54 protein-coding genes (1 of these 54 running past the window's edge) are annotated in these 57,671 nt (G+C 43.4%); 24 read left to right on the forward strand and 30 right to left on the reverse strand.

Annotated elements, in window-relative coordinates; translation table 11 throughout:
• The first annotated feature begins 161 nt into the window (after positions 1-161).
• The 5 genes from B3X18_RS14615 (at position 162) to B3X18_RS14635 (ending at position 4,175) form a co-directional block, all read left to right on the forward strand.
• Positions 162-1,067, forward strand: a complete 906-nt coding sequence (locus tag B3X18_RS14615; RefSeq protein ID WP_005023548.1) for an MlaA family lipoprotein — start codon at positions 162-164, stop codon at positions 1,065-1,067.
• A 124-nt stretch (positions 1,068-1,191) separates the two neighbouring features.
• A complete protein-coding gene (gene gigA / locus B3X18_RS14620; protein WP_005016128.1) occupies positions 1,192-2,160 on the forward strand; it encodes an RsbU family protein phosphatase GigA in 969 nt (322 codons plus the stop codon).
• A 113-nt stretch (positions 2,161-2,273) separates the two neighbouring features.
• Positions 2,274-2,804 carry an anti-anti-sigma factor GigB gene (gigB, locus tag B3X18_RS14625; RefSeq protein ID WP_005016131.1) on the forward strand — a complete coding sequence of 177 codons (531 nt, stop codon included), beginning with the start codon at positions 2,274-2,276 and terminating at the stop codon, positions 2,802-2,804.
• 23 nt (positions 2,805-2,827) lie between these two features.
• Positions 2,828-3,652 (forward strand): carbon-nitrogen hydrolase family protein, encoded by an 825-nt coding sequence (locus tag B3X18_RS14630; RefSeq protein WP_017400793.1) that lies wholly within the window; start codon positions 2,828-2,830, stop codon positions 3,650-3,652.
• A 97-nt stretch (positions 3,653-3,749) separates the two neighbouring features.
• Positions 3,750-4,175 carry an organic hydroperoxide resistance protein gene (locus tag B3X18_RS14635; RefSeq protein ID WP_005016136.1) on the forward strand — a complete coding sequence of 142 codons (426 nt, stop codon included), beginning with the start codon at positions 3,750-3,752 and terminating at the stop codon, positions 4,173-4,175.
• Between the two features lie 71 nt (positions 4,176-4,246).
• Here B3X18_RS14635 and gspE read toward each other — a convergent pair whose 3' ends face one another.
• The gene (gene gspE / locus B3X18_RS14640; protein ID WP_005023546.1) at positions 4,247-5,734 is read right to left on the reverse strand and encodes a type II secretion system ATPase GspE; all 1,488 of its coding nucleotides are present in this window, start codon (positions 5,732-5,734) and stop codon (positions 4,247-4,249) included.
• A gap of 103 nt (positions 5,735-5,837) precedes the next feature.
• Between gspE and B3X18_RS14645 the strand changes: the two genes are divergently transcribed.
• Together B3X18_RS14645 and B3X18_RS14650 are read left to right on the forward strand one after the other, a co-directional pair.
• The gene (locus tag B3X18_RS14645) at positions 5,838-6,659 is read left to right on the forward strand and encodes a hypothetical protein (protein WP_005023544.1); all 822 of its coding nucleotides are present in this window, start codon (positions 5,838-5,840) and stop codon (positions 6,657-6,659) included.
• 9 nt (positions 6,660-6,668) lie between these two features.
• Positions 6,669-7,592, forward strand: coding sequence for a mechanosensitive ion channel family protein (locus B3X18_RS14650; RefSeq protein ID WP_005023542.1), 924 nt, complete (start codon positions 6,669-6,671; stop codon positions 7,590-7,592).
• Here B3X18_RS14650 and B3X18_RS14655 read toward each other — a convergent pair.
• Positions 7,582-10,431: a DUF2339 domain-containing protein gene (locus tag B3X18_RS14655; RefSeq protein ID WP_005023539.1), complete on the reverse strand. Its 2,850-nt coding sequence runs from the start codon at positions 10,429-10,431 to the stop codon at positions 7,582-7,584. The genes B3X18_RS14650 and B3X18_RS14655 overlap by 11 nt on opposite strands.
• A 153-nt stretch (positions 10,432-10,584) precedes the next feature.
• Between B3X18_RS14655 and polA the strand changes: the two genes are divergently transcribed.
• Complete coding sequence (polA, locus tag B3X18_RS14660; protein ID WP_034670158.1) at positions 10,585-13,344, forward strand: DNA polymerase I; 2,760 nt, start codon at positions 10,585-10,587, stop codon at positions 13,342-13,344.
• 70 nt (positions 13,345-13,414) lie between these two features.
• Here the strand turns inward: polA and B3X18_RS14665 are convergent, their stop codons facing one another.
• From B3X18_RS14665 to ppx, 5 genes are read right to left on the reverse strand one after another with little or no spacing between them, the layout of a single operon-like run.
• Positions 13,415-13,984, reverse strand: coding sequence for a YggT family protein (locus B3X18_RS14665; RefSeq protein WP_005016149.1), 570 nt, complete (start codon positions 13,982-13,984; stop codon positions 13,415-13,417).
• Positions 13,985-14,010: 26 nt separating this feature from the next.
• On the reverse strand, positions 14,011-14,841 hold the full coding sequence (proC, locus tag B3X18_RS14670) for a pyrroline-5-carboxylate reductase (RefSeq protein WP_005023535.1): 831 nt from the start codon (positions 14,839-14,841) through the stop codon (positions 14,011-14,013).
• 16 nt (positions 14,842-14,857) lie between these two features.
• Complete coding sequence (tilS, locus tag B3X18_RS14675) at positions 14,858-16,222, reverse strand: tRNA lysidine(34) synthetase TilS (protein WP_081402542.1); 1,365 nt, start codon at positions 16,220-16,222, stop codon at positions 14,858-14,860.
• Positions 16,159-16,983, reverse strand: a complete 825-nt coding sequence (locus tag B3X18_RS14680) for an acetyl-CoA carboxylase carboxyltransferase subunit alpha (protein ID WP_005016159.1) — start codon at positions 16,981-16,983, stop codon at positions 16,159-16,161. The genes tilS and B3X18_RS14680 overlap by 64 nt, the downstream gene beginning before the upstream one ends.
• A gap of 35 nt (positions 16,984-17,018) precedes the next feature.
• Positions 17,019-18,539 carry an exopolyphosphatase gene (gene ppx, locus B3X18_RS14685; protein ID WP_005016160.1) on the reverse strand — a complete coding sequence of 507 codons (1,521 nt, stop codon included), beginning with the start codon at positions 18,537-18,539 and terminating at the stop codon, positions 17,019-17,021.
• Positions 18,540-18,803: 264 nt separating this feature from the next.
• On the opposite strand from ppx, the gene trxA reads away from it, so the two are divergent.
• From trxA to B3X18_RS14700, 3 genes are all read left to right on the forward strand, one after another.
• The gene (trxA, locus tag B3X18_RS14690) at positions 18,804-19,130 is read left to right on the forward strand and encodes a thioredoxin (RefSeq protein WP_005016162.1); all 327 of its coding nucleotides are present in this window, start codon (positions 18,804-18,806) and stop codon (positions 19,128-19,130) included.
• A 333-nt stretch (positions 19,131-19,463) separates the two neighbouring features.
• Complete coding sequence (rho, locus tag B3X18_RS14695; RefSeq protein ID WP_005016165.1) at positions 19,464-20,726, forward strand: transcription termination factor Rho; 1,263 nt, start codon at positions 19,464-19,466, stop codon at positions 20,724-20,726.
• Between the two features lie 428 nt (positions 20,727-21,154).
• Positions 21,155-21,514 (forward strand): hypothetical protein, encoded by a 360-nt coding sequence (locus tag B3X18_RS14700; protein ID WP_005016168.1) that lies wholly within the window; start codon positions 21,155-21,157, stop codon positions 21,512-21,514.
• Between the two features lie 200 nt (positions 21,515-21,714).
• Here B3X18_RS14700 and B3X18_RS14705 read toward each other — a convergent pair whose 3' ends face one another.
• Genes B3X18_RS14705 through pheS form a run of 3 tightly spaced genes read right to left on the reverse strand, consistent with a single transcriptional unit; the run spans position 21,715 to position 25,404 of the window.
• Positions 21,715-22,011, reverse strand: a complete 297-nt coding sequence (locus tag B3X18_RS14705; RefSeq protein WP_005016170.1) for an integration host factor subunit alpha — start codon at positions 22,009-22,011, stop codon at positions 21,715-21,717.
• Positions 22,008-24,389 carry a phenylalanine--tRNA ligase subunit beta gene (gene pheT, locus B3X18_RS14710; RefSeq protein ID WP_005016173.1) on the reverse strand — a complete coding sequence of 794 codons (2,382 nt, stop codon included), beginning with the start codon at positions 24,387-24,389 and terminating at the stop codon, positions 22,008-22,010. The genes B3X18_RS14705 and pheT overlap by 4 nt, the downstream gene beginning before the upstream one ends.
• A gap of 34 nt (positions 24,390-24,423) precedes the next feature.
• Entirely contained in the window at positions 24,424-25,404 is a 981-nt protein-coding gene (pheS, locus tag B3X18_RS14715) for a phenylalanine--tRNA ligase subunit alpha (RefSeq protein WP_005016174.1), read from the reverse strand.
• A gap of 156 nt (positions 25,405-25,560) precedes the next feature.
• Between pheS and B3X18_RS14720 the strand changes: the two genes are divergently transcribed.
• On the forward strand, positions 25,561-26,598 hold the full coding sequence (locus B3X18_RS14720; RefSeq protein ID WP_005016177.1) for a hypothetical protein: 1,038 nt from the start codon (positions 25,561-25,563) through the stop codon (positions 26,596-26,598).
• A gap of 383 nt (positions 26,599-26,981) precedes the next feature.
• Here the strand turns inward: B3X18_RS14720 and rplT are convergent, their stop codons facing one another.
• Positions 26,982-27,341 carry a 50S ribosomal protein L20 gene (gene rplT, locus B3X18_RS14725; RefSeq protein ID WP_005016178.1) on the reverse strand — a complete coding sequence of 120 codons (360 nt, stop codon included), beginning with the start codon at positions 27,339-27,341 and terminating at the stop codon, positions 26,982-26,984.
• An 11-nt stretch (positions 27,342-27,352) separates the two neighbouring features.
• Entirely contained in the window at positions 27,353-27,547 is a 195-nt protein-coding gene (gene rpmI / locus B3X18_RS14730) for a 50S ribosomal protein L35 (RefSeq protein WP_001096359.1), read from the reverse strand.
• A 237-nt stretch (positions 27,548-27,784) separates the two neighbouring features.
• Here rpmI and B3X18_RS14735 point away from each other — a divergent pair, with 237 nt between their 5' ends.
• The gene (locus B3X18_RS14735) at positions 27,785-29,047 is read left to right on the forward strand and encodes an MFS transporter (protein ID WP_005016179.1); all 1,263 of its coding nucleotides are present in this window, start codon (positions 27,785-27,787) and stop codon (positions 29,045-29,047) included.
• Positions 29,048-29,184: 137 nt separating this feature from the next.
• Complete coding sequence (locus B3X18_RS14740) at positions 29,185-29,913, forward strand: TonB family protein (protein ID WP_005016180.1); 729 nt, start codon at positions 29,185-29,187, stop codon at positions 29,911-29,913.
• Positions 29,914-29,953: 40 nt separating this feature from the next.
• Here the strand turns inward: B3X18_RS14740 and B3X18_RS14745 are convergent, their stop codons facing one another.
• Positions 29,954-30,376, reverse strand: a complete 423-nt coding sequence (locus B3X18_RS14745; protein ID WP_005016183.1) for a YqaA family protein — start codon at positions 30,374-30,376, stop codon at positions 29,954-29,956.
• Between the two features lie 71 nt (positions 30,377-30,447).
• Entirely contained in the window at positions 30,448-31,065 is a 618-nt protein-coding gene (locus B3X18_RS14750) for a glutathione S-transferase N-terminal domain-containing protein (RefSeq protein WP_005016186.1), read from the reverse strand.
• Between the two features lie 326 nt (positions 31,066-31,391).
• Between B3X18_RS14750 and B3X18_RS14755 the strand changes: the two genes are divergently transcribed.
• The gene (locus B3X18_RS14755) at positions 31,392-31,868 is read left to right on the forward strand and encodes an Hsp20 family protein (protein WP_005016188.1); all 477 of its coding nucleotides are present in this window, start codon (positions 31,392-31,394) and stop codon (positions 31,866-31,868) included.
• A gap of 66 nt (positions 31,869-31,934) precedes the next feature.
• Here the strand turns inward: B3X18_RS14755 and infC are convergent, their stop codons facing one another.
• Positions 31,935-32,486, reverse strand: coding sequence for a translation initiation factor IF-3 (gene infC / locus B3X18_RS14760; protein ID WP_080548202.1), 552 nt, complete (start codon positions 32,484-32,486; stop codon positions 31,935-31,937).
• A 5-nt stretch (positions 32,487-32,491) separates the two neighbouring features.
• Positions 32,492-34,414 (reverse strand): threonine--tRNA ligase, encoded by a 1,923-nt coding sequence (gene thrS / locus B3X18_RS14765; RefSeq protein WP_005016194.1) that lies wholly within the window; start codon positions 34,412-34,414, stop codon positions 32,492-32,494.
• Between the two features lie 391 nt (positions 34,415-34,805).
• On the opposite strand from thrS, the gene B3X18_RS14770 reads away from it, so the two are divergent.
• The 3 genes from B3X18_RS14770 to B3X18_RS14780 all read left to right on the forward strand — a co-directional run bounded on the left by B3X18_RS14770 (position 34,806) and on the right by B3X18_RS14780 (position 37,319).
• Complete coding sequence (locus B3X18_RS14770) at positions 34,806-36,449, forward strand: acyl-CoA synthetase (RefSeq protein WP_248132232.1); 1,644 nt, start codon at positions 34,806-34,808, stop codon at positions 36,447-36,449.
• 77 nt (positions 36,450-36,526) lie between these two features.
• Complete coding sequence (locus tag B3X18_RS14775; protein ID WP_005023512.1) at positions 36,527-36,949, forward strand: DUF1810 domain-containing protein; 423 nt, start codon at positions 36,527-36,529, stop codon at positions 36,947-36,949.
• A 118-nt stretch (positions 36,950-37,067) separates the two neighbouring features.
• Positions 37,068-37,319, forward strand: coding sequence for a DUF2789 domain-containing protein (locus tag B3X18_RS14780; RefSeq protein ID WP_005016204.1), 252 nt, complete (start codon positions 37,068-37,070; stop codon positions 37,317-37,319).
• A 56-nt stretch (positions 37,320-37,375) separates the two neighbouring features.
• Here B3X18_RS14780 and yjgA read toward each other — a convergent pair whose 3' ends face one another.
• The 9 genes from yjgA to mazG form a co-directional block, all read right to left on the reverse strand.
• On the reverse strand, positions 37,376-37,912 hold the full coding sequence (yjgA, locus tag B3X18_RS14785) for a ribosome biogenesis factor YjgA (protein WP_005023507.1): 537 nt from the start codon (positions 37,910-37,912) through the stop codon (positions 37,376-37,378).
• 2 nt (positions 37,913-37,914) lie between these two features.
• Positions 37,915-38,184 carry an HPr family phosphocarrier protein gene (locus B3X18_RS14790; protein WP_005016209.1) on the reverse strand — a complete coding sequence of 90 codons (270 nt, stop codon included), beginning with the start codon at positions 38,182-38,184 and terminating at the stop codon, positions 37,915-37,917.
• A complete protein-coding gene (gene rapZ, locus B3X18_RS14795; protein WP_034670174.1) occupies positions 38,181-39,032 on the reverse strand; it encodes an RNase adapter RapZ in 852 nt (283 codons plus the stop codon). The genes B3X18_RS14790 and rapZ overlap by 4 nt, the downstream gene beginning before the upstream one ends.
• 32 nt (positions 39,033-39,064) lie before the next feature.
• The gene (gene panC, locus B3X18_RS14800) at positions 39,065-39,910 is read right to left on the reverse strand and encodes a pantoate--beta-alanine ligase (protein ID WP_005016212.1); all 846 of its coding nucleotides are present in this window, start codon (positions 39,908-39,910) and stop codon (positions 39,065-39,067) included.
• Positions 39,911-39,913: 3 nt separating this feature from the next.
• A complete protein-coding gene (gene panB, locus B3X18_RS14805; RefSeq protein WP_005023504.1) occupies positions 39,914-40,723 on the reverse strand; it encodes a 3-methyl-2-oxobutanoate hydroxymethyltransferase in 810 nt (269 codons plus the stop codon).
• Positions 40,724-40,760: 37 nt separating this feature from the next.
• Positions 40,761-41,249: a 2-amino-4-hydroxy-6-hydroxymethyldihydropteridine diphosphokinase gene (gene folK / locus B3X18_RS14810; RefSeq protein ID WP_005023499.1), complete on the reverse strand. Its 489-nt coding sequence runs from the start codon at positions 41,247-41,249 to the stop codon at positions 40,761-40,763.
• The gene (gene pcnB, locus B3X18_RS14815) at positions 41,246-42,697 is read right to left on the reverse strand and encodes a polynucleotide adenylyltransferase PcnB (RefSeq protein WP_286935791.1); all 1,452 of its coding nucleotides are present in this window, start codon (positions 42,695-42,697) and stop codon (positions 41,246-41,248) included. The genes folK and pcnB overlap by 4 nt, the downstream gene beginning before the upstream one ends.
• A 135-nt stretch (positions 42,698-42,832) precedes the next feature.
• Entirely contained in the window at positions 42,833-43,249 is a 417-nt protein-coding gene (locus tag B3X18_RS14820; protein ID WP_034675181.1) for a ComEA family DNA-binding protein, read from the reverse strand.
• Positions 43,250-43,265: 16 nt separating this feature from the next.
• Positions 43,266-44,027 (reverse strand): nucleoside triphosphate pyrophosphohydrolase, encoded by a 762-nt coding sequence (gene mazG, locus B3X18_RS14825; RefSeq protein WP_026444149.1) that lies wholly within the window; start codon positions 44,025-44,027, stop codon positions 43,266-43,268.
• Positions 44,028-44,163: 136 nt separating this feature from the next.
• On the opposite strand from mazG, the gene B3X18_RS14830 reads away from it, so the two are divergent.
• Positions 44,164-44,940: an SDR family oxidoreductase gene (locus tag B3X18_RS14830; protein WP_026444150.1), complete on the forward strand. Its 777-nt coding sequence runs from the start codon at positions 44,164-44,166 to the stop codon at positions 44,938-44,940.
• A gap of 87 nt (positions 44,941-45,027) precedes the next feature.
• Here B3X18_RS14830 and B3X18_RS14835 read toward each other — a convergent pair whose 3' ends face one another.
• The 4 genes from B3X18_RS14835 to cysM are packed head-to-tail and all read right to left on the reverse strand — an operon-like array spanning position 45,028 to position 50,531.
• Entirely contained in the window at positions 45,028-47,334 is a 2,307-nt protein-coding gene (locus B3X18_RS14835) for a RelA/SpoT family protein (RefSeq protein ID WP_026444151.1), read from the reverse strand.
• A 33-nt stretch (positions 47,335-47,367) separates the two neighbouring features.
• Complete coding sequence (rlmD, locus tag B3X18_RS14840) at positions 47,368-48,759, reverse strand: 23S rRNA (uracil(1939)-C(5))-methyltransferase RlmD (RefSeq protein WP_034670183.1); 1,392 nt, start codon at positions 48,757-48,759, stop codon at positions 47,368-47,370.
• Between the two features lie 9 nt (positions 48,760-48,768).
• Positions 48,769-49,587: a 3'-5' exonuclease gene (locus B3X18_RS14845; protein WP_034670186.1), complete on the reverse strand. Its 819-nt coding sequence runs from the start codon at positions 49,585-49,587 to the stop codon at positions 48,769-48,771.
• Between the two features lie 17 nt (positions 49,588-49,604).
• Complete coding sequence (gene cysM / locus B3X18_RS14850; RefSeq protein WP_026444153.1) at positions 49,605-50,531, reverse strand: cysteine synthase CysM; 927 nt, start codon at positions 50,529-50,531, stop codon at positions 49,605-49,607.
• A gap of 152 nt (positions 50,532-50,683) precedes the next feature.
• Here cysM and B3X18_RS14855 point away from each other — a divergent pair, with 152 nt between their 5' ends.
• From B3X18_RS14855 to rsfS, 5 genes are all read left to right on the forward strand, one after another.
• Positions 50,684-53,488 carry a GacS-like sensor histidine kinase gene (locus tag B3X18_RS14855; RefSeq protein WP_005023479.1) on the forward strand — a complete coding sequence of 935 codons (2,805 nt, stop codon included), beginning with the start codon at positions 50,684-50,686 and terminating at the stop codon, positions 53,486-53,488.
• Between the two features lie 116 nt (positions 53,489-53,604).
• Entirely contained in the window at positions 53,605-54,393 is a 789-nt protein-coding gene (locus tag B3X18_RS14860) for a crotonase/enoyl-CoA hydratase family protein (RefSeq protein ID WP_005023477.1), read from the forward strand.
• A gap of 15 nt (positions 54,394-54,408) precedes the next feature.
• A complete protein-coding gene (locus B3X18_RS14865) occupies positions 54,409-55,275 on the forward strand; it encodes an NAD(P)-dependent oxidoreductase (RefSeq protein WP_005023474.1) in 867 nt (288 codons plus the stop codon).
• Between the two features lie 19 nt (positions 55,276-55,294).
• A complete protein-coding gene (locus B3X18_RS14870; RefSeq protein ID WP_005023472.1) occupies positions 55,295-56,083 on the forward strand; it encodes a hydroxypyruvate isomerase family protein in 789 nt (262 codons plus the stop codon).
• Positions 56,084-56,172: 89 nt separating this feature from the next.
• Positions 56,173-56,574, forward strand: a complete 402-nt coding sequence (rsfS, locus tag B3X18_RS14875; RefSeq protein WP_005016239.1) for a ribosome silencing factor — start codon at positions 56,173-56,175, stop codon at positions 56,572-56,574.
• A 621-nt stretch (positions 56,575-57,195) separates the two neighbouring features.
• Here the strand turns inward: rsfS and B3X18_RS14880 are convergent.
• Positions 57,196-57,671, reverse strand: the final stretch of a protein-coding gene (locus B3X18_RS14880; protein ID WP_005023470.1) for an NAD(P)(+) transhydrogenase (Re/Si-specific) subunit beta. The gene runs 982 nt beyond the window's last position; only the last 476 of its 1,458 coding nucleotides appear in the window; its start codon lies off the right edge, out of view — the gene reads right to left on this strand; the stop codon is at positions 57,196-57,198.

Consider the following 57,671-nt stretch of genomic DNA (forward strand, 5'->3'; position numbering starts at 1 on the left):
CACCGCCGATGGATGTGCATTATAGGCCATTTATTCCCTAACGCAAGCGGTATTTTACAAAATATCGTTCATCTGGATAATTCTTAAACAAAACATCTTTTTTTCACCATATTTCAAACAAATTTGCTTTAATACTGCTTGTAGAAGTTTTAGGAATTTTTATGCCTCACTTTCATTTTTTATGGGCAAGCTTACTGGCTGCCGGTTTTGCTTCTTCTAGTTTCGCTCAGGAGATTGCCCAGCCTGTTTCGGCTTCAGCAGAACAGGTTCCTGATGCTGAGGTGATTGATCCGGATCATCCGTCTCATCCTTCTCGTTTAGAAGCTTTAAGGCAGCTCAAGAATGTTACCCGTCAAGACTTAAAGGTAAATGCTAATGCAGCACAGCCTGAGGAGGTCAAAGATCCTTTACAACCTCTGAATCGTCAGATCTATGAATTAAACGATGCGCTTGATCGCACTATTATTCGACCGGTTGCTGTGCAATATGTAGAAAAGATACCTACTGATGTGCGGGGAACCTACCGCAATTTCCGCAAGAATTTAGGTGAACCCTGGAACGCAGTAAACCAGCTTATGCAAGGACGTCCGGCCCGCGCAGCAAAAACTCTTGGTCGTTTTACAGTAAATACCCTATCCAGTTTAGGTTTTGCTGATCCAGCGAGACGTGTAGGTTTAGAGAGTGAAGACGAGAACTTTGGTACAACTTTGGGCTATTGGGGAGTGCCGTCCGGGCCTTATCTGGTATTACCTGTTTTAGGTCCGAGTACTTTTCGTGATACTGTAGGTCGCGTAGTAGACAGTCAGGCACGACCACAAAAATATATTTTTGAAGATCACGAGGGCCTTTACTGGGGGGACCAGATGCTACGTGGTATCGATATTCGTTCCCAGCTACTTGATGTTGAAGATGTCTTACAGGGCGACCGTTATGCTGCCATCCGTGATATTTATTTACAGCGTAAAAACTATGAGATTGCCCAGAAAAAGGGCACTGATGCTGAAATCACTTTTATTGATGATGAGGCAGATGATGAAAATGCGGATCCTGAAATTATCTCGGATTAACTAATTGATAAATAGTTTTGCTAGATCCTTTTCAGTTACTCTAGCAACACTTTGATTTATATAATTAGTATATCTATTATGATGAACTTAAAATTTGTTTAAAACAGGTAAATCAACGCCTCTTATGTATTTTATTCAGCCCACTCGCCCTATTCCTTATTTGGATCGGGCTTTACATGCGCTTCCGAATCTGCAAATGATTCATATTGAGGATATCGATTTATACGACCCGACAATTATTGCAATTGCAGATGTAGAAGATTTCCTGGTTTATCAGTGGAATTTACCTACTGTAGTTATTGCTTTTCAGCATGAGGGGGCTGCACTTGCCAAAGCCTGGGAACAGGGAGCGTTAGCTGGCTGGATTTGGAATGATCTACCGGATCAGCCTGATCAGGCGTTGTTAAAAATAGATGCACAGTATAAACGTAATCAGGATAGTCGTGATCTGCCCTCAGCCGCAGAACTGCAAAAACGTCTTTTACCTAATCCTTTAGCCTTAAAAGATTATGAAATAGAAACTTTTTTTCAACCTTCAGCCTATCTGTCCGGTGACTGGTATGACTACTGGAAGCTGAATGATAAAGAAATTATTTTCTATTTAGCAGATGTTTCAGGCCATGGGGTAACCAGCAGCTTGTTAACCTCATGGATGGCTGCCTTTCATGGACGCTCTAAAACACCCTGTGAACTGATCAAGAAACTAAACGGTATGCTGATGCAAGAAAATATTGAAAAGCATATCACCATGATTGCCGGAATTTTAAACCTCGAAACCCATCAACTCCGCTGGTCCAGCGCGGGACATTATCCGCCCGCTATTTTGTTTGAACCACATAAACCACCGAAAATTTTAAGTACGAGCAGCTTTCCATTAGGCTTGACAGATGATCTAGAAGTTGAAGAGTTTGAATGTTATCTGAACCAGCATGCACGGTTCATTATCTGTTCAGATGGCGCCCTTGAACCCTTTGATGGGCGTTTGAATGAACAGTTTGAACAACTGGTCCAACATCTGGAAAAACAGTCATTTGAGCCTCCGAGTCATGTTGCAGATGACATTGCTATCTTAAGTCTATGTCGAAAGAATTAACTGATTTATCAATATAATACTCTTTAGCTATAGCTATGATGACTATCGGCCACTTGAGTCTGTAGCCCCCCTATGTGATAATTTTCATATCCTTCTCTGCAAATGGCATTTATATGTCAACAGGTCATGTTGAATATGCAAGCTTGAATGGAACGCATATTTTCAAACTTATTGGTGAAGTGCGAGCCCAATCTTGTATAAGTCTAGACAAACTACTTGGTAAAATTGAGCAACAAGCAGGTGTCGTGGGTGCAATCGTCGATTTGACCCAGACCACTTTTATTGACAGTACTGTATTAGGTATTTTGGCGAAGCTGGGCTTAAAACTTAAGCAGACCCATAATATTCAGGCTGTCATGCTCTCTACCAATTCCGATATTACGACTCTGGCCAATAGTATGGGGCTGGGGCAGGTTTTTGTAATTTTAAATTACTGCGGTGATCCAAACGTTTGCACACGTACACTTGTTGAAGAGCATGTAACTCATGGTGCTATGTTGACTACTGTACTCGATGCTCACCGAACCCTAATGAAACTCAACCAGAATAACCAGAACATGTTTGAACCTCTGGTGAAACAGTTGCAAAAAGAACAGGATACACTGGATCAGGTATCTGAACGTAAAAATGCGCCTTCGACCTGAAGCCTAAACAAACGGAGTAGCTGATGCCATTACTTTCTGTTGTTCAAATGAATTCCCAAAATCTGATTGAAGATAACTTCATCGAGATTGAACGTTTGATGCAGCAGAGTAAGGCTGAAGGTGCCGAGCTTATTGTATTTCCGGAAAATTTCGTCTGTTTTGCAGCAGGTAAACAGCGTGAAACGGCTGAACAGTTTGAACATATTCAGCGCCGGTTAGAGCAGCTGGCACATCATTATAATCTTTGGATCATTGCAGGTACATTGCCCTGCCCGTTTCGTCCTGATGGCTCTACCATAAAAGATGGTCGGGTACGTACGACCAGTTTATGTATCAGTCCGGAAAAAACCGAAGGACGTTATGACAAAATTCATCTGTTTGATGTTCAGGTTGGGGATGCTGTAGGTGGTTACCAGGAATCTAAAGTATTTGAACCTGGTGACGAGCCTGTAGTTATTCATACACCATTTGGCCAAATCGGGCTTATGGTGTGTTATGACCTTCGCTTTCCAGAGCTGGCTCTAACCCTACGTCAGCGTGGTGCTAATATTTTAACTGCGCCAGCTGCTTTTACTTACACTACAGGCCAATTACACTGGCAGTTACTTTTACAAGCTCGCGCAATGGATAGCCAATGTCAGGTTTTAGGTGCAGCGCAGCAGGGTTGGCATGGTGAAAAGCGCCAGACTTGGGGACATACAGCCGCAGCAGACTCACGCGGCCAGCTGCTGGCTATGGTTAACAATGAAGGTCCGGGCCTGATTACCGTTCCTTTTGACCTGCAAGAACAGCAGTCTGTACGTAGCTCTATGCCTCTCATGCAACATCGAAAACTGGTCACGTTCTGATTTAATTTAGTTTTAGATTTTTTTACAAAAAAACCAATTTATTCTGGTCTTTAATACGCCACGATAACACTACAACTATTCGCTTATAGGTAATAAAATGGCTTTAGAAAAAGTAGTTTATCGTGCACATGCAAAAGCAACAGGTGGCCGTGATGGTCGCGCAACCTCATCTGACGAGATTTTAGATGTAAAACTGGCTGTACCAAAGGAAATGGGCGGTCCTGGTGGTGGCACTAACCCTGAACAATTATTTGCGGCTGGCTATTCTGCCTGCTTCTTGGGTGCAATGAAATTTGTTGCGGGCCGTGATAAATATAGCATGCCTAAAGATGCTTATATTGACGGCGAAGTAGGAATTGGGCCGATACCGACCGGTTTTGGTATTGAAGTCACACTCAATATTCATTTAGAAGGAATGGACCAGACTGAAGCGGAAAAACTGGTTGAAGCTGCTCATATTGTCTGTCCATATTCAAACGCGACTCGCAATAATATTAATGTTGATTTAAAAATTACGACTTAAAAGTAAAATGGCATTATAAAATTCAAAAACAGAATTTTATAATGCCCTGATTAATATTCTTATAAAATGACTTATTCGGCTGCTTCATTGGTAACGCGAAGCACTTCTTCTAAAGTTGTTTTACCCTGCAATACTTTACGCAAGCCGTCTTCGCGAATTGAACCTGCATGTCTGCGGGCAAAATTTTCCAGCTCATACTCTGCTGCATTCCCATGAATCAGACGGCGCATCTGCTCATCAATCGGAACAATCTCATAAATAGCTGTACGCCCAGTAAAGCCGGTATGGGCACAGTGTTCGCAGCCCTTAGGTACAGGTAAACGAACTGGTTCTATCTGTTCAAAAGAGTTAAAGATATGCTGCTCAAAACTATCAGCCTCACGCCAATTAACACAATGTGCACATAAAGTACGTACCAGACGCTGAGCCACCACACCAATTAAAGAACTTGAAAGTAAAAAAGGTTCAATGCCCATATCTTTTAGACGTGTTACTGCACCAATAGCGGTATTGGTATGGAGTGTAGAAAGTACAAGGTGGCCGGTCAAAGAGGCCTGCACTGCGATTTCAGCTGTTTCCAGATCACGAATTTCCCCGACCATAACCACATCTGGGTCCTGACGCAGCATAGCTTTTAAAGCCCGCGCAAAAGTCATATCTACTTTGGTATTAACCTGGGTCTGGCCAATTCCTTCAAGTTGGTATTCAATAGGATCTTCGGCTGTCAGGATATTACGGCTACCATCATTCAGATCAGACAAAGCCGCATATAAAGTCGTGGTTTTACCAGAACCGGTTGGACCGGTCACCAGAATAATACCATGGGGTCGGTGCACCAAAGTTTTTAACCGTTCATAATCTTCTGCAATCAGGCCGAGATGCGTCATATTAAGACGACCCGCCTGTTTGTCGAGCAGACGCATAACAACCCGCTCACCATGCGAAGAAGGTAAGGTCGAAACACGAACATCAACTTCGCGTCCGGCAAGACGAAGTGAAATACGGCCATCTTGTGGAATACGTTTTTCGGCAATATCCAGACGGGCCATTACTTTAATCCGGGACACCAGCAAAGGTGCAAGCTCCCGCCGTGGCTGAACGATTTCTCGCAACTGTCCATCGACCCGCAGACGAACTGAAAGTTTTTTCTCAAAAGATTCAATATGGATATCGGATGCACCGACACGAATTGCCTCAGACAGCAAGGCATTAATCAGACGAACGATGGGTGCATCATCTTCCTGATCCATCAGGTCTTCTGCTTCAGGTACCTGATCTGCCAGGCTCAGCAAATCCGGATGGTCTTCGAGCCCTGCAGCTACCTGCTGTGATTCACCGGTATCACCGGCATAACTGGATCCTAATAAACTATTGAACTCTTGCGCACTGCATAACTGATAATGTACCGGGCGGCCCAGTAGCCGACGAGCCTCCTGCAAAGCAAGGGGAGTCGTGTCTTCACGACGCATGATATAGACTTGGTCCCCTTCATAACGCAAGATGACGCCATGACGTTTTGCAAAACTGTAAGGTATTTGTAGTTGTTTAAGTATTTGCATCACAACTTATAATAATAGAAAAATTGGTTTTGAGTGTACTCTATGCATATGACAGCGTGAAGTCTGTTTTTTGCTAAAGATGTGATGAAAGGAATAACTGGTCTTGACAAATTACAATGAAAATTTCGAGCCTGAATCTTCTACTATCAAGTGGTGGGGTGAACAGCAATTTGATATGAACCAGAATAAAGCCTGGCAGTTCGGTTCATTATTTTTTCGTCTGACTCGCAGTCAGCGCGAGTGGCAACTTGAATATCATCGACCACAGTTTCAGCATGATGATGAGCAGGAATGGCGTATCATTGAAGAACCAGATTTTATCTTTCCACAGCCGGTTGAGATTGAACGTTATATGTTTAAAAAAACACATAGCAAATTCCAGCTCATGCCTCGTCTGGCTGACCGCTCTGTCGTAATTAAACCGGTCAATCCAATTTACATTCCAGCAGGGCAACGCGGTACGCTTTATATCAGCACTCCCTTATGGATTGCCGGTTTTGTAGAAAGTCAGCGAGATCCTTTATTCGATTTACCGGTCATTCTTTCTAAAGATACTTGGTTTGGCCCAGACCAGCGTACCGGTGAAATGTGCTATGCCACTGCAGTGGATGGCCGTACTGAACTAAGCCAGCTTAAACCGCGTGCTTTTCGCGCAGTAACCCCTATTCATTTTCATAATACCAGCAATCAGCAGCTGCGTTTTGACCGCATGAATGTGCCTGTACCTGCCTTGCCTTTGTTTTATAGCGGAAAAACTGGCCGTTTATGGACTTCACAGATTAAAGTTCTGCATGAAGGACTGGACCGTCCTCCGCGGGTAAGAATTGAAAACCAGACCCCGCCTCTGGCTGGCGAGGTTCAGTATATTCATCCCCCGCGCTCTCCAGGTGGAGCACTATTTAACATGTTTGATTCATTCTTCTAAGAGGTGGTCATGGCTGATACAAATATTCCAAAAGAAGTGACCCAAAGCCTCAAAGGAATCTTTACCAATATTAATCTGGACCGTTTAAGTGAAATCTTGGTGGGGCTGGTACTTTGCCTGATTGGTTTCTTGATTGCCCGGGTAATTTCCAATACTTTTATCCGTACGGTAGGTTTACGTTTTAATGCTCATCAGCGCCTAGTCTGGCGCCGCGGTATTTTTTATTTTATCTTTCTGCTTTTTGTAATTGCCAGTTTAAAGGAAGCCGGTTTCAAACTTAGCGTTTTTCTTGGCGCCGCCGGTATTTTAACAGTAGCTTTAGGTTTTGCTTCGCAGACCTCTGCAACCAACCTGATTAGCGGTCTCTTCCTGATTGGTGAAGGTTCCTTTGAGGTCGGTGATACCATCCAGATTACTCTCATCCGTGGCCATGTGATTGAAGGCGAGGTTCTGTCAATTGATCTGCTTTCGGTCAAATTGCTCACCCTCGATAATGTTTATGTGCGTTTGCCGAATGAACAGCTGATTCGGGCACCAGTCATGAATCTGTCAAAATTTCCTATACGGCGCATCCCCATTACCCTCGCGATTAATTTCCATGAAGATATTATTAAAGTACGGGAAGTTCTGCTGGAAGTTGCCAATAAGTATCCTCTGGTTTTGGACGAACCTAAACCGGCAGTGACAGTAACGGCATTTCGAGAATCATCAATTGAACTATTGTTCGCCGTATGGTGTAGCCGGGAAAATTATCTGCAGGTCCGTGATGAAATGCAGGAATTGATCCGTAATGGCTTTGTCGATAATCAGATTGAAATTCCTGTTCCCAAAATGGGCTTTGTTGACCGCCCCCCTCTCACTGCTGCATTGGCTAATGAAGATATTGATACATATGCGAATGCCAGAGAAATAAAACGTGAGCCTAAACTTTAGGCTCATCATCTGTCGACTGTTGTATGGCAGGTGGCAGAGGTGCCAGATAAGCAATAATCAGCATCACGATTCCGGCCCCAATAAACGAGAACACCCGGGTAATAGTGCCACTTTGCGATAGATCCAGAAAGACCAGTTTTGCCACTACAATAGCCAGTAAGGCTGCACCGATAAACCAGATCTGTCGCAACAAGCGGCGACTGGCCAGCGTCATCAGGATAAAAGCAAGGATAACCCACAACAGGGTTAAACTGAGCTGAACTGTCCCATTACTCCAAATTGCTGTTCCCCAAAGTGGCGTACCCATGTAATGATGTAAGCCACGTACCATGATACTGCTCATAACCAGCAAGCTCACCAGAATCGAACCAATCTTGAATGTCCATTCCAGATTTTTATCATGGAATCGATATTGATAAATCGCCCAGAGTAAACCAGCCATTACTCCAATCGAAAGCAGATCGGCAGGATTAAGAATTACTGTCCAGTAGGCATATTCAGCAACCTGAACATCAATGCTCAGGCCAGTCAGCCACAACAGACTTAAACACCACACTGTAATAGAATGCATCAGTAAAGGTGTTTTTGAGTAAATTACCCAAGCGCCATACAATGCAGGAATTAAGCCCAGTGCCAGAAGTGGCGTTGTTGGCAAAATAGCCAAACCAGTAACAGCCAACAATAACCAGCTAACCGCAGCCCAAAATTCTTTTACTGATTGACTGTTATGTTCAGGTTTTGTCCATAATGTTATAAAAGCAGTAACGGCCGAAGCAAACAGGAACGAATATTGAGACCCCGATGTACTCCATGCCAGATTAGTCCACAAATTTTCCTGCCAGATCGCAGCACCTAAAAATAATAAAAATAGCGTATTGATAAATAACTGTACCAGCAACCAATTTACTTGGGTTTTCCAGTGCATAAATGCTGTAAATACTGCAGATAAAAGAGCTGCCATAGCCAGATATGGGCTTAAACCCTGCCCTTGCAGACCAAGACTGTGTACAGCGGCGGCGGCTCCCGCATAAAGACCTAAAGCCAGTAAAATACAGCTTAATACACTGCTACTAAAATACCTTTCTTCAGAGGGCTGATGCTGTAACAGGTAATATACTGATATCAGCTGGGCAAACGCATAAATTGCTGTACTTAAAACCGGAAACTGGATTTGGCTCCAGATTTGATAAAACAGGGTCACTGAACTTAGCAAAAGTAATGCTACCCCAATATAACGGCTAAATCGGTAGCGTTCAGTTACGCCCCAGACAATTAGAGCGGCGCCCTGTACGACCCAGCCAATGGTGCTCCAGTGTGCCCCTTGGGCCAGCGGAAAAATTAGCGCAATAAAAGCAACCGATAAAATAAAGAAACTTTTAGCGAGTAAAGATAGCTCCTGCTGTCGCTGACGAATCCAGAGTGTTAATCCGGCATAGATGAGCGCCAGCAAGGCAGCACCTAGAGTCAAAGCAAATGTGTTATCGCGCATTAACCAGGCATGCAGGGAAAAACCCAGCACGGGCACACTAAAGATCAGGCTCACATCAAGCAATGGCTGTAAACGGCCCTGTTCTTGCTCAGGATGGCTAAGTAATTGTCTTAAACTTAATGCGTGTTTACGTGCAATTAACTGGCTGTAGCGAATACTTAGCCAGATAAAGAGCAGAATATGCAGCCAGATGATGAGATCAAGGATGAGATACTGTTTTGCTTCGCTATATATGACGATGACACTACCACCTAACAGCATGGTGACGAAGAATGCAATGTGATTAAGAATTTTCCAGGACTGAACAAAATTAACTACAGCCACTGCCAGATTAATTAATAAATAATAGCCCAGTAAAAACACTGTATCCGGATGATACTGTGGAATGACCAGGGGCGCCGCATAGGCCATTCCTAAAGCTAGTATAGCCAGATAAACAGCATGCTGTTTGAGGCTCAAATAACTGGTCACTATCAACAGTGCTGCAAAGAGCATACTGGCTATAGACAGGCTGGTAATAACTCCATAATGATGGGCAAATACCAGTGTCAGGAAAATAACAGCGAGTCCTACCCCCTGTAATGCAACAGCAAATAAAAGATTTCTCTTTTGCAGACTATAGCCAAAAAATGTAATAGCACCGCCAATACAAGCAATAAACCCTAAGCGAAAACCCAAGCTGAGTTGCCAGTGTTCACTGGCAAAGCGGAGTAATAATATGACTCCGATCATCAGCACTGCCACAGCGACTCGCAAGATTGGATTACCATGTACCATCCAGTTAATGGCAGGCTGCCACCAGCTTGAAGCAGCCGGTTCTGGTGCTACTGCTGGTACTCTATCTGGTTCGGTAACAGAAGATCCGGTATGAGCTGGCCCTGAAGGAGAAGTCTGTTCGGAAAGTATTTCTGCTTCTTGCCTGCTTTGCAGTTGCCGGGCGGGTAACGGAAGTAAAGAAGGTTCAGCCAGTGAATGATGCTGCTCCAGATTAGCCAAACGTTGTTGCAACCGGTTAAGCAAATGAATCAGACAAATGATAAAAATTATAATTGCAAGCCAGAGCATACTGCGCCAGTCACTTAAATAGATCACTGCCCCAAACAGCACACTTGCATATATCCCTGCTTTTTGCCAAACCAGATCGGTTACTGGCTGTATAAATTTCGCCCGCTGTTCTAGCTGCTGCAAACGCTGTTGCATATTTGAAACCAGCTGGATGAGTAATATGCTGAAAAATAAACTGGCGCCGACCATGCCAAGCTCAAAATTAACAACTGCAGAGCCAGCAAAAATAACGACAAGTATGATCAGAAGAAAAATGAAATATCCCTGCTTATCTTTGTTATACATGGGCAAATTGAGTATTCCTGTCCAATTTTGGCTATCTTAACCGATCTCTTATCAGATAAAAGAATTTGCATACAAACTGCTGCAAAATTCATATTCTGCATTGCAGAGAAAATTCACGTAGAATAAAGCCATTCGATTGTAAGGAAGTATTCAATGCCACCATTTGTCTTGGTTGATGGGTCCTATTTTTTATTCCGGGCATTTCATGCGCTGCCTCAATTAACCACTTCAACCGGGTTACATACCAATGCAATCCGTGGCGCGATTTCTGCAATACAAAAACTGATGCGCCGCATCCAGCCCACCCATATGGCTGTAATTTTTGATACACCCGAGCCTACTTTCCGCCATGAGCTGTCGCCACTTTATAAAGGTGACCGCCCAAGCATGCCAAGTGAACTCTCCCAGCAAATTCCTTATCTGCATGCCCTGATCCGGGCTTTAGGTATTCCCCTTTATTCCCTGCCGGGTGCCGAAGCTGATGACATCATTGGAACACTGGCAAAACGCGCTGAAGCTGCCGGCCATCAGGTCCTGATCTCTACTGGTGACAAGGATATGGCACAGCTGGTCACAGATAAAGTGACACTGGAAGACAGTTTTAAAGACAAACCGATGGATATTCAGGGAGTCTTTGAGAAGTTTGGAGTATGGCCTCACCAGATTATTGACTACCTGACCCTGATGGGTGATGCCTCAGATGGTATTATGGGTGTACCAGGTGTAGGGGCAAAAACTGCTGCTAAACTACTCAATGAATACGGTTCACTTGGGGGCATTCTAGAAAATGTAGAACATATTAAGGGTAGAGTCGGCCAGAGTATTAAGGATAATCTCGAAGGTATAACCATTGACCATCAGCTGGCTACCATTGTATGTGATCTTGACTTGAATATAAGCTGGGAAGACCTAAAACTGGCAGATCCGCATGTAGAAACCTTGCGTAATCTGTATACCGAACTTGAGTTCCGTAATCAGCTACAATCCCTAGATCACCCCCATAATCCAAATAACACTACTTATAAACAGGCTTCAGCTCAAGCTACGGCTTTACCTGCAAATAAAGATATACCAGATGAACATGCTACTTTGAGCAGTGAAGAAGACCGGCTGGGCGAAGCAACTTATCATACCGTGCTGACCCAGGCAGACTGGGAACTGTTATTTCAGCGTATGTCTAGCGAAACCCGCTTTGCTATTGATACTGAAACAACAAGTCTGGACTACCGGGTAGCAGAAATGGTCGGCTTCTCTGTCGCCTTTGATGCAAAAGATGCATATTACGTTCCTCTGGCACATGACTATGCAGGTGCACCTGAGCAGCTGAACCGTGAACAGGTTATGGCTCAAATCAAGCCTATTCTGGAAAATGATCAGGTTGAAAAAATTGGCCATCATCTTAAATATGATGCCCATATCTTTGCCAATCATGGAATTGAACTCAAGGGCTGGTTTTTTGACACCATGCTGGCCTCTTACGTGCTGAACTCGGTGGCTACCCGTCATGGTATGGATGATGTCGCGCGCCTATATTTAAGTCACCTGACCACTACCTTTGAGCAGGTGGCGGGGAAAGGTGCCAAGCAGAAGAGTTTTAACCAGATTGAGCTGGAAGTGGCTTCACCTTATGCAGCCGAAGATGCTCACGTTACTTATCGCCTCTATGAAGTACTGGCTGAAAAATTAAAAGCTCATCCGGAACTTTGCAATATTTTATATAATATTGAAATGCCGGTTGCCCGTATTCTGACGGGTATGGAAGAAGATGGTATACGTCTAGACCACGGCTTTCTGGACCAGCTCAGCGTAGAGTTTGCCAAAACCATGCAAGAGCTAGAACAGCAAGCAATGGAAATGGCTGGTGAAACGTTCAATATTGCTTCTCCGAAACAGGTAGGTGAAGTACTTTTTGAAAAACTCGGCATTAAAGGTGGTAAAAAGACTGCCACAGGCCAGTTCAGTACTAGCGAAAGTATTCTGGAAAAAATCGAGCATCCAATTGCTGCTGTAATTCTGGAACACCGCAGTCTTGCTAAATTGAAGAGCACCTATACAGATGCTCTGGTCAAGCAGTCCAATAATTCTACCCATCGGGTACATACCAGCTACCATCAGGCACTTACTGCCACCGGACGTCTGTCATCATCTGATCCGAACTTACAAAACATTCCAATTCGCGGAGAAATTGGCCGACAGATTCGTAAAGCCTTTATTGCTCCGGCTGGTCGTGTCTTGCTGGCTGCTGACTATTCGCAAATCGAATTGCGTTTAATGGCCCATTTCTCGCAAGATGATGCCCTGCTAGATGCTTTCCGCCACGGTCAGGATGTTCATCGCCGTACAGCAGCTGAAGTTTTGGGAATCGCCCTTGAAGACGTCACCAATGACCAGCGCCGGCAGGCTAAAGCTGTAAACTTTGGACTACTGTATGGCATGTCTGAGTTCGGTCTGATTCGTCAGCTTGGTTTTACCCGTCAGGAATCGCAGGATTATATCAAACAGTATTTTCACCGTTATCCGGGAATTTATGAGTATATGCAACGTACCCGTCAACTGGCTTTGGAACAGGGCTTTGTAGACACGCTATTTGGTCGCCGTTTATACACACCAGATATTGATGCCCGTAACATGATGGTACGCAAAGCAGCTGAACGTGCTGCGATTAACGCACCATTACAGGGAAGCGCGGCAGATATTATTAAACTGGCCATGATTTCGGTAGATAAAATCTTACCGAAAGATCAGGCGCGTTTATTACTTCAGGTTCATGATGAACTGGTATTCGAGGTTGATGAAAATATCGCAGATGAGCTGGCCCCTCAACTGGCTGAGGTTATGGAGTCGGTAGTCGAAATCTCTGTACCTTTACTGGTAGAAGTAGGTAAAGGTTGTAACTGGGAAGAGGCACACTAAGTTACGACTTGCTTTACCCAATCACCAGAAAATAAAAAAGGACCTAACGGTCCTTTTTTATTTTAGCGCTTTATAAACCCACTAACAAAATCCGGGCAACTTCATTCATCAAAATCTCGGCAATATAGAGCGCCAGGAATGCCAAAATTGGAGACAGGTCAATCATCCCCATATTAGGCATCAAGCGGCGAAACGGTGCCAATAAAGGTTCAGCCAGATCTTGAATGACTTCAATATAAGGCCCGCGCGACTGGGTAAACATCACCACCCAGCTTAGGATGATCGTTGCAAAAATCAGATAGCGACAGAAACGTAATAAATCCTGAATCATGGTCACAAAAGTCAAGATCACCAGATGCACAGGGCTGTTTGGCATAACACCAGACAGATACATCAGGCCGAAAATCTTGAGCAGATATAACACCACGATCAGAACCAGAGCTGCCAGATTTACACGGCCTTTACCGAGTGTTGGCAGGATACGGCCGAACACATCAACAATCTTGGTTGCCTTGACCGTAGACATTACTACCGGGTTGTAAGGATTCACCGCAGCCAACTGGACCAAGAAACGGAAGAAGACGAGCAAAATCGCTACGTTAATGATAATGCCAAAAATTAGCGCAGAATTTGCACCCATACTTTAACTTTCCTAATCAAATCAAATTATTTAGTGCTTTCACTCAGCTCTTGTGCGAGTTCCTGGCTGCGTTTTTTCGCTGCAGCAAGTGCAGCCTGAATATTCTGGGAAATCTGGGCACGATCAAACATTTCCAGTGCAGCCTGTGTTGTGCCGTTCGGTGAGGTTACATTTTTACGTAACTCAGACGGTGAGCTGGAGCTGGTAATCGCCATTTGTGCAGCACCTAAAGCTGTTTGTAAAGTCAGTGCGGTAGCTACTTTCTCATCCAGACCAAGATTTTTACCCGCCTGTATCATACTTTCCATCATATAGAAAAAATATGCCGGGCCAGACCCAGAGACCGCAGTAACGGCATCAATCTGTTCTTCGGTATTAACCCACAAGGTCAAACCGGTCGATGCCAGAATCTGGCTAGCCAGATCACGGTCCGCCTGCTGCACAGCAGGGCTGGCATATAATCCGTGTGCACCAGTCTGTACCAGTGCCGGTGTATTCGGCATTACCCGTACCACCTGATCACTCTCGACCAGCTCAGCGATAGTTGCAATCTGAGCACCTGCTACAATTGAAATAAGCAGTTTTCCAGCAAACAGACCTTTTAAAGGTTGCAATACCTTAGCCAATACCTGTGGTTTAACAGCCAGAACGACCACATCGGCATCATGAATAGCTGCAACATTGTCTTCAGTCACATGGATATCTTTTTCCTGAAGCAATGAACGAATCTGTTCAACCGGATCAGCTACTGTAATACGGGTAGCAGGCAACCCACGTGCTAACAGGCCACCAATTAAGGCTTGTGCCATATTGCCACCGCCAATAAAACAGATATTGCAATTTAAAGCTGTGCTCATGTTCAATGCTCGTCATTTACATTTGTTGTTGCTGAGTGATTAATACCGGTTGCCAGCCACCTCGCTCACAATATGGAGATTGCGCCAACCAAAACCCTTTGGGCGTAAAAACCCCAAGCATAACATTATCTCGGCTTAATATTTGAATCTGATGACGCTGCCAAGGAAAAATTTGTGCTTCCTGAATAGCCTTTTTGAGCGGCCATGCACCTACCCGGCCATAAAGATGAATTCTTTCCCCACCTTGCCGCGATGTTAATACAAGATTCTGCTTCAATAAATCTGCTGATAAACCGACTGCTTGCGGTTGAATCTGATAATGGCCAGAAGCAGTTTGGTAAACATGAGAAAGCTCGGGAATAAGACTTTGTTCAGAAATGAGCTGACTGTTTTTCTCAGCCATATATTCATCTGTCTGTAAACGGTAAAGCTGCCCATGATAACGAACATAATAATACTTGTTCCAGTGTAGCGCCGCCTGTGCATCGGCTTTGGCAGCAATAACTTCATGCTGAATCCGCTCAACCATTTCAAAAGCTGGCCGATATATACCTTCACCTTTCATCCATACTGAAAGCAGTTGTCGCTGTCGGGGTTTTGAAAGTAATTTTAATCTTGCGAGATCAAGCTGCTGTGCATTGCCACAATTTTTTAAATCCTCTTGTAATACTTCCTGCAGAATCTCATCGGCATCCTGCATTAATGAAGCTGTGCGGGTGACTGCCTGCTGCATTTTAGAAAAGCGGGAAGCTAAGAGCGGCCAGAGCATTGTTCGGCACCAGGCACGGTCGTAATAGGTATCATTATTTGAAGGATCATCAATAAAACTGATGTTTAATTGTTCAGTCCATTGGCAAATCTGCTCACGGGAGAGGGACAGCATCGGACGCCAGATTGGCATTTCATGACGCTGATCCAGCTGTTTCATAGCAGAGAGTCCAGAAATACCCGTGCCAGAAAACAATCTTAACAATACGGTTTCTGCCTGATCCTGCTGATGATGGGCAAGAACAAGTACTTCGCCAGATTTAATATGCTGATGATAAGCCTGATAGCGCGCTTCACGGGCCTGACGTTCAAGATTACCTGCATTTACATGTACAGGCTGCACAATGCATGGAACATCAAGCTTCATACATTCAGCTTGCACATGAACACCCCAGGCCCTACTCTGAGCCTGTAACTGGTGATCAACATAGATAGCCCTGATCCGTCCGGGGCAAAGCGCCGCCATAAAATATAATAGGAGCATGGAATCCATGCCCCCACTACATCCGATCAGGAAAGAAGTTTCTGGTGAAAACTGCTCAAGCTGTTTTAAGCAACCAGACCTGAATTCTCGCTGCCAAACTTCATTAAACGTTGGTAACGTGCCTCGCATCGTTCGCTAGCATCCATTCCTTTCAATTCATCAAGTGCCTGTTTAAGCACTTCTTGAAGACGGTCCATAACCAGTTCGGGATGTAAATGTGCTCCCTCACCTTCATCGACGACATATTCTACAATACCCAGTGCCTGAAGTTTATCTGCTGTTAATGATAACGCTTCACTGGCCTGTTCTGCCTTTTCAGCAGTTTTCCATAAAATAGAGGCACATCCTTCTGGCGAGATTACAGAATAAATACTGTGTGACAGCATAATCACGCGGTCTGCAACCCCGATTCCCAGCGCTCCGCCAGAACCGCCTTCACCCAGTACCGTTGCAATAACCGGAACTTTCAGGCTTGAAAGCTGGGCAAGACTACTGGCGATAGCTTCAGCCTGTCCCCGCTCTTCAGCCCCTACACCCGGGTATGCGCCCATAGTGTCAATAAACGTAAATACCGGCAGATTGAATCTCTCTGCCATATCGAGTAGACGTTGTGACTTGCGATAGCCTTCAGGATTGCACATCCCAAAATTATGTTGCAATTTCTCACGAGTGCTACGACCGCGGTGCTGTCCTACCACCATCACCGGCTGGCCATCAAAACGAGCCAATCCGCCGATCATCGCGCCATCATCGCCAAAAACGCGATCACCATGCAACGCATCGAACTCTGTAAAAATTTCGCCCACATAATCCAGAAATTGCGGACGTTCCGGGTGACGTGCAATTTGAACTGTTTTCCATGCTTTAGATTGAGCAGCTTTGTTCTTCATAGGCCGAGTATTATTCCTGAATTAACAAAATTGAGTTAATTGATAAATTTTTCCGACTGAATATTCAACTCAATATCCCAATGCTTGAACTGCACTTGCTCATCCTGCAAATCTGCAATCAGCAGAGGCCATTGTTTGGCATCACCCGAAACACTGAGTTGCCATTGTTGATCATTTACTACAGACAGTTCAATGGCAGGAAGCACCTGATCACTGCGACTATGATTGATTAAAACTGCTAAACGTAATAACAGGCAAAGATAGGCCAGTTTTTCGCCTCCTGCCCGCGTTACTTCAATTTTTGCTTCATGACGCAGCTTGCGGCGATGAAAGCCCACCAGCCGAGACAGATGATTTTGATCAATCTGGGAGAATCCCGGAATATCGGAATGTTGAAGTAAATAGGCACCATGACGATGATATCCACCATGACTGATTGCAAGACCAATTTCATGCACATAGGCGGCACGACGTAGCAGATCGCGATCATCACAAGTCAGATTTAATGATTCTGCCACGCCATCAAATAGTTGCTGGGCAGTTTTTACTACACGCTCTGCCTGTTTCGGATCAGCGTTATAGCGTCCCATCAATGCCTGTACACTACGGTCCCGAATATCTTCATGCTTAAAACGTCCCAACAGGTCATACATCACCCCTTCACGAAGTGCACCATCTGAATACACCAGTTTATCTAGCTCCAGGACTTCAAATACAGCATACAAGATGGCAATCCCGGCAGGTAAAACAGCACGCCGGTCATCTTTTAAACCTTCGAAATCAATTTCAGAAGCATGCTTAAACTTAAGCAGTTTCTCTTTTAATTTATATAGACCTTCACGGGTAACTTTTTCCTGCTCGTCACTCAACCCCATATTAACCATAATCTGACGGCAGGCCTTAATGGTTCCACTTGAGCCTACGACAGTATCCCATCCTTCAGTTTTATAGGTATTAGCTATTGCAGAGAGCTCTTTACGTGCAGCAACCACAGCTTTATCAAAAGCTTTTACAGAAATAGAGCCGTCAGCAAAATAGGCTTTGGTATAGGCCACACAACCCATCTGTAAAGATTCAGTATGCAAGGGTTCAAACTCTTCACCAATAATCAGCTCAGTTGAACCGCCACCAATATCGACGACTAGCCGGCGGCCACCATTAGCAATAGTATGTGAAACTCCCAGATAAATCAGACGGGCTTCTTCACGCCCTGCAATGATTTCAATCGGCTTTGGCAAGATTTCGGCAGCTTTTTGAATAAATTCATGCCCGTTTTTCGCTTGACGCAAGGCATTGGTTGCTACAATTCGCATGCGGGTAGGTTGTACTGAACCCAAACGCGCCACAAAACGGGCAAGGCAGGCTAAACCCCGCTGTTGTGCAGCTTCAGTCAAGTTTTTATTTTCATCAAGGCCGGCCGCCAGTTGAACTTTTTCTGACATTGAGGCAACTTTTTTGACTTCCCCATGATCAACTCTGGCAATTGCAAGATGAAAACTGTTTGACCCCATGTCTATGGCAGCAAGCAATTCTTCATCGATCAAAAAATCAGACATTCTTTACACATACCTTCACCGAATTGTCGCTTAGAGTAATTCACATGCTATGAATTTAAAAGACGTTTACTCAACATTTACTCGAGTTTATATTTTTTGTTTTACTTAATGATTGTGTATCACGATTGTCAGTATCGTGAGCTTCCATTAGACAAAACAACAGATAAGAGGAAAAATAACTTTAACTCTTTCATTGAACCTGATGGCTGTGTAATATTCGCAAAATTACAATGCTATCTTTAAAATACTTTTGGAGTCATACCCATGTCTGCTAATATTGTTAATACAACTGATGAAAACTTCCAGGCAGATGTTCTGGACGCTGAAACTCCAGTGCTGGTAGATTTCTGGGCAGGATGGTGTGCCCCATGTAAGGCAATTGCTCCTGTACTTGAAGATTTATCACGTGAATACGAGGGCAAGGTCAAAATCGTTAAAGTTGACGTGACTTCATGCGAAGATACGGCTGTAAAATACAATATCCGTAATATTCCAGCACTGTTGATGTTTAAGAATGGCGAAGTTGTAGGTCAGCAGGTAGGTGCTGCTCCACGCTCGAAACTGGCTGCATTTATTGACGAAAATATCTAATCTGGTTTTAAACATCCGTTATAAAAATACGCTGTTATAAAATAGCGTATTTTTTTCATGCTTAAATTGACAAACTTCCTGTTCTGACTTATATTTCATGCTCAAGAAACGTTGGAGCAATTCTCGCTCTCCACTTTCTTAAAAGATACAAAACATAAGATCGCCGCTCGGCAACAGAAAGTGTTTTATACATTTCTCTTCGATACAACTAATCAGTCATCTGAGTTTGTTATTGTGCAATTACGACGGACTTACTCATATTGCATGCGGCCGACTTTTGCTTCTTCTTAACTTCCACTTCATATGTCCCTTTTTAGACCTATCTGACCATCTATGAACTTAACCGAACTCAAGAAAAAACCGATTGGCGAACTTATTAAAATTGCTGAGTTTATGGGCCTTGAAGGAATGGCTCGTAACCGCAAGCAAGATATTATTTTTGCCATCTTGAAACGTCATGCTATGAATGGCGAAGAAATTTTTGGTGATGGTGTACTTGAAATTCTCTCTGACGGTTTTGGCTTCTTACGTTCAGCTGCGGGTTCGTATCTCGCAGGCCCAGACGATATCTATGTCAGTCCATCCCAAATTCGCCGTTTTAATTTACGTACGGGTGATACCATTACAGGTACTATTCGCCCGCCAAAGGAGGGTGAACGTTATTTTGCCCTGCTTAAAGTTAACCAGATTAACTATGACACACCTGAAAACTCACGTAACAAGATTCTCTTTGAAAACCTGACCCCACTCTTTCCAACCGAACAGCTGGTAATGGAACTTGGTAATGGTACAACGGAAGACTTGACAGCACGTGTGGTTGACCTGGTTGCTCCGATTGGTAAAGGTCAGCGTTCAATTATTGTAGCGCCACCAAAAGCCGGTAAGACCATGTTGCTGCAGAATATTGCTCAGTCAATTGTTCGTAACAACCCGGAAGTTTTTCTGATCGTGCTGCTCATCGATGAACGTCCAGAAGAAGTAACTGAAATGGAGCGGACGGTTCGTGGTGAAGTAGTAGCATCTACCTTTGATGAATCACCTGCTCGCCATGTTCAGGTAGCTGAAATGGTTATTGAAAAAGCTAAACGTCTAGTTGAACATAAAAAAGATGTGGTAATCCTGCTTGACTCGATTACCCGTCTGGCCCGTGCTTATAACACGGTAATTCCATCATCAGGCAAAGTACTGACTGGTGGTTTAGATGCACATGCTTTAGAACGTCCTAAACGTTTCTTCGGTGCTGCACGTAATATCGAAGAAGGCGGCTCTTTGACGATCATCTCAACTGCCCTGATTGAAACTGGCAGCAAGATGGATGACGTCATCTATGAGGAATTTAAAGGTACAGGTAACCAAGAAATCACCCTAGACCGCCGTATTGCAGAAAAGCGTGTTTTCCCTGCCATGAATATCAAGAAATCAGGAACGCGTCGTGAAGAGCGCCTGATGAGTGAAGAGAATCTGCGCAAAGTCTGGATTCTGCGCAAACTTCTTCATCCTATGGATGAACTGGCAGCTATGGAATTCCTGCTTGACCGTATGAAAGAAACCAAGACCAATGATGATTTCTTTGATCAGATGAAACGCAAGCAATAAGCAAGAACTGTAAAGTAAGTACTCATAATATAAAGGCCATCTATAACGATGGTCTTTATATTTTAGTTGACAAGTTTTACATATTGATACAAACGACTTAACTTCATGTTTAATTTGTTTACAAGCTTTTGATTAATAAAGCCTTCATTTAAAAAAACCTATAACTTTTAAGCATTTATTTAGTACTTGTCCAATGTATTCTTCATTTTCCATTGTTATTTTCTGTTAAAAATCAGACGTTTTTTTGCATTTTTTGATCTTTTTTTAAGGTTAGGCAGTAGTAATTAAAAAATGGCAGTGATAGCATATTTACAGCCCAGTTAGTCTGCTCCATGCGTTGTTACCTATCTAACGTTAGGAATAATAAAAGCACAAAACAGGCTGGCTCAGGTTTTTTTTAATCTCAACTTTTTTATGAGAGTGATGCCATGTTATTCAAGAAAATCGCTATTGCTGCTGCAGTTGCTACTACCCTAGCTTTCGTTGGTTGTGCTAAAAAAACTGAAGATGCTGCTGCTGATGCAAACGCTGCTGCTACTGAAGCTACTGCTGCTGCAAACGAAGCAGAAACTGCTGCTGACGCTGCTGCTGTAGAAGCTGCTCCTGCTGCTGAACAAGCTGCTACTGATGCTGCTCAAGCTGCTGACCAAGCTGCTGACGCTGCTACTGATGCTGCTGGCGCTGCTACTGATGCTGCTGACGCTGCAACTAAAGCTCCAGCTGCTGATGCTAATGCAACTAATGCTACAGCTACTGACGCTCCAGCTACTGAAAAAGCTGCTCAATAATCTATACGATTATTTGTCAAAAAAGAGAGCCTTTGGCTCTCTTTTTTATTGTCTAAATCTTTAAAAAATTATAAGTTATCTTTCTATCTAACATTTTTATTATATTTCAGGCTTTCCTCTCTTCTTCTATAGTTTTTAAAAATTTCTGCTCCAGTGTCTTACAATCCAGAGCCGACCTAAAAATAATTAAAAAAAGCAGGTCAATCGACCTGCTCATTCCCCACACGTTGTCTAAATTTCTGTCCTGCTCGGAAAGTCACTACACGACGTGCTGAAATTGGAATTTCTTCACCTGTTTTTGGGTTACGACCTGGGCGCTGGCGCTTATCGCGTAACTCAAAGTTACCAAAACCGGAGAGTTTTACCTGTTCACCGGCAATCAAAGCTTGACTAATCTCATCAAAAAATAACTCAACCATTTGTTTCGCTTCACGGCGGTTCAGGCTCGTAAGCTCACTAAGATGATCGGCCATTTCTGCTTTAGTTAATGCTGTCATGAGGCCCTCAATGTCGCTTGATAAGTGTTTTCCAACACTTCAATAATTTTATCCATACCTGATTTAATTTCAGCATCTTCAAGCGTACGTGTTGGGTGTTGCCACAACAGCGCAAATGCTAGTGAGCGTTTGCCCTCTTCAACACCTTGACCCGTATACACATCAAACAGCCAAGCTGAGTGAAGCAGCTCACTGCCTGTTTGTTCGATTAACTGCTGAATTTCACTAACATTTATCTTATCACTAATTAAAAGCGCAATATCACGTCGAACCGATGGAAAACGTGATAATTCTGTAAAATTAGATACATAAGATTGCAAAACAGCCTTTTGATCCAGTTCGGCAACCCAAGTGATACCTAAATCAAGCTCATCTTCAAGTGAAGGATGCAAACGTCCCAGATAACCCACGGTTTTTCCATCCACCAGAATCTCGGCTGACTGCCCAGGATGTAACCATGATCGTTCTGAAGGAACATACTCGACCTTAATCCGGGCTGCTGCCAAAATTGCTTCTACATCACCTTTTAAGTCAAAGAAATCCATCACTTGAGCTTTAGCATGCCAAGACTCAGGTACACGGGATCCAACTGCAATAAGGGCCAGAGTTGGAATTTGCTGAAGGCCAGAGATATCAGTTGCATTCTGATAGTCAAAGCGCAAACCCAGTTCAAACAGGCGCACACGGTTTTGCTGACGGTTCAGGTTATATTGTACACATGGAATCAGGCTCGATAATAAAGTACTTCGCATGGCAGCGAGATCACTTGAGATCGGATTCGCCAACATTAATGGATGTACCTGTGGATTAAGCTGCTTTTCAAGTTTAGCATCAGCAAAACTGAAGCTGATGGCTTCCTGGTATCCCAAGGTTGCGATAGTCTGACGTAATTGACCAAGCTCAAGCTGATCCTGATATTTTGCCAGTTTGACATCAATGACCGGTAGACTGATCTGGATGTTGTCATAACCATCTATTCGAGCGACTTCTTCGATCAGGTCTTGATATATGGCCAAGTCATAACGATGTGAAGGTGGCACAACTATCCAGTGTCCTTCAGCTCGTATTTCAACCCGGCAGCCTAAACGCGTTAAAGCGTCTGTAATGAACTCTCCATCAAGCTGATAACCCAGTAATTGGTCAACCTGTGTCTGTTTCAGCTCAATGGCATCACGTGTTGGTAAAAGCTCAGACTGTTCCACCACTGTAATTGGACCGAAGTCACCACCTGCCAGTTCCTGAATCAATTGAGATGCGCGGTTCATGGCCAGTATTGGCAACTCAAAATCCACGCCACGTTCATAGCGCTGTGAAGCATCCGTATGCAGTCCGAAACGGCGGGCACGTCCAGCAATAGCAAGTGGTGCAAAGAATGCAGACTCAAGGAAGATTTCCGTAGTTTCATCAGAAACTGCAGAAGACAGGCCTCCCATAATTCCGGCAATTGCTAATGCTTTTTCATCATCAGCTATGACCATTATATCCTCAGAAAGTGTAACTTCCTGCTCATTGAGCAAGACCAGTTTTTCTTGCGGGTTTGCCTGACGGACATGTACCGCACCTTGTACATTGCCAGCGTCAAAAGCATGTAATGGTTGGCCTAGCTCCATTAATACATAGTTGGTAATATCGACCAGAATACTATGCTGACGAATTCCGGAACGGGCCAGAGCCTGCTCCATCCAGAGTGGAGTAGCTGCTTTGGTATTTACATGTTTAATAACCCGGCCCAGGTAACGTGGACAGCCAGCAGTGTCCACAATCACTTTCTTTTCATCGGCAATAGTGGCTGCAACGTCTGCAACTTCAGGTGCAGTAACTGCCAACTGGTTAATTACTCCAATTTCACGGGCAATACCGCGAATGCTGAAGCAGTCACCACGGTTAGGTGTAATACTGATATCAATGACATGATCGTCAAGATTAAGATATTCACGGACGTTCATACCAATCGGTGCATCATCTGGCAGCTCAAGCAGTCCATCAAGTTTATCTTCAAGATCAATTTCAGAGGCACCACAGAGCATTCCCTGAGATTCAACACCACGAAGTTTGCCTTTTTTAATTTTGAAATCACCAGGCAAAACTGCCCCAATTGTTGCGACTGCTGCTTTCATACCTGCACGCACATTAGGTGCACCGCATACAATCTGTAAAGGTTCATCCGAACCAATATTAACAGTCGTTACACGCAGACGGTCTGCATCAGGATGCTGCTCTACACTTAGAACTTCACCCACGACAACTCCGGTAAAAGGTTTTGCTGCCGGTGACATATCATCGACTTCAAGACCGAGCATTGTCAGTTGATTTGACAGCGTTTCACTATCGATGGCCGGATTTACCCAGCTACGTAACCAATTTTCGCTAATTTTCATATCGATTAAACCTTACAAATTTTCAAATCTTGTCTTAAGCAAATTGGCGCAAGAAACGCACATCGTTCTGGTAGAACATCCGCAGGTCATTGATGCCATAACGCAGCATAGCGAAGCGCTCTACTCCCAGACCAAATGCGAAGCCTTTATATTTTTCAGGGTCTATACCAGCAGCTTGCAGTACGTTCGGATGTACCATACCGCAGCCCAGCACTTCCAGCCAGCGGCCACGTTCATCCATAATATCCACTTCCGCACTAGGCTCAGTAAACGGGAAATATGAAGGGCGGAAACGGACCTTCAAGTCCTTTTCAAAGAACTCATTAAGCAGGTTAATCAGCAGGCCTTTAAGTTCTGCAAAGCTGGTATTTTCTGCGACATATAATCCTTCAATCTGGTGAAACATTGGTGAATGGGTCTGGTCTGAATCACAACGGTAAACGCGGCCCGGGCATACAATACGAATAGGTGGCTCAGACGTTTCCATAGTGCGAATTTGTACACCCGAAGTATGGGTACGCAATAAATGCTTGGCATCAAAATAGAAAGTATCATGCATGGCACGTGCCGGATGGTGGCCAGGAATATTCAATGCTTCAAAGTTATGATAGTCATCTTCAACTTCTGGTCCGGTTGCAATAGTAAAACCGGCTTTAGTAAAGAACTGACAGATGCGCTCTTGTACCTGAGTCACTGGATGGATACTGCCCATGCGCTGGCCACGGCCCGGCAAAGTAATATCAATAGTCTCACTGGCAAGTTTTTGTTGTAATGCAGCCTGCTGTAATTCTTTCTGACGTTCTGTTAGCGCAGTATTGATCGCTTCACGTACGGCATGAATGGCAGCACCCTGAATCTTACGTTCTTCAGGGTCCATTTTGCCCAGTGCCTTGGACTGTTCTGCTAGCTGGCTTTTTTTACCCGTAAATTGAACGCGTACTTGGTCGAGTGTAGCAAGGTCTTGAGCCGCTGCAATTGCAGCCAGCGCTTCAGTGGTCAGGGCTTCCAGTGACATATTAACTCTCAAAGCATCAAAGTTGGAAATATAATAAAACTCTGCATTCTAACAGTTTTTATCTGGATTGATGAAGCCATCAGGCAGGAAAATTAGATTGGCAGGATGATTTATAAAAAGTATAAGATAAGGTGAATGACAATGAGATCAACCCCAATGGCACTCGATCAAATCTGGAAACAACAATTAAGTCTTGTTACTTATGGCAATGAATATTTAAGTCATGACCTGCCCTTTAGCCGCTGGCTACATCATTCTATTTTTCAGCAACATATCTTCAGTTTTCGCAACTTGCATACACAGCACTTGCTAGCCCAGCATTTTCAAATCTGGCTGGAGGGTTTAAAGAAACGTGGGGTTTACCGTTTAAGTCTGCACAGTTCAAATTTATTGATTGATGAGAAAAACCCGAATGCAAATGTTGAGCTGTTGCCATTTGCTCATTTTATTGTCAGTCATGAGCATCAAAAAAAGACAGCATGGATTTTCGGAAAGGAACTGGCTGAATGGTATATTGCTGAAAACGATTTTGAAGCACCTGCTGGACAACGTCTGGATAAGCGTCATGAAACATTCTGGAGCTATGAGTTACCAGGGCGTTTATCCAAACTGGTTGATATTGACCTGCAAGATGCCAATTGGGATGAAATACACCAGTTCATTGAACAGGAACTTTTCAGAACCCAATTTGCCCAAGGTTATGTAGAGCCTGCAAACCGCCACCTACCATATTACGGTGTCAGTGAGCCAGCATCCCAAGTAGCGTCTGACAGTATATCATTACAATATTTGGCCTTAATTCCAACTGACTATTCTGCCGATATTGCACATGAACTATTACACCGGGTAACTGCACTGTCAGAATTTGTCGAGTATAAGCGTAAACATCCTTTTGATGAGCAGGGTACGACTTTAACGCCTGAAGAACAGATTAACCTGAGACATTTTTCTCAAAAAATTGATGACCTGCTCAGCAAGCTGATCGTTAAAGTTGCCAATCACTATAAATCTGCACAGTTAACTTATGTAGAACCGGTAGCAACCCCACTAGATAGTCCAGCAGTTACCCTGGCACAACCCGTACGTAAAGAAAAAGTACCAGCAGGTACACATAAAGCCGGCATGGGAAATGTGATTAAATTGCTTCTTTTAACAATCGTAATTTGTGTCGTCGCCTATTATTTTGGATTGTAACAGCTAGATATTTCTACTATCTAACCCAAAGTTGTGTTCATATTGAGTCTATGACCCAGTATGAACACAATGTCATAACTCTAATAATCAGCTTAGAGAAACTTGACGCAATTTATGAATTAAATCAGTTTCTATTTTTAGATTTACTCATCATTATTATCAGTCAAAATAAAAATTTAAAGTTTTATACAAGATTTATAAGCGAGTTGCTCCCGCTCATGATAAAAATTAGTGCTGGAAGAATAATTTTGGGCCTTATAGTAATAAATAAAATATTTTAACTATTTTCAACAATTTAAAGGCTTACTTTACTTACGACCAGATGTTTTTAAAGATAATAAAAAAGACTGCAAAAGCAGTCTTTTTTAGATCATCGAAGATGATTAAGCAGCTAACGCACCTTTAGCTTTTTCAGCTAAAGCAGCAAAAGCAACTGCATCATGCATAGCGATGTCAGCAAGTACGCGACGGTCGATGATTACCTGAGCTTTTTTCAGACCAGAAATCATACGGCTGTAAGACAGACCGTTTTGACGCGCACCAGCATTGATACGTGCAATCCATAAAGAACGGAACTGACGTTTCTTCTGACGACGGTCACGGTAAGCGTATTGACCAGCTTTGATTACTGCTTGGAACGCTACGCGGTAAACGCGTGAACGAGCGCCATAGTAACCTTTAGCACGAGCAAGAATTTTTTTGTGACGGCGATGAGCCTGTACACCACGTTTTACACGAGCCATTTATAATCTCCTTAGATGTATGGGCACATACGACGAACTGAAGCAACGTCACTTACGTGAACCATTACACAGCCGCGCAATTGACGGATACGCTTAGCAGATTTTTTGGTCAAAATGTGGCGTTTGAACGCTTGTTTACGCTTGAAACCGTTTGCAGTCGCTTTGAAACGTTTAGCTGCACCACGGCGAGTTTTTAACTTTGCCATAACAACCTCTTTAAGCACCTGTTCGGCTCGTCTGCACCATTGCAATAACGACCTGCAGGTAAGGAAGGCGACATTTTATAGCAACTCTGCCTAAAACAAAAGCAATTAATTGGCTTTTCATAATTTTAATCGGGCTTCAATACAGAAGATATATTTCTTGAATAATTTAGAAATGATGGAAATTTCAGCTTTTATTCAGGAGTATAATCACTACAAAAATATGTAGAACCCTGTTATATGTCTAACCAGCATGATGCTTTTGCCGCCTTGCGGTATCGAGACTTCTCGATTATTACACTCAACCAGTTTTGTCTCACTCTTGCCATTCTGATTCAAGAAATTATTGTTGCCTATTCTCTTTATCAAATTACCAAAGATCCTCTCACGTTGGGGCTGATTGGACTGGCAGAAGCCATACCATTTATTGCACTTTCCTTATGGGGTGGCTATTTTGCTGACCGCTTTAATAAGCAGACGATTATGAAAGTTTGCCTGTTTTTTGCAGCCCCCTTGCCGCTTATCTTATGGTGGCTCTTTCATGCCTATGCAATAGATTCGATCACAATTAACAGTCTTTCTTGGGGAATCTATGCAGTTATTTTTGGACTAGGCACCATTCGCGGTTTTTACAACCCTTCTGCGACCTCCCTAAAACCTTTTCTGATTCCCAAAGCCATCTATGCCAATGGTGCAACATGGACCACCATTGGCTGGCAAAGTGGTGTGATTTTAGGCCCGATGCTAGGTGGTTTTATGTTGGCCTTTCTTGGCCGTGAAACCAGCCTGATTGCTGTTTCAATATTACTTGCCCTGTGTTTTATGCTTATTAATCTGCTTCAAAAACGTAATTTTCCTGTGATGGAAGAACATCGAGTGCTGGATTCACTGGGTGAGGGGTTTCGCTTTATCTGGAAAACCAAAATTGTACTGTGGGCCATTTCTCTGGACCTTGTTTCAGTCCTGTTCGGTGGTGTCATCGCACTGCTGCCCATTTTTGCAGAAGATATTTTGAAGGTCGGACCCGAGGGCCTAGGCTACTTGCGCGCTGCTCCTTCAATTGGCGCCCTAGTTACCATGATAGCTTTAACCAAATTCCCTCCCACTCAGCATGCCTGGCGCAACATGTTACTGGCAGTTGCTGGTTTTGGTATATTTACCCTGCTGTTTGCCTTTTCAGATCATGTGTGGCTTTCACTTTTCGCTCTTGCCATGACTGGAGCTTGTGACAGTATTTCTGTAGTTATCCGACAGACTATTTTACAGATTTTTCCTCCCGAAAATATGCGGGGCCGTGTAGCTGCCGTAAATGGAATGTTTGTTTCATCTTCAAATGAACTGGGCGCATTTGAATCGGGCCTGGCGGCCAAATATATGGGTACAGTTATGGCGACAGTATTTGGCGGCTGCATGACCATGGCTGTAGTCGTAGTTAGTTGGGCCAAAACCAAAGATCTATTTGGTATAGATATAACCCAGAGTTCAGATAATCAATTCAAATAGATATTTGGCTTGGGGCGCCTAGGCCTTTTCAGACTTCTTTTATATTGTCATCTGGATAGAAACAGATAATACTTAGCCGCCAGAGCTGGCCGAACGGGCAACGGCTCACTTTATCTAATAATGAAATGAATGAACTTATGAAATATGCTCTTCCTGTTCTATTTCTAATGGGTCTGCCGCTAAGTACAAGTTATGCTGCGGCACCAGCAACCATGAAACTTACCCCACAAACCAGTTCTGCATTACCTGCACATTTAACAACACGCATTCAGTGGGTCCGTTTTCCTCAGCCAGTTTATAAAGATGAGGATTTAAAGGGCCAAGATCGCCACGCCATCATTCGTATTTATGCAGATGAAACAGGTAAGGTTAATAAAGCTGCAATTCAGGAAAGTACGGGTATTAAAACTCTTGATGACATCCTGCTGAATGCTGTGCAACAAGCTCAAGTCAAAGCCTATACTGAAAATGACACAGCTTTGCCAGTGATTGGCTATCAGGCTTTTAGCCTGAAATTAGACGATAATGCCGATCAGGACTGTCTTTATAATTTTAATTCAGAAAACTGGTTGGCTCAGCAACAGCATAAAAAAGTTCCTTTCCAGTATCTAAATCAGCCTCAACTGGAAATTAATCGCGACCAGTTGAATGGTTATGATCGTAGCATTAAATTTAGTTTTAAAAGCAATAAACACGGTAATATCAAAAAAGTAAAAATACAGCAGGGTTCAGGAACCTACGCACTTGACCAGGCAGTAATACAGGCGGTTTCACAGGTACAAATTTCTGCTCCGCGTAAATTCTGGATTTATAAAAAGTCACACTTTAAAGACCAGATTCATTTTAAGCTGGAAGAATGCCAGTAAATTTCCAGAAATACAGGGAGTAGCTATTCTACTTCCTGTATTAAAATAAAATATAAGCTAAATAAATAAAAAGATAACGTCCTGTTTTGGCCAAGGTCACCATCAACAGAAATCTTAAAAATTTTTCTTTTAACAGCCCCGCAATTAGGGTAATCGGATCACCAATGACTGGTAACCAGCTAAGTAACAGTGACCAATATCCATATTTATAATAAAAGTTCTGTGCTTTTTGTATCTTGGCTTCAGATACCGGAAACCACTTCTTATACTTATAGTGTTCAATATGAATTCCCAGCCACCAATTTATACATGAACCTAAAATGTTTCCGGCACTGGCAACCATTAATAGCAATAGAGCTGAATAATGTTGTTGCGCCAGCAAACCAAGTAATACTGCCTCAGACTGCAAGGGCAATAGAGTCGCTGCACCAAATGCAGATATAAACAGTAGAAGGTATGCCATTGAAGATCAGTCCCAGATAAGGACTGAAGTATAAACTGTCTCTATGGCTGGGTTATCTACTCTACAATAAATTAAAGCTGAATAGATAAAGCCCGCTGTATGGCAGGACGTGCTGTCAGGCGCTCTACATATTCTTTCACATATGGATAGTCTTCTAACTGAATTCCCTGCCATTCATAGCGTAAAATCCAGGGTAAAATTGCCATATCTGCAATAGAGTATTCCCCAGCTACAAATTTTTGGCCGATGAGCTGTTTGTTTAATACGTTATACAAGCGCTTTGTTTCATTTAGATAGCGCTCTATGGCATATGGAATTTTTTCCGGCGCAAAACGGCTAAAATGATGATTTTGCCCAAGCATCGGGCCAAGTCCGCCCATTTGCCACATTAACCATTGTTCAACCTCTACCCGTTCCTGCTCATCCTGTGAATAGAAAAGGCCTGTTTTGCGGCCCAGATATTGCAAAATTGCGCCTGATTCAAAAACAGAAATAGGTTCACCACGTGGCCCATCCTGATCAACAATTGCCGGAATTTTATTGTTAGGAGAAATTTTCAGAAAGTCTGGCTGAAACTGGTCATTTTCCATAATATTGATCGGAAAAATCTGATAATCCAGCTCCATTTCTTCAAGGGCAATCGTAATCTTATGGCCATTTGGCGTAGCCCAATAATACAGATCAATCATTTGTTATCCTTTCACTGCTATAGTTATTGTCATGAACAAACGCATTATATCTGTCTTTATAACACAGTTTTATAAATAACTTCTGTGACTGCACCATTAAAAGTTTGAAGTTTATGACTGAAATAACCCTATTTAAAGTGCACAAATTCTCATAGCAAGAGATTTGAGAATTTTTTAAAAATCTCTCTTGATTTTTTTTACTGGCATACCGATATATCTAGTACAGCAATGATCTTCCGGATATTGCTGGTAATTACTGTTGATGCCAAGCGTAACACTAGTTCTTGTTTATACAACTTTGCTGAACTCATCAGGAGGTTATATCAATGAGTAGCGTAAGCCTTAGTCCACTTTTCCGTCGTAGTATTGGTTTTGACCGTTTAAATGATTTATTCGACTACGCCATGCAAAGTGAGGCACCGAACTATCCACCTTACAATATTGAAAAGCTGGGCGATAATCAGTACCGTATTGTGGTGGCAACTGCCGGTTTTAAACAGCAGGAATTGGCGATTAATCTGGAAAACCGGGTTCTGACTATTACCGGCAAGCCAGACAATGAAACAGGCGATCATAGTGTTGAGTACCTGCATAAAGGAATTGCACGTCGTTCCTTCAAGCTTTCATTACGTCTGGACGAGCATATTGAAGTACAACAAGCTGATTATGAAGATGGCTTATTGATCATCGAATTGCAGCGAATTGTGCCTGAAGAGAAACTGCCACGCCAGATTGCAATTGGCCGTAAAGCTAATGAAAGTGAAGCTGGCAAAGTTTATGAGATTCCTGCTTCTCAAGAATAAAGGGTTAAATTTTTAACTCTTCAATAAAAAAGCACCGCATTCGCGGTGCTTTTTGATATGAGATAATTACTTTTTCTTTTTCGGTCCAAGTAACATACCCATTTGACGGCCTTCCATTTTTGGTGCCTGTTCAACTACACCAATTTCAGCGACATCTGCTTCAATCTTTTGCAATTGAGCCAAACCAAGTTGCTGGTGAGCCATCTCACGGCCACGGAAACGTAAAGTAATCTTTACTTTATTTCCTTCTTCCAAGAACTTGATAATTGCACGCAATTTAACTTGGTAATCACCAACATCAGTAGCTGGACGCAACTTGATCTCTTTGACTTGCACCTGATGCTGTTTTTTCTTTGCATCTTTTTGCTTTTGCTTTAGGTCAAACAAGTGCTTGTTGTAATCCATGATTTTACAAACAGGCGGTTCTGCATTAGCAACGATCTCGACCAGGTCAAGATCTGATTCTTCTGCAGCACGCAACGCTTCAGCAAGTGAAACGATTCCTTTTTGTTCACCATCCGCAGCAACGAGGCGTACTTCTTTCGCACGGATCTCGTCATTAATGGCAGGACGGTTACTCTTAGCACCTTGTTGCTGGTTACGGTCAGGCTGTTTAATCTTTATTACTCCACAATATACCGGCCGCGTTCGGCTACGGCTACTTTCACTAGGTCATTGAAGGCATCAATAGACATAGTACCTAAATTTTTTCCTGAGCGGGTACGCACGTTGACCGTACCTTCCTCTACTTCCCGATCACCTAGAACCAGCAAGTAAGGAATGCGCTCAAGTGTACGTTCACGAATCTTAAAGCCGATTTTCTCATTTCTCAAGTCAGAAATTGCACGAATTCCGTTTTCCTTAAGTTTGGCCACTACCTGCTCGCAGGCCTGTGCCTGAGAATCGGTAATGTTCATGACACATGCTTGAACTGGCGCAAGCCAAGGTGGCATAAAGCCCGCATAATGTTCAATAAGTATACCAATAAAACGTTCAAAACTGCCAAGAATTGCACGATGTAACATAACCGGCTGATCACGTTCATTATCTTCAGTCACAAATGAAGCATCTAAACGTTCTGGTAAATTAAAGTCACACTGGATTGTACCACATTGCCAGACACGGCCTAAGCAGTCTTTCAGTGAGAATTCAATCTTCGGACCATAGAATGCACCCTCACCCGGTTGTAGCTCCCATTCTAAACCTGCCGCATCGAGTGCATCTGCCAGAGATTTTTCAGCCATGTCCCAAAGTGCATCATCACCTACACGTTTTTCTGGACGTGTAGACAGCTTCATCTGTACATCTTCAAAACCGAAATCTTTATAGACGTCCAGAGTCAATTTGATGAAGTCTGCAACTTCAGGCCCGATCTGCTCTTTGGTACAGAAGATATGTGCATCATCTTGAGTAAAGCCGCGAACACGCATAATACCATGAAGTGAACCAGACGGCTCGTTACGGTGGCACGAACCAAATTCAGCCAGACGGATCGGCAGGTCACGATAAGATTTCAGGCCCTGATTAAACACCTGAACATGACATGGGCAGTTCATTGGCTTTACGGCATAGTTACGGCTTTCAGAGTGGGTCGTAAACATATTGTCGGCATAGTTAGCCGCATGACCCGATTTTTCCCAGAGTGTAAAGTCTACGATCTGTGGAGTCTTGATTTCTAGATAGCCATTATCCTGCTGTACTTTACGCATGTACTGCTCAAGAACCTGGTAAATAGTCCAGCCATTCGGGTGCCAGAACACCATGCCTGGTGCCTCTTCCTGCATATGGAACAGATCGAGCGCTTTACCGATTTTACGGTGATCACGCTTTTCAGCTTCTTCAATACGCTTGATATAAGCCGCAAGCTGTTTCTTGTCTGCCCATGCAGTACCATAGATACGTTGCAGCTGTTCATTCTTGGCATCTCCACGCCAGTAAGCGCCAGAGATTTTAGTCAGTTTGAATGATTTCAAGAATTTGGTATTAGGTACATGTGGTCCACGGCACATATCCAGATAGTCCTGATGATAATACAGCCCCATCTGGGTTTCTTCTGGCATGTCTGCAATCAGACGTAATTTATACTCTTCTCCGCGTGCAGTAAATTCAGCAATTACTTCATCACGGGGGGTCATTTTCTTGATGACATCATAATCCTGATCGATGAGCTTTTTCATACGCTCTTCAATCGCTGCCATATCATCCAGAGTAAACGGACGTGGCATCCAGATGTCGTAGTAGAAACCTTCTTCAATGACCGGACCAATCACCATTTTCGCTTCTGGAAACAGCTGCTTAACTGCATGACCCACTAAATGTGCGCAAGAATGACGGATAATCTCGACGCCTTCTTCATCTTTCGGGGTAATGATTTGCAAGGTTGCATCTTCTGTAATGAGGTCAGAAGCATCAACCAGTTGACCGTTTACACGACCGGCAACTGTATTTTTTGCAAGCCCGGGTCCAATGCTTTGGGCAACGTCCATAACAGAAACAGCTTGATCGAATTGTTTTTGATCGCCGTTTGGCAACGTGATAATTGGCATAAAATGAATCCTTAAGGAGTGATGCCCCGTACCATAGGGCATTTCACCGCGAGATTATGATCGAGGAAAACCTCAAAAATATAAAAACGGTGGATAGAACAAATTTCGTTAAGAATTTTACACGTCTTGGCTTTATGAAGAAACAGCAAAAACGATAAAATCCTGTATTGTGAGTGATTTAGTTTATTGTACATAATGAACTGAACCTACAAAACAGCTTTCACCATAATTTGAAAGAATAATATTTTAGTTTTAGAATCAAAATTAAATATTTGATTTATATAGCAATTAAACAGGAACTAAGACTAAAGCATAAATGAAGTCCGGACCTGAAAGACCTATCTTTTCATAAGCTGAAAGAATAAAACAATGATGAAAGGGAGTTATAAAAATGGTGAGTGCTTATGATGAATTACCGCGCACCCCTGCAAATTTCGTGGCACTTTCTCCTCTACGTTATCTAGAACGTGCAGCATATATCTACCCTCATCAGGCAGCGATTATTCATGGTTCACGCCAGATCAGCTGGCGGGAAACCTATCAGCGCTGTCGGCAGTTTGCCGATCAGCTGCAAAAGCTGGGTATCCAGAAAAACGATACTGTATCGGTGCTTTTGCCAAATGTGCCTGCGATGATTGAGGCACATTTTGCTGTACCAATGGCAGGGGCAGTTCTGAACACCTTAAATACCCGCCTGGATGCCAAAACCTTAGCGTTTATGCTCGAACATGCAGAGAGTAAAGTTTTACTGGTCGACCCTGAGTTTTCTACTTTAGCAAAAGAAGCGCTGGGACTGGTTTCACAAGATATTTATGTCATTGATGTGGATGATGCCGAATATGAAAACTGCTTTAATGCACCCATTGGTGAAATTGAATATGAAGACTGGCTGACTGAAGGCAATGCTGATTTTGAATGGCATCTACCGCAAGATGAATGGGATGCTATTAGTCTGAACTATACCTCAGGCACTACCGGCAACCCCAAGGGAGTGGTTTATCATCATCGCGGTGCGTATATCAATGCTGCAAGTAATATCATTGCCTGTGGCATGACGCCACGTGCAACGTATTTATGGACCCTGCCCTTATTTCACTGTAATGGCTGGTGTTTTGCCTGGACCATGGCAGCAAATGGTGGGACCAATGTCTGCCTGCGCAAAGTTGACCCAGAACTGATCTTTAAACTGATTGCCGAGCATAAGGTGGATTATTTCTGTGGAGCTCCAATCGTGCTTTCCATGCTGATCAATACACCAGCAGAGAAACGAACTTATTTTGATCATCGCGTTGAAGTCATGGTGGCTGGTGCTGCGCCACCTGCTGCAATTATTGAAGGCATGCGTAATATTGGTATCAATGTTACGCATGTTTACGGATTGACAGAAACTTATGGCCCATCTGCACTTTGTGCATCACAGGCAGGCTGGAGTGACCTGACCATACAGGAGCAGGCACAATTACATTCACGTCAAGGTGTTCCATATCCGCTTCAAGATGGTATGAAGGTACTTGACCCAGAAACCATGCTACCTGTGCCAAATGATGGACAGAGCATGGGGGAAATCATGTTCCGCGGTAATATTGTCATGAAGGGTTATTTAAAAAATCCGGAAGCAACAGCAGAGGCGTTTAAAGGGGGCTGGTTCCATACCGGTGATCTCGCCGTATGTCAGCCTGATGGCTATGCCAAGATTACTGATCGTGCCAAGGATGTAATTATTTCGGGCGGAGAAAATATTTCATCACTTGAGGTTGAAGAGGTGCTTTATCAGCATCCGGCAGTGCTAACTGCTGCAGTAGTTGCCAAACCGGACCCACGCTGGCAGGAAGTACCCTGTGCTTTTGTGGAGTTAAAAGAGGGTATAAGTATTTCTGCGGAAGAACTTACTGAACACTGTAAACAGGGACTAGCCCGCTTCAAGGTGCCTAAAGAGATCATCATCACTGATATTCCGAAGACCTCCACCGGAAAATTGCAAAAATTTATTTTACGTGAATGGGCCAAGGAGCGCTCAGTAGGTGAATTTGGCTAAAATAGCCAATTCTAAATGACGTACTCCATACCAGCCAGCTTAACTGCTGGCTTCCATTAAAAATAGGAGTAAGTAAAATGGCGGATTTAAACCGTTTTATACAAGCTCAGGCACAATATTATAATCAAGCACTGGATGAGCTTAGAACCGGACATAAGCGCAGCCACTGGATGTGGTTTATCTTTCCACAGCTTAAAGGATTAGGGCATAGCCATGCCGCGACCTATTACGGTATCAATAACCTGGAAGAAGCCCAAGCTTTTCTGCGTCATCCAATTTTGGGCCAGCGTTATCTGGAACTCTGCCAAGTTCTAGCTGACTTATCTGAAACAGATATTCATATAATTTTCGGCTCGCCTGATGACATGAAATTAAAATCCTCTTTAACACTGTTCAAGAGAGCCAGTGAGCACAAAAATCCTTTATTTCAAGTTTTGCTAGACAAATATTTTCAGGGAGCTGAAGATCAGCGAACGTTGCAGCTTTTATCCCATTCTTGAAGTAAAGATATAAATCTCTATATAGTTATATACATAGCAAGTTAGATAAATTATTAAACTTTATCTATTTCATTATTTTAAATACTATAAAAATCCTATTTACATAAGGAGAATAGCAGTGAGCAGTAAAACTACTACGCGCATGACCCATTTATTTCAGCAGCTCGGGCTTGATTCTTCTGAAGCAGCTATTGCTCAATTTATTGAACAGCATCAACTGGCTGCTCCTGTCTATATCAGTGAAGCTAATTTCTGGACCACTGCACAAAGCCAGTTTATTCGGGAACACATGAAGTCAGACGATGACTGGGCCATTGTCATTGACCAGCTCAATGAATCACTGCATGAAGATTCAGTTAAAAAATTATAATGCATTCAGTGATTATAATAAAAAAGCGGCATATATACCGCTTTTGCTTAACTGTGTTATCTCTGATCCGAGATTAAAGCAACCTGCTGGATATAGTTGACCAGTTTGTTTTTAGATTCAAGCAATTCTTCTTCACTTACCTGCTTGGCAACATCACGCTGAATTCGCAGCAGATGTTGACGTAAAGTATGGCGTTCAGCAGCATTATAAAGTTTTACAAACTCATTAATAACCGGATTACCCTGGTCAATAATACGGTCTACCCAACGCATGAGCTGTGCCTGTTTTTTTGCACCTTGCTGTGGCGTCAGGTAAGAGAGAATCATGGTTTCATCTTCATTACGCAGCAGCTTACCGATCCGCTGGAATTGACGCCGACGGGCTTCATGTGAAGTTATTGATTCAACTTCCAGTAAAGCGTCTATTAAACGCTCTTCTACCGGCAGCTTCTCAATTTGCTTACGTGGCAGCTCTGCCAGTTGTGCACCTAAAGCAGCCATGCGCTGAACTGCTTTTTTTTGTTCAGTTTTACTTGCACGTCCCTCTAAAACTTCAAAGTCTTCTTCAGTAAAACGTGTTGGACGACGCGCCACAGTTATTCAGCCTCATAAAATTTTGCTGCAAATAATGCCTGAATTTCCGATAAAGCTTTTTCTTCATCCGGACCGTCAATCACAATTCGCAAAGTGGTACCCTTACCTGCACCAAGCATGAGTAAGGACATAATATTTTTTGCATCAATCAGTTTATCATTTTTACCGATCTGAATTGAAGAACGAAACTTGGTCGTAACCTCAATCAACTTACCTGATGCACGCGCATGTAAACCTAGTTTGTTAATTACGTCAACTGTTGTATCAATCATGACCAGTACTTCATTTCTCTATGTAAGACCTGAATAGACCATTGTGCCTCAAGCGATTTTTTTAGTCTATCCACGATATAAACTGAACGATGTTGCCCACCCGTACATCCGATCGATACTGTCATATAATGACGATGGCCTTTGGCAAAGGCCGGGAGCCACTTGTTGAGAAAGTGGTAAATATCCAAGAACATCTCATTGGGTTGATCACTTGATTCAAGGAATTTTCTTACCGGCTCATCCAGTCCCGAATACTTGCGTAATTCCAGGTCCCAATGCGGGTTGGGCAAATGCCTTACATCAAATACATAATCTGCATCTAATGGAATGCCATGCTTATAACCGAATGACTGTAAAATCAGGATTAAACGGTTAGCTTGGCCCAATTTTGAAAGCAAGGTGTGTTTCAGGTCATGTACACTTTTATCAGTCGTATCAATATGTACAGTGGCACGAAACTGAATAGGCATGAGCAGCTGTTTCTCTTCCTGAATACATTCATTCAGGCTCTTAAACCGGCTCGCCAAAGGATGCGGACGTCGTGAAGCACTAAATCGCGCAATCAGTTCCTGATCCTGTGTAGTCAGATAAATGACATCAACTGACCCATGCTGTTGTAACTGCTCAAAAACCTGATCAAATTCTTGTAAATCGGCCCGGGTACTACGTACATCTACACCAAGTGCCAGCTGCTCAAGATTATTTTCACGATCTAATTTTAAAACAATTTCTGTCAGCAATGCCAATGGCAGGTTGTCGATACAGTAATAACCCAAATCTTCAAGAACCTGCAATGCAGATGATTTTCCTGAACCGGATTGTCCTGTCACGATCAAAATACGCTTCATGGCAATAACTGTCCTTATTATATCTTTATGCTTCAGTGAGAATAATTGACCTGCAAGTTGTCAATCAGACGTGTATTTCCAAGCTTGGCTGCTACAAACAATACAAGACTCTGATTAAACTCATGTACAGCCTGGAGCTCAGGCGTGCGCGCCTCTACATACTCCACAACCAGACCCGCCTGTGTCAATTGGCTTTTCACATGATCTAACACTTGTGATAAAGCTTGGCCCTGCTGTAACTCGAGTTCAGCATTTTTTAAACTTTGATAAATTGACGGAGCAAGCTGACGTTCTTCAGTACTCAGATAACCATTACGTGAACTCAAAGCCAGTCCATCTGCAGCTCGGGTAATTGGCACTCCAATGACCTCGAGAGGCAAATTCAAATCACGTACCAGCTGGCGAATGACTGCCAATTGCTGATAATCTTTCTGGCCAAAAAATGCATAATTCGGCTGTACTATATTAAACAGCTTGGTTACGACTACAGCTACACCATCGAAGTGACCCGGACGTGATTTCCCACACAGATCATCCGTAATTTTACCCACGCTAATATTGGTCAGACGAGGTTGTGAACCATACATTTGCTCTACACTTGGTGCAAAAATTATATCGCAGCCAGCATCTGCCAGCAGGTGACTATCCTGCTCCAGGGTACGCGGATAATTTTCGAAATCTTCATTCGGCCCAAACTGGATTGGATTTACGAAAATACTGACGACAACAACATCACATAATTTACGTGCCTCACGCACTAAATTCAGATGACCTTCGTGTAAATTTCCCATAGTCGGTACAAAACCGATAATTTTACGCGCTGTACGAGCAGGATTTAGAGAGGCACTTAATCCTTGAATGGTCACTTCAGTTTTCATAAATTACAACTCAACCTGGAAAGTATGTTCTCTAGCTGGAAAAGACTGATTCTGTACTGCCTGATGGTAGGCCTTGAACGCATCCAGAATCGCAGTTTCACCACTTTGCTCTTTCATAAAATTACGCACAAAGCGTGCTACACGCCCAAAAGACAGTCCCAACATATCCTGTACGACCAGTACTTGGCCATCCGTCTCTGCACCAGCACCAATACCGATCACTGGAGTATGCGGAAACAGTTCAGTAATTTCTTTACCCAGCTGGGCAGGTACACATTCGAGTAATAATACCGCTGCCCCTGCTTCAACTAATGCTTTACAGTCAGCAATTAGCTGATCAGCGGCTTCACGACTTTTTGCCTGTAGCTTGTAACCACCGAGAACATGAACAGACTGCGGCGTTAGACCAAGATGTACACAAACCGGAATACCATTACGGGTCAGATTCTGTACTGTTTCAGATAACCATGCCCCACCTTCAATCTTGACCATCTGAGCACCGGCCTGCATTACGATGCGAGCATTTTTGAGCGCATCTTCCAGAGTGGCGTAACTCATAAAAGGAAGATCAGTCATAATCATGGCATGCTGATTACCACGACGCACTGCAGCAGTATGATAAGCCATATCTTCAACCAGTACCGGTAATGTTGAGTCATGACCCTGAATTGTCATTCCCAGTGAATCACCAATCAGAATAGAATCAATTTCAGCAAGTTCCATGGCTTTTGCCATACTGGAATCATAGCAAGTCAGGCAAGAAAATTTACGCCCCTGAGCTTTGAACTGTCTTAAATCACTCAGACTAATCATGAAGATATCCTCTTGCACAGTATCTTAAATATATAGATTAAATGCTGGCCCATTGTTCATCGGCCAAAACAGTAAGTTCTGATTGCTGGACCAAATCCAGTTGTTGAAGTAGCTGTCCATTTACGCTGAGACTCACATTCAGATCAAGCAGTGGAATAACAACAAAATCCCGCTCCAGCAGTCCAATATGTGGCACATTCAGCCGTTCATGTTGTATAGACTGCTGACCATAAAGCAAAAGATCCAAATCTAGTGTCCGCTCGCCCCACCTGCGTAGACGCACCCGCCCGGCTTCCTGCTCAAAAGCTTGCAACTGATCTAATAGAGGCAAAGGCTCAAGCACAGTTTCAAGCTGTGCTACGGCATTATAATAATGCGGCTGGTCTTGAGGCCCCATAGGCGGACTCTGATATAACCTGGAAACTTTTACCGGCCCCAACGTACTAAGTCTTGATACAGCTTGAGTTAAAATCTGGCGTGAGTCACCGAGATTGCTGCCTAGGCCAATATAAGCAATGGTACTCATTGTGTTGGTCCAAATACCACTTGACTGAGGTCACGCTTTACCCGTTTGCGCTTCATAATCGGATGATCACTATTGAAGTCTCCCACAGATTCTGCTGCTTTAACCGCTTCATGATCAACCTCCGGCTTACGTGCTTTTCTAGCACGTCGGCTACGCGGTTCGGGGATATCGACTAAGGGTTCAATTTCCAGATGCTTTACTTCATCCAGTACATCTTCGTTCTGTTTACGGCGATTCTTGGCACGCTGCCGGTTATACTGACTAATAGTTTTTTCTTTTTCATCAGCTCCCATATTCTGGTAAGCATCCCACCATTGCCCCATTCCCTGAGTCGTTGGGTCCCCTGCCTTCTCACGCAATAATAAAAAGTCAAAGCCGGCACGGAAACGCGCATGGCTGGCCAAGGCTTCAATTTGCTGAGGTTTCGGATTCAGCAAACGGCTCTGCATTTCCCAGACTTCACGAATAAAGGTTTCTGCAAAACGTGGAATAACAGTACGTGTGGCTTGACGCTTAAGTACATCCAGCCCAGCCTGAGCACGCGCCTCAGCAGCGACAATACCTTTACCGCTATAAAATTCATAGCGCTCCAGGAAGGGCTCCCAAAGTAGTACAGCATAGAAGAATGCTGGATTAATAGTTTTACCGATCTGAATACGATGATCAGTATTTTTCGCAGCCAACTCTATAAAGGCAGTAATATTCGGGCGGATATCTGCAAATAACTGCTTCCAGATATCAAAATCAATAAGCATCGGTAGCACACGTGCCAGGTGCCCCATAGTAAACAGCTTTTGTGATTCGTCATACAAACGGTGCGGAGACACATCACGGAGCAGTTGTGCCAGCTCGGCTGTAAAAATTTTCAGAATAGCTGGATCAATTTTGAAATTCAGTTTAGCTGCAAAACGCAAAGTGCGTAGCATCCGTACTGGATCTTCTTCAAAACGCTGTACCGGATCACCAAGCAAACGCAAGGTTTTATTTTTGATATCCTGAACCGCATCACAAAAATCAAGCACAATACCTTTATGCGGCTGATAATACAGGGCGTTAATAGAAAAATCACGGCGGGAAAAGTCTTGTTCGATACTGCCCCAGTTATTATCACGCAGGATCATGCCTGAGGCACTGGTCACAGCTTTTTTAGGAGGAGCACGAAAAGTTGCCACTTCAATCAGTTCACGGCCAGAATACACATGAGCCAATTCAAAACGGCGGCCAATAATACGGCAGCGACGCCCAAATACATCCTTGATCTGTGAAGGAGTTGCATTGGTTACAGCATCGAAATCTTTAGGGTTTAACCCCAGCATCAGGTCTCTTACACCGCCACCAACGATATAAGCTTCATAACCGGCCTTGGTTAAACTTTCGATAACATCTAAAATAGAAGAAGGTAATTGAGTGGTTGATAAACCACATGTTGACGCGCGCAAAGTTTGCAAAAGACGCTGTCTCCTACGTCAGGACGTAAATTTGCTAAGATGCTGTAATCATAGCTCCAACATGATTAAAGGGCAATTTGAATCTCAATATTGCCCTATTGTTTGTTGAGTTCTTATATCAACTAGCGTAACAACTTACAATGTCAGACGCGATTTATTTTTTTCAAATAGCTTGGGCCCAATGCCTTTGACCTTCTGCAAATCTTCGATGCTATTGAATTTTCCATTTTTGTTACGATATTCCACAATTGCCTGAGCTTTCTTTTCGCCCACGCCGCTCAGTACCTGCTGCAACTGATCAGCAGTACCACGGTTCAGGCTTACTTTTTCTGTACTGATCTGGGCTGCTGGTCCCGATGACATCATCATTGAACCAGTTTGCTGCAATAAGCGGCGGTCATGATCCAATTGCTGGTTTTTCCATTTCAAATAAGAATCATCAAACTGTTGCGCCTGTACCTGACCGGCACTTGCTAGCCAGAGACACCCCAGCAAACCCAACATTAGAGATAATATTTCTTTTAACCGGAAAAATTTATTGATGTTTTTCATCACGATATAGAGCTCTTCATTTTAATTGTTGTTTAGCTTGCTCCCAGAGTTGATCCATTTCTTCCAGACTCAGCTGTTCTAAAGTTCGCTGTTGCTGTATGGCCTGATCCTCGATAAAAGCAAAACGGGTTCTAAATTTATGGATGGTTGAAAGTAAAGCCATCTCACTGGAAACATGAAGTTTACGGCCTACATTGATCAGTGAAAATAGACAATCGCCAAACTCATCCATAATTTCATCGGAATTTTGATGATATATCGCCTCTTTCAGTTCGAGCAACTCCTCTTCAAGTTTCCTATAAGCACTATTTACATCCGGAAAATCAAAACCGATTTTTGCCACATTCTTCTGTATTTGTTCGGCCTGAACTAATGCTGGGCCATGCTTGATTTCATTTAGTCGGGCAGCAGGCTTACCTTGTTTTTCCTGCTGCTTAACCTGTTGCCAGAGCTGGCTGACATCTTCTTGAGTTAGACGATCACATTGTTCAGTTTTAAACACATGGGGATGACGACGCACAAGTTTCTGACAAATCGCCTGGACCACATCCTGAAAATCAAATGCACCTTGTTCACTGTACATCTGTGCCTGGAATACTACCTGTAGCAGCAGATCTCCCAGTTCATCACGGATTTCGCTTATATCGCCTTCACGTATTGCGGCTTCGACCTCATAGGCTTCTTCAATTGCATAGCGTGTCAGGCTCAAGGGTGTCTGTTCGCGATCCCATGGGCATTTTTGCCGGAGTTCCTGCATAATCGCCAATAGCTCCTTAATTGACTGCTCTGAATTTTTCATCTTTTGTCCTGCTTTACATTCACCTGTGCCAAATCATGTGGCTTTTGTTAAGATAGGCCTGCAATAACAGTCAGGCTGATTGTTAATAATTAAAATATCAATAAAGAGAATAAGTATGACACACAGTATATTGATCAGTGGTGCAGCTCAAGGAATTGGCGCCGCAGTTGCACGGCTCTTCTACCAGAAGGGTTACAAAGTTGGTCTATATGATATTAACTACGCACAAGCACAGCAATTGGCACAAGCTTTAGGATCCAATGCAATGGCGGGGCAACTGGATGTTTCCGACTATCATCAATGGAACATGGCATTAGACGAATTTGTTAGCTGGGCTGGAGAACTCAATATTCTGGTTAATAATGCAGGAGTTTTATACTCTGGTGCTTTTGAAAATACACCAATTTCTGCCCATCACCGTACAGTTGACATTAACATTAAGGGTGTGATAAATGGTTGCCATGCAGTTCTACCTTACTTAAAAACAGCCACTTTTGCCCGCGTGATCAACCTCTCTTCTGCCTCAGCTATTTATGGACAGGCTGACCTGGTTTCCTATTCAGCCAGCAAGTTTGCAGTACGCGGTATTACCGAAGGGCTTGATGTAGAGTGGCAAAAATTTGGAATTCGTGTTTTAGATGTTATGCCATTATTTGTGCAGACTGCTATGGTAAAAGATATGGATGCCGGCACCATCCAGAATATGGGTATTTCGTTGACACCAGAAGATGTTGCTCAAAAAATTTATCAGCTTGCCAATATGAAAACTACTTTTTTAACTCCTACACATCAGCCAGTTGGCCTAAAAACCAAATTTCTTTTTCAGCTTTCACAGATCAGCCCGCAATTTATAAACCGCCTGACCAATTTAGCTTTAAGCCGAAAAAAATAGATTAAAAAATTTCTACTTCTACCGATCTACCGATTAAAATAAAAATATGCTTCTCGCTGGAAGCATATTTTTTCAGAAATTTTAGATCTAACTACCTTGAACCAGACGGCGTGCGCTGATAATTCCTGGTTGCTGCTCCAAACGGGCAAGCAAACGTGATAATTGTGCTAGCCCTTTAACCTCAATCAACAACTTCATATTGGCAATACCATCAGCTTCAGAGATAGTATTGACCTGCCGGATATTGATCTGGTCTGCAAAGATGACCTGAGTCAGATCTTTAAGCAAACCACGACGGTCATAGGCTTCTACCACAATCTGCACACTCTGGCCACGAGTAGGCTGCATTTCCCAGTCTGCTTCAACTGCACGCTCAGGCTCTTGACTGATCATACGCATATAATCCGGGCATCCCACCTTATGAATGCTGACTCCTCGGTTTAAGGTAATATAACCTGCAATACTTTCACCGTGTACTGGCTGACAGCATTGGGCAATATGCAACTCGACATTGTCCAGCCCGTCGATCAGGATACCATGCGCCGATAAAGTATGACTGGCACGTGGATTCAGTGTCGGTTTGAGTACCAGCTCAGGCTCGTCCTGATCCAGATGCATGTGCCGGTTCACCTGATTAATTAGGGCATGCAGGCTCAGGTCTCCATTCACCAGCCCAATCAGAATATCATCACCACTTTTAACGTTAAAATGATTGCAATAATCACTTAAATCAATGCTCTTTGGATGAATTGCCAGACGCGATAACTCTTTATTCAGCAGATCACGCCCCACTTCAAGATTTTTGCTCCGGTCCTGCTGTCTGAACCAGTGACGCAACTTATCGCGTGCTCGCGCGGTGCGAATATAACCTAGAGAATTCACCAGCCAGTCCCGGTTCGGTTCCCGGTCTTTTTTGGTAAGAATTTCTACCTGCTCACCTGTTTTCAGGCTGTAGGTTAAAGGGACGTAACGCTGGTTGACCCGTGCGGCATAGCATTTGTTGCCGACTTCAGTATGTACATGGTAGGCAAAATCAAGTACGGTCGAACCCCGGGGTAATTCTTTAATGTCACCATCACGGCTAAAGACATAAATTTTCTCAAAATCCTCAAATTCTTGAATATGCTCAAAATTCTCGGTTTCATCACTCTGCTGATAGCCACTACTTTCATTACGCTCCTGATAATGCTCAAGAACCGCCCGTAAAGAATGCAAGCGATGATTAAAGGAATGGTCAGTGGTTTTAGAACCTTCCTTATAGTTAAAGTGTGAACATACACCAAGCTCAGCTTCTTCATGCATGTCATAAGTCCGGATTTGAACCTCTAGAGACTTATTTTCTGCAATTACTGCGGTATGTAAGGAGCGGTAACCATTGCCTTTAGGGTTGGTAATATAGTCATCGAACTGATGCGGTATATGTCGCCAGATTTGATGCACAATCCCGAGAGCGTGATAACACTCTGGTACGCTGTGCACGAGTACCCGCAAAGCACGAATATCATAGAGCTGATCAAAACTTAAGCTCTTGCTTTTCATCTTACGGTAAATTGAATAAATATGTTTGGCACGGCCGGTAATCTCTGCCTCGATCCCGTAATCAGCCAGTTCATTTTTCAGTTTATCGATGACAAATTGAATATAATGTTCACGTTCCAGACGTTTTTCATTGAGCAAAGATGCAATTTCTTTATAACGCTCAGGAGCCAAGTAGCGAAATGCCAGATCCTCAAGCTCCCACTTAAGCTGTGCAATGCCCAAACGGTGCGCCAGTGGCGAGTAAATCGTCAGAATTTCCCGTGCTACCCGCTCCTGACGCTCTTTAGAAGACTTAGCCAGTTCACGCAAGGCATACGTACGTTCAGCCAGCTTGATCAACACCACACGCACATCTTCAGTGACTGAAATCAGCATTTTATAAATGCCGGTCAAATGCTCGCGCTGATTATTATTAAAATGATCTTCGAGACGTTTATTCTTTTCAATCAGTTCAGAGAGTTTACCCATGGCCAAGGTGCCCTTGACCAGGTTATAGACATTCTCACCAAATCGTTCCTGCACCAGTTCAAGACTGGTAATCCCTTCACGTACACTGCGGTACAGCATAGCCGCTGAGAGCGTATCTTCATCTACATGCAGATGCGCCAGAATATCTGCCATTTCCACACCGGTATAAAAGGTGTTGGATCGGTGATTGACGTTGGTTTCCAGCTCTTTTTCTAATGTTAGCTGAGCGACTTCTTCTAGCTGCTTCAGCTCTGCCCCACCTAGAATATCACGCACGCGGTCTAGCCATGAGACTAAATCCAGCTGTGCTTCTTCGGCATGCTCGACAGTCGCTTCATCAGACAACTCGGTTAGTCGTCCAGGAAGCTGCTCACGTACTGTGACCATACCCTTCTCCTATACACATGTAACTCATGTTTTTTAATCGTTTATCTTGTTAATTTTTTCAAATAACACAATTGATTCTACGTGCCCGGTATGAGTAAACATATCCATCACACCAGCTTTTTTTAACCGATACCCATGCTCTACCAGAATACCTGCATCTCTTGCCAGAGTTGCTGGATTACATGAAACATAAACTATTCTTTTCGCATTAAAATTAGGAAGATAATGCATTACTTCTTCTGCTCCTGCCCGCGGAGGATCAATTAATAATGCATCAAAACCCTGCTTTGCCCAAGAATGAGAAGAAAAATCTTTTGTTAAATCTTGTGAATAGAAATACACGTTCAATAATTCATTGCTACGGGCATTTTCAGTACCGCGTTTAACCATGTCTTCACTTCCCTCTACAGCAATTACTTGACCGGTCTCACCTACACAGCGAGCCAGAGGTAAAGAAAAGTTTCCTAATCCACAAAACAGGTCAAGTACACGCTCACCTGGCTGTAGATTTAGCAAATTACATGCCAGACTGACCATTTGCGAGTTCACTGTAGAGTTAACTTGAGTAAAATCTAGTGGAGAAAAAGCAAAATCGATATCGAACTCTTCCAGACGATAATGCAAATACTTTGATGCATCCGGCTGATCTACCCGATACAAACTCTCTGGTCCAGCAGGCTGCAAATACAGTTGCCACTGCCTGCTTAACGCATATTGTGTTAATTGGTTGACATCGACTTGAGGTAATTTCTCTATATTACGAATAACCAAAGCAATATCGTGATCACCCATAGCCAATTCTATATGCCCAATGGCTGCTTTGGCTGTTAGACTTTCGAGTAACAATTGTAGCTCATTTAAGTGGCCAGCCATAGCTCGGTCCAGTACCTTGCAGGTCTGAATAGAGACCAGATGATTAGTTTGACGCTCACGAAAACCAAATTTCAGCTTTTGCTCTTTAGCTAAAAAACGCACCCCTATACGGGCTTTACGACGGTAGTCTTCTCGAGTCGAACGTAAAGCGGGTAGCCACTCTTCAGGTTCAATGGCAGCAAAATGCTTAAGATGTGAAGCTAGGACGTCTTGCTTGAAACGGATCTGTTCATCTGGGTGCATATGTTGAAGACTGCATCCTCCGCATAGACCAAAATGCGGACAGACGGGTTCAATCCGATATGAGGATGGCTCACTCAGTAATTGAACACTGTCTGCTTCTTCCAATCTTTTGGTGTGATGGGTGATTCGGGCCTGAACAGTTTCTCCTGGCAAGGCACCGGTAATAAAAACCTTTTTACCCTGCTTTTCTGCCGGATGTCCCGGCTCATTTCCATAGTGAGCAATACCCCGTCCTTCATGGGAAAGCGCCTCAACCTTAAATACATAATGCGCAGGTTGAGCCGAACGCGGTTTAGCTTTGTGTCTCAAGGAAATAACCTAATCTCTAACTGTAGGAAAAATATAATGTGAAGTAAATTCGGTATGCTGGGAACTGTCTTGCCACAGGCGAACAAAATCCGCTTGTTGTGGCTGCTGGCTTAAATACGCAATTGTGGATTGAATCCAGAAACGATGATCCTCTGCAAGCAATTGACCTTTCAACAGTAGCCAGCGCAGATAGATCAGCCAAGTATTTAGCACATCTCCTTCACAGTGTTGGCTTAGCTCTAGCCATTCACCATGCTGTACCTGCTCAGACACTCGGTAACCTTCTGTACGCTTGCCCGGATAACCCAGCAATTGTGCAGCGTCATCAAGTTTCTGAAAATTGCGGCCATTAAACATGGCCATCACGTCCATTAGATCGACATGACGGTGATGATAACGGTTCTGGTAATTATTATACCGCTTCTGAATATCAATTTCGCCCTGATCAAACAGGCTCGGAGCAGAAAGACCATGATACATGGTGCGAAATAAAATAACGGGTAAGTCAAACTGTGACCCGTTCCAGCTCACCAGAGTGGGATGACGCTTTTCAAAAATGGAAAGAAACTTTCTGAGAATCTCTGCCTCAGCATACTGCTCCTGACTAAAAGAAAATAGCCGCATGCCATGTTCATCAACCCAGAGGCCTGAAATACAGACAATCTCGTGTAAAGGCAGGCGCTGAAAATCGGTCCCTGCTTCTTGGCGACGCAGCTTAATCAAAGCCTGTTCAAGCTCATCATCCGGTAAATCCAGATTGTACAGGTGCGCACCTGCCTTCAAGTCGGTCAGTGTTTCGATATCAAAAATCAGGACAGGTAAGCGCATGTAATTCTCTTGAATAATTATTTATCTTCAGCTGAAAACAAACCGGTAGACAGATAACGGTCACCACGATCACAAATTATACAAACGATGACGGCATCCGGATTTTCTTCTGCAAGCTGTAAAGAAGCCCAGACCGCTCCACCTGATGAAGTTCCGGCACTAATTCCCTCTTCCCGGGCCAATCTGCGCATAGTGCGTTCAGCCTCAATCTGTGGAATGTCGATCGTGCGGTCAATACGGCTACGGTCAAAAATTGTAGGAAGATATTGTTCGGGCCAGCGGCGAATACCTGCAATACTTGAACCCTCAGATGGCTGCAAGCCCACAATCTGGATATCCGGGTTCTGCTCTTTAAGATATTTTGATACCCCCATAATGGTACCGGTCGTACCCATAGAGCTGACAAAATGGGTAATTCTACCCCCCGTCTGTTTCCAGATTTCTGGTCCTGTGGTGAGATAATGGGCCTCTACATTGTCCGGATTTCCAAACTGGTTAAGCACCAGACCTTTACCGTCCTGCTCCATTTGCAGCGCGAGGTCACGGGCACCTTCCATTCCCTGCTGTGGTGTCACCTCAATCAGCTCAGCACCATAAGCCAGCATAGCATCTTTACGTTCCTGACTCATATTGCTCGGCATGATCAGCTTCATTTTATAACCACGCATAGCCGCTACCATTGCTAGCGCTATACCGGTATTTCCACTTGTGGCTTCAATGAGCGTATCACCCGGTTTGATCTGTCCACGCCTTTCAGCCTGCATAATCATATTATAAGCAGGGCGGTCTTTTACCGAGCCAGCTGGATTATTTCCTTCAAGCTTGGCCAGCACAGTCGCTCGAGTGTGGTTAGCCAAGCGCTGTAAACGTACCAGTGGAGTTTTTCCAACATAATAGTCCAGCAGAAATTCATCCGCGGTAAAGTCAGGGGTCATCGTTGTCATTGTATGCACCTATATCGAGGTGATCAGTATTGTATGAAAAAATGCTTGCGCCTGCACTCATTTAACGTGCTTTTCTTAAAACCGCTTAATGCACGGCCAGTTTTATATAAAGCATGCTAATATGCCTGCATGGGGAATGAACAGCTCAAGCCATGTCGAATCTGAATAAGAAACTATCTAAGCGCCTACATTTAAATCATGCCTATGGGCAGCTTATTGCCTTGATTTTTGTCCCCATTATGGTTCTTGCATGCGTTGGCGCGGCACTGGTTTTAACTGAAACTTCGAATGCGGCTAAGGCCCAGCAGCGCCATACAGCCACTGCAATTCTGACTCGCTATGAGCATGTAGCCCAGCAGTTATTTTATTTGCTTAGTCAAAACCCCGACCGTTACACTCAAGCACGTAACATTCTACAGTACATGTTTATTGAGCAGCACCTGCAAGGTGCCATGATTATTGATAAAAATGGTAAAAGCTATTTAGATATAGGGTTCCAAAGCGAGCCATCCCAAATAAAGCCTCCACAAAACTCTATCTTTTTTGGACCTGTTTCCTATCATCATAATCATCTTTATGGCTTGCAGATATCTTCTGATCCAGCCAATAAAGCTTGGCTGGTTATTGAAATGGACAACCAGCCATTGGAAATTGCGCGTTACCGGGTCATGATAGTGTTGATCGCTACCGGGCTTTTAACCTTATTATTGCTGTTACTGTGCCTGAATTTCTATTCACGGCGCTGGATTGCGCCGATGTATGAAATTCGCATGCAGCTACAGCGGTTAAATGTCGATACTTTAGACCAGCACATTATTATTAACAGTACTGGCGAGCTGAGACTCTTACAGCGCGATATTGCCAATGTAGTGAAACGCCTACATTTTAGCTTTCTGGAGCTAAAAGAGCATACCGAACAGACTGAAGATGACCTGCGCCGGACATTGGACACCTTAGAGGTTCAGAATATTACTTATCGCCAGGCACGCGATCAGGCAATTTCTGCAAATCAGGCCAAGTCAGTATTTCTAGCCAATATCTCGCATGAATTACGTACCCCGCTAAACAGTATTGACGGTTTTATTCACTTGATGCTAAGGCAGGATAATCTTAGCAATGAGCAGAACCTGTATTTGCAGACTATCCGTAAATCTTCTGCTCACCTGCTGGCCCTGATTAACGATGTACTGGATTTTTCTAAAATTGATGCCGGTAAGCTTGAGCTTGAAACTGCACCATTTGACCTTGAGGAAGCTATTTTTGATGTAATGGATATGCTGTCACCCCTTGCCGCACAAAAACAGATCGATATGGCATTTTATTATGGTGATGATGTTCCGCAATATATTGTAGGTGATGTACTGCGCTTCAAGCAGATTCTGACCAATTTGATTTCCAATGCAATCAAATTCACCCCAGATGGTGAGATTATTGTCCGGGCGCGGATGGAACAAGATGGTATGGAACAATGTCTCTTACATTTCAGTGTGCAGGATAGCGGCATTGGTCTGAGCGGTACTGATCGCAAAAAACTGTTTGAGTCTTTCTCACAGGGTGATACTTCGGTGACACGCCAGTTTGGAGGAACAGGTCTAGGGCTAGCAATCTCTAAACAGTTAGTACACCTGATGCAGGGACAAATCGGATTTGAAGATAATCAGGAGCGTGCACCTACAGAAAAGGGCTCAACATTCTGGTTTACCGCCATGTTTGGCGTAGAAGATGAGCATGAACAGCAACATCCGAATTTCGAACATATTCATGTTTTATCCTTCTTGGCCCATCCAGCTACTGCTAACGTATTGCGTCATTATCTGGAAAATTATCAGGTTAAGCATACTGAGACACAGTCAATCCTGGATCTGTTCAGCCGCCTGAACCAGCTAAAAGACCAGAGTGAGAATACCTGGCTCATTGTAGACCATAGTGGTGACAGTGAAGCATTACTAAAAGAAATTCGTAGCCGCTATTCGGGACATCTTGCTGTTTATGGATACCAGATGGTGCTTGAGCCGAATATTCTTACTGAATATCGTGCACGTCCTCTGTATCAGCCTCTTAGCCGTACCGCATTAATTCAGCTACTCAGCAACCAGCCAGTATTTGAACAGGATAGCCTTGAAAGTTTTAATGGCCGTGGCTTGCATATATTGGCTGTCGATGATCACTTGCCAAATCTGATTGTACTTGAGGCATTACTAGGTGAGCTTAACGTTACAACTACCAAAGCGCTCAGTGGGCAGGAAGCACTAGATATCCTGCATCATCAGATTGAGCGCAAAGAAAAACTATTTGACCTGATCTTTATGGATATCCAGATGCCGGTAATGTCGGGAATTGACACCACCCGGGCTATCCGCTCACTGGAGTCAACGCTAGAGGGAGAAGTTCATCTACCGATTATCGCACTGACTGCTCATGCTTTAGCCGATGAAAAAAATAAACTGCTGAAAGTGGGGATGGATGACTATGTCACCAAACCCATTCAGATTGATCAGCTGATTCATATCCTGACGCAGTGGACCAATAATCAGTTCAATCAGCCTCCCGCAATTGAAAGCGGTATTTTACTTGATGCTCTAGACCCTGAAGTTCTGGACTGGCAACAGAGCCTGCAGCTGGCAGCGAACAAGGAAGACCTGGCTCATGATCTGCTTAAGATGCTAGTGGACAGTTTTCCAGCTGAACTGGCTGAAATGCAGCAATTGATTGAGCTGGAAGATTTTCCCCAGCTTGAACATGTATTGCACCGCTTATATGGCGCCACCCGTTATGTAGGTACGCCCAAATTACAGGAGACCAGCGGAAGTTTTGAACAGTTTGTCTCCACCTTGCGCAAAGAACGCCGTAAGGCAGATGAGGCTTTTATTCAGGAAACCTTAAACCGTTTTGATGAACTAACAGCAATCATTCATGAAGTTGAGACTGCTGCCCGGCACATTCTGGATGCTTCTTAAAGTAAATAAATTGACTTAAATGAGAGACACCGCTCATTTGCGTGACTCGGCTGTCATGCATCTGAGGTCATGCGATGGTATGCTCAGCCTCAAGAGAGAAAATAAGAGTTAGAAAAATGGCACTACTGCGTATAGAAAAAAATAATGGGATAGCGATAGTCTATCTGAACCGGCCAGAAAAACGTAATGCAATGAGTTTTGCTTTGTTACGCGAACTGGTCAGTACGGCCAAAACTATAGAAAAAGATCGTTCCATCCGCTGTGTTATTTTAACGGGTGAGGCCAATGTATTTAGTGCCGGTATTGACCTGGGTGACCTCAATAATCCTAAAAACCGGGCCTATGCTGTTTGGGAGCTGCTCAAACCCGGTCAAAGCCTTTTCCAGAAAGCTTTTCTGGTCTGGCAAAATCTGCCAGTTCCGGTAATTGCAGCCCTCGAAGGTTTCTGTTTTGGTGCTGGAATGCAGCTTGCACTGGCTGCCGATATTCGCATTGCCCACCCTGAAACAAAGATGTCGATCATGGAAAGTCGCTGGGGCCTAGTTCCTGATATGGGTCTGTCACGTTCTTTAAAAGGTCTGGTGGGTATAGATCTGGCTAAGGAATTAACACTGACCGCACGGATTTTCAAAGCTCAATATGCCAAAGAAATTGGTTTAGTAACTCATTTGGATGAACAGCCTCTAGTACGGGCTCAAGCTTTGGCACAAGAAATGCTGCAACGCTCACCTGATGCTTTACTGGCTGCAAAACGGGTTCTGGAAGCAATGCAACATCAGCCAAAACAGTCATTACGGCTAGAAAAAATCTGGCAATTCAAGTTATTACTAGCAAAAAACACACGTCTTGCCCGTCAAAAAGATAAACGTCCTGAAATTGAATATCTGCCGCGTCAATACAAATAATAGAGAGCGAGACTGATGAGTTTTAACCGTGACACTCCAATAGCATTTTTAGGCATGGGACTGATGGGAAGCCGCATGGCTGCACGCCTGATTCATGCCGGCTTTCAGGTCGCAGTCTGGAACCGGACAGCTTCTGCTTGCGCCCCCCTGCTTGACACAGGTGCAAAAGCATTAGATCTGGAGCAACTGGGACGTTATAAAATTATTCTGACTTGTCTGGCAGATGATCAGGCTGTCCAGCAAGTTTTCAACCAGATCCAGCCCTATTTAAAACCCGGCCAGACCATTGTAGATTTTTCCAGTCTATCAGTAGATAAAACCCTGGAACTGGCACAGGCAGCCCGACGGCAACATGTCAACTGGATTGACTCTCCCGTATCAGGGGGTACAGCAGGAGCCGAACAGGGAACACTAGTGATTTTCGCTGGTGGAAATGCTGAAAAAATTCAGGACCTCACCTTAGTCTACAATGTTTTGTCACAACGTGTGACTCGTATGGGAGAAACAGGCACAGGTCAGGCGACCAAAATCTGCAACCAGCTCATTGTTGCGGCCAACAGTACATTAATTGCCGAAGCAGTTGCACTAGCAGAACAGGCTGGTGTTGATACCCGGCTATTAGCTCCTGCACTTGCAGGTGGTTTTGCCGACTCAAAACCGTTTCAGATTCTTGCTCCGCGTATGGCTACTCATGTATTTGAACCGGTACAATGGAAAGTGCAGACTTTATCAAAAGATCTAGGAAATGCAGTTAAGCTGGCAGAACAGTTCAAACTTGATATACCTGTAGCAAAGCAGGCCTTAACACAGTTAACTTCACACCAGCAAAATGGTTTTGCGAAAAAAGACCTGGCTACCGTGATTCAGCAGGTCAAATCTTAATTGTTCAAGGAATGAAAATATGAGCAAGCTTGCAGTCAATCTGTCTATGATCTTTACTGAAGTGCCACTCATTGAGCGTTTTGCACTTGCTCATGCGCATGGCTTCCAGCATGTCGAAATCCAGTTTCCTTATGAGCTCGAAATAGAACAGATTGCCAGACAGCTGCACAAATACAAATTGGGTCTATGTCTGATCAATGTACCGGCTGGCGACCTGATGCAAGGCGGTAATGGCCTAGCAGGAGTCCCGGGGCAGGAAATTGCCTTTCATCGTGCTCTTGAACAGGCCATTGATTATGCTATAGCACTTAAAGTACCCAGTATAAATATACTGGCCGGCAAACAGCCCGAAGATGCAGATTTACTGCCTTGTCTAAACACCTTGGCACACAACTTGAAACTGGCCTGTCACCTTGCGACAGAGCAGGGAATTCAGCCAGTTTTTGAGATGATCAATGCCACAGACATGCCACGCTTCTTGGTACAAAACATAGCACAGGCTCAGGAAATGCTTGAAGCAGTCAACCATCCAGCCTTAAAAATGCAATATGATTGCTACCATATGGCAATGATGGGTGAAGATGTGTTGGCATCCTTGCAAGAAAATATTGCTTCAATTGGACATATCCAGTTTGCTGACTGCCCGGGACGACATGAGCCTGATACGGCCCAGATTTCTTATTCAGAGATTTTCACTTGGTTAAAGCAAAGTAAATATTCAGGATTTATTGCCGCAGAGTATAAACCAAGAGCTCACTCAAACGCTTCTTTTCACTGGAAAAATAAATATTTTCCTGATCAGATTTAATACATAAAATGTTACGCGCGATAATTTGAAATCTGTTCATAAAAGCGCTATATTAGATACTGAATAATAGTCTGGAAAATATGTTTTTTATGAATTTAGAACCATCGCCCAGCGTGTCTAATTCTTACGATCTCGCCATGAATTCTCAAAGCCAGAGTGTGCAGGAATGCTTAAAAGTTGTGCACAATGCTTTAACCGATGTAAAAGCTAAAGATATTATTGAACTTGATGTCAGTTCAATCAGTAATGTTGCTGATGCAATTGTAATCGCAAGTGGTACATCAACACGTCATGTAAAAGCTTTGGCTGATAATGTTGCTGATGAAGCACGTAAAGCCGGTTTCCGTCCTATAGGTATTGAAGGTGAACGTGATGCAGAATGGATCCTGATTGATTTAGGATATGTAGTGGTACATGTGATGCTACCTACTGCACGTAAGTTCTACGATCTAGAAAGCTTATGGCGTAATGCACCCGAATCTGTAGCGTAAAACTCCCTGAAAAAGCGACCTCTTCGGTCGCTTTTTTATATTTAATACCTTTTTAATAATTCATTATATAAAGCTGTTAAAAAACCGATATGCCACTTATTTTTTGGATATGATCTGTTTTTTTTGACCAGTTTAAGTCGAATAATGCATAAAATTTCAAACCGGTTAAATCCTCCTGAATAGCAATATTTAAAACTCCCTATTCTCCCGCATTCAATATGAAAAGGTGAGGCAGCATATTGCCCACCATTTTAAAAGTATTTATTTCGAGCAAATATACTATGCATTACTACTCCTATTAAGTAAGGTATACGGATTAAAGATAGAAGATATAAGGCGTAAAACAGATCAATTATTTTCTTTAATATATTTTTTATAAAAGAAATAGCAATTTAAATTAAACCTGCAGGCTTAACCCTGCCAGTCTATAAGACAGTAGATTCAATATAAATAATAGAAAGGGTTATAAATGATTTCTTTAATTTTTAATAAATACCATAAAACAGATGAGGAAAGCTAAATTGAATACTATATAGTAGTTTAGAATAAATTTTGTTTGCCTACATTAAATAAGATTATAAAAAAAGCCACCCTAAGATGGCTTTCATTATTTTTTAGAAATTAGTGACCCGTGCCATTAATTGCTTTGGTCATATCCTCGACCACTTTCTTCGCATCACCGAAAATCATCATAGTTTTTTCGTTGTAGAACAGGTCATTATCGAGTCCAGCATAACCAGTTGCCATTGAACGTTTGATTACCATGATAGTACGTGCCTTATGCGCTTCAAGAATTGGCATACCATAGATTGGCGAGTTTGGATCATCTTTAGCAGCCGGATTGACCACATCATTTGCACCAATTACCAGTACCACGTCAGTTGCTGGGAAATCTGAGTTAATCTCATCCATTTCCAGAATATCTTCATAAGGTACATCAGCTTCAGCAAGTAAAACGTTCATATGCCCCGGCATGCGGCCTGCAACCGGATGAATTGCAAACCGTACAGTAACACCCTGCTCTTTTAACAGATTGGCTAATTCCTTGACCGCATTTTGCGCACGGCCTTGCGCCATTCCATAACCTGGCACAATTA

This window comes from Acinetobacter sp. UBA6571 (assembly GCF_002434085.1).
Classification (GTDB): Bacteria; Pseudomonadota; Gammaproteobacteria; order Pseudomonadales; family Moraxellaceae; genus Acinetobacter; species Acinetobacter radioresistens.

Excerpts from the sequence above, each read along its gene's own strand:
- B3X18_RS14615 (WP_005023548.1), top strand. The coding sequence starts at position 162 with ATGCCTCACTTTCATTTTTTATGGGCAAGCTTACTGGCTGCCGGTTTT.
- gigA (WP_005016128.1), top strand. The coding sequence starts at position 1,192 with ATGTATTTTATTCAGCCCACTCGCCCTATTCCTTATTTGGATCGGGCT.
- gigB (WP_005016131.1), top strand. The coding sequence starts at position 2,274 with ATGTCAACAGGTCATGTTGAATATGCAAGCTTGAATGGAACGCATATT.
- B3X18_RS14630 (WP_017400793.1), top strand. The coding sequence starts at position 2,828 with ATGCCATTACTTTCTGTTGTTCAAATGAATTCCCAAAATCTGATTGAA.
- B3X18_RS14635 (WP_005016136.1), top strand. The coding sequence starts at position 3,750 with ATGGCTTTAGAAAAAGTAGTTTATCGTGCACATGCAAAAGCAACAGGT.
- gspE (WP_005023546.1), bottom strand. The coding sequence starts at position 5,734 with ATGCAAATACTTAAACAACTACAAATACCTTACAGTTTTGCAAAACGT.
- B3X18_RS14650 (WP_005023542.1), top strand. The coding sequence starts at position 6,669 with ATGGCTGATACAAATATTCCAAAAGAAGTGACCCAAAGCCTCAAAGGA.
- B3X18_RS14655 (WP_005023539.1), bottom strand. The coding sequence starts at position 10,431 with ATGTATAACAAAGATAAGCAGGGATATTTCATTTTTCTTCTGATCATA.
- polA (WP_034670158.1), top strand. The coding sequence starts at position 10,585 with ATGCCACCATTTGTCTTGGTTGATGGGTCCTATTTTTTATTCCGGGCA.
- B3X18_RS14665 (WP_005016149.1), bottom strand. The coding sequence starts at position 13,984 with ATGGGTGCAAATTCTGCGCTAATTTTTGGCATTATCATTAACGTAGCG.
- proC (WP_005023535.1), bottom strand. The coding sequence starts at position 14,841 with ATGAGCACAGCTTTAAATTGCAATATCTGTTTTATTGGCGGTGGCAAT.
- tilS (WP_081402542.1), bottom strand. The coding sequence starts at position 16,222 with ATGCGAGGCACGTTACCAACGTTTAATGAAGTTTGGCAGCGAGAATTC.
- B3X18_RS14680 (WP_005016159.1), bottom strand. The coding sequence starts at position 16,983 with ATGAAGAACAAAGCTGCTCAATCTAAAGCATGGAAAACAGTTCAAATT.
- ppx (WP_005016160.1), bottom strand. The coding sequence starts at position 18,539 with ATGTCTGATTTTTTGATCGATGAAGAATTGCTTGCTGCCATAGACATG.
- trxA (WP_005016162.1), top strand. The coding sequence starts at position 18,804 with ATGTCTGCTAATATTGTTAATACAACTGATGAAAACTTCCAGGCAGAT.
- rho (WP_005016165.1), top strand. The coding sequence starts at position 19,464 with ATGAACTTAACCGAACTCAAGAAAAAACCGATTGGCGAACTTATTAAA.
- B3X18_RS14700 (WP_005016168.1), top strand. The coding sequence starts at position 21,155 with ATGTTATTCAAGAAAATCGCTATTGCTGCTGCAGTTGCTACTACCCTA.
- B3X18_RS14705 (WP_005016170.1), bottom strand. The coding sequence starts at position 22,011 with ATGACAGCATTAACTAAAGCAGAAATGGCCGATCATCTTAGTGAGCTT.
- pheT (WP_005016173.1), bottom strand. The coding sequence starts at position 24,389 with ATGAAAATTAGCGAAAATTGGTTACGTAGCTGGGTAAATCCGGCCATC.
- pheS (WP_005016174.1), bottom strand. The coding sequence starts at position 25,404 with ATGTCACTGGAAGCCCTGACCACTGAAGCGCTGGCTGCAATTGCAGCG.
- B3X18_RS14720 (WP_005016177.1), top strand. The coding sequence starts at position 25,561 with ATGGCACTCGATCAAATCTGGAAACAACAATTAAGTCTTGTTACTTAT.
- rplT (WP_005016178.1), bottom strand. The coding sequence starts at position 27,341 with ATGGCTCGTGTAAAACGTGGTGTACAGGCTCATCGCCGTCACAAAAAA.
- rpmI (WP_001096359.1), bottom strand. The coding sequence starts at position 27,547 with ATGGCAAAGTTAAAAACTCGCCGTGGTGCAGCTAAACGTTTCAAAGCG.
- B3X18_RS14735 (WP_005016179.1), top strand. The coding sequence starts at position 27,785 with ATGTCTAACCAGCATGATGCTTTTGCCGCCTTGCGGTATCGAGACTTC.
- B3X18_RS14740 (WP_005016180.1), top strand. The coding sequence starts at position 29,185 with ATGAAATATGCTCTTCCTGTTCTATTTCTAATGGGTCTGCCGCTAAGT.
- B3X18_RS14745 (WP_005016183.1), bottom strand. The coding sequence starts at position 30,376 with ATGGCATACCTTCTACTGTTTATATCTGCATTTGGTGCAGCGACTCTA.
- B3X18_RS14750 (WP_005016186.1), bottom strand. The coding sequence starts at position 31,065 with ATGATTGATCTGTATTATTGGGCTACGCCAAATGGCCATAAGATTACG.
- B3X18_RS14755 (WP_005016188.1), top strand. The coding sequence starts at position 31,392 with ATGAGTAGCGTAAGCCTTAGTCCACTTTTCCGTCGTAGTATTGGTTTT.
- thrS (WP_005016194.1), bottom strand. The coding sequence starts at position 34,414 with ATGCCAATTATCACGTTGCCAAACGGCGATCAAAAACAATTCGATCAA.
- B3X18_RS14770 (WP_248132232.1), top strand. The coding sequence starts at position 34,806 with ATGGTGAGTGCTTATGATGAATTACCGCGCACCCCTGCAAATTTCGTG.
- B3X18_RS14775 (WP_005023512.1), top strand. The coding sequence starts at position 36,527 with ATGGCGGATTTAAACCGTTTTATACAAGCTCAGGCACAATATTATAAT.
- B3X18_RS14790 (WP_005016209.1), bottom strand. The coding sequence starts at position 38,184 with ATGATTGATACAACAGTTGACGTAATTAACAAACTAGGTTTACATGCG.
- rapZ (WP_034670174.1), bottom strand. The coding sequence starts at position 39,032 with ATGAAGCGTATTTTGATCGTGACAGGACAATCCGGTTCAGGAAAATCA.
- panC (WP_005016212.1), bottom strand. The coding sequence starts at position 39,910 with ATGAAAACTGAAGTGACCATTCAAGGATTAAGTGCCTCTCTAAATCCT.
- panB (WP_005023504.1), bottom strand. The coding sequence starts at position 40,723 with ATGATTAGTCTGAGTGATTTAAGACAGTTCAAAGCTCAGGGGCGTAAA.
- folK (WP_005023499.1), bottom strand. The coding sequence starts at position 41,249 with ATGAGTACCATTGCTTATATTGGCCTAGGCAGCAATCTCGGTGACTCA.
- B3X18_RS14820 (WP_034675181.1), bottom strand. The coding sequence starts at position 43,249 with ATGAAAAACATCAATAAATTTTTCCGGTTAAAAGAAATATTATCTCTA.
- B3X18_RS14830 (WP_026444150.1), top strand. The coding sequence starts at position 44,164 with ATGACACACAGTATATTGATCAGTGGTGCAGCTCAAGGAATTGGCGCC.
- B3X18_RS14835 (WP_026444151.1), bottom strand. The coding sequence starts at position 47,334 with ATGGTCACAGTACGTGAGCAGCTTCCTGGACGACTAACCGAGTTGTCT.
- B3X18_RS14845 (WP_034670186.1), bottom strand. The coding sequence starts at position 49,587 with ATGCGCTTACCTGTCCTGATTTTTGATATCGAAACACTGACCGACTTG.
- cysM (WP_026444153.1), bottom strand. The coding sequence starts at position 50,531 with ATGACAACGATGACCCCTGACTTTACCGCGGATGAATTTCTGCTGGAC.
- B3X18_RS14855 (WP_005023479.1), top strand. The coding sequence starts at position 50,684 with ATGTCGAATCTGAATAAGAAACTATCTAAGCGCCTACATTTAAATCAT.
- B3X18_RS14860 (WP_005023477.1), top strand. The coding sequence starts at position 53,605 with ATGGCACTACTGCGTATAGAAAAAAATAATGGGATAGCGATAGTCTAT.
- B3X18_RS14865 (WP_005023474.1), top strand. The coding sequence starts at position 54,409 with ATGAGTTTTAACCGTGACACTCCAATAGCATTTTTAGGCATGGGACTG.
- B3X18_RS14870 (WP_005023472.1), top strand. The coding sequence starts at position 55,295 with ATGAGCAAGCTTGCAGTCAATCTGTCTATGATCTTTACTGAAGTGCCA.
- rsfS (WP_005016239.1), top strand. The coding sequence starts at position 56,173 with ATGAATTTAGAACCATCGCCCAGCGTGTCTAATTCTTACGATCTCGCC.